We start from the raw sequence: 56,021 nt of genomic DNA on the forward strand, positions 1-56,021 counted from the left end.
CAGCACCACCTGCCCCGGCGTCGAATAGCCCTCAACGTCCACCTTCGCCCCCGGGCGGATGGCGCGGATATTCGACGCAGGGATTGCGATCTCGACCCATAACGGAGACAGCTGGGCAAGCTTGATCAGCGACGCCGTCTGTTCCACCCGCTGTCCGGGAGAGACCGCGATATCGACGACGGTCGCGGCGCGCGGCGCCACCACGGACAGCGCCGCGCTGATGGCACCTTCGTTGGTCAGTTTCGAGAGCGCCTCATCCGACAGCCCGCTCAGCCGCAGCACTTGCCGCCGCTCAGCAACCACGATGCTGGCCTGCCGGGCTTCGGTCTGGCTCGCCTCCAGAACCCGCTGAGGGGTCGCATTGCCCTGGAATAGCTGAGTGTTTCGCGCGAGCTGCTGAGCGGTCAGGGACTCCTGCGCCACGGCCTGCAGGTACTCGCGTTGCTGCGACACGAAGCTCGGGCTCTCCATCATGACGAGAGGCTGGCCGGCCTTGACCCGGTCGCCGCGCGCCACCGAAAGGCTCGTGACCATGCCGGCGACAGGGCTGCTCACGACCCATAATTGCGGCGTCGGAATAACGATCTGGGCGGGGTAGGGCAGCGTCTTATCGATCGGGCTCGCGATCGGATGGACCACGCGGACCCCGAGGCTGGTTGCCTGCTCCGGGCTGAGTTTCACGGTATCCTCGGCCATCGCCTCTGACGGCAGGGCCAGAAGCGCCAACGTCATCACGATGCGAGCCCTCTTTCGCCATGAGGGCGTTGCTGAACTCAGGTGCATGGCAAGGATTCCACGGGCAAGATCGCGATAACAGATTTGGCCCTTTGCAACCGGCTAGTCCCGATCTGCATGTCGGAGGTTGATATTTATCAATGCCGCTCGTCTTCCGGGGCGCTAATCGGTGCCGAGCGTAGACTTGCTTCGTCGCAAGTCCATGACCTCCTGAACAATGATGAATCAGCGCTGACGGGATGCTGTCGATCCATGTCAGCACATTGTAAGCTCGAATTTGCGACGCTGCGACGACGAATTGCACGTCGTGCCGCGTGCGGGCGGCGAACTGAGCGTGCTGTTCCGGCGCCGACATTCGCTCTCTCCTCTTAAGAGGCACCCGAGCGAAATGTGGGCGCGCCAAAAGGACAAGAAAACCACTGGGAGTCCCGCCATGCTGTCGAGGAAGTGGGCCCTTCCGGCAATTGCGTTCGCTCTCTGCTTGTTGGGCTCTCCCCAGGCCGCGTCGGCATACGGAGGAATTGGGCAGAATCCATGGAATCCTGCGCACCTCAGCAATCTACCTTCGGACCTCCGCGTGCATGCGAAAAAATGGGAGGCCGCCTGTGGTGCTCCGATCGCTGCCGCCCAAGGGTTTGCGCTTTACCTGACCGCTCCGGGCGTTCAATTCGTCGCACTTCACTTCGATGATTTCCAATGCCGGAACAAGATCGCAGTATGCGACGCATACGGGTGTTTGCATGAAGTGTATGTGGCAAACCGAGGACGATATCGGAAAGTGCTGACCGTGCGTGCTCAAGATATCCGGCTGGTCCGCGACCAAGGCGCCGTATTTCTGGAGATACGAAACGGCTCGATCGCCGGTCCAACAATGCTTCGCTGGACCGGGTCACGCTTCATGCGATGAGCTGATACGTGGAAGTCGTGCGGCCGATTCCTTCCGATCGGTTCGTCGCAGATGCTGCCGACCTCTATGCGAGGCCGCCCCACGACCATGGGGCTTGCGACACCCAAAGTGCTTACGACGACACAGTCGCTGCAACTACGAAATCAGCTTCGCACCGGCGGCGAGGATGTCACTGGCGATCTGGTTCGCCCTGTTGGCGAACGCGTCGCGGAGCCGAACGGCAGCGGCCGGATCGCTCTCCAGAACTCGTTGAAACAGGCTTCGCGACAACCGCACCACGGTCGAATATTCCAACGCGATCGCAGTGGACGGTCGTGGCATCTCGAGCAAGAGAGCGAGCTCGCCGATCAGCATGCCGGGCTTGGCTGCGATCTCGGCCCCGTTATCGTCATGAATGCGCAAGGAGCCGCGCTGGACCACATAGCCGCAATCGGCCGTATCACCAACACGGAACAGCACCTCGTCGGCCTGGACGTTGCGATTCTCGGCGCCGATCGCGAGCATGCGCAACGACTCGGGGCCAAGCAGCCGCAGGGTAGGGACGCGCTCCAAGAGCGCGATATCGTCTTCAATCGACATCAATGGCCCGGGAGAGGCGAGAACGACTCATTAAACTATAAACTATGCGGCAACTCGCCGCTCCCGGATCGTATCACGGCACCAGCTTGTAGCCACCGGCCTCCGTGACCAGGATTTCGGGATTGGCAGCATCTTTCTCGATCTTCTGCCGGAGCCGGTAGATGTGGGTTTCGAGCGTGTGGGTGGTGACCCCCGAATTGTAGCCCCAGACTTCCTGGAGCAGGGTCTCGCGCGAGACCGGCAGCTGTCCGGCGCGATAGAGGAAACGGAGGATCGCCGTCTCCTTCTCGGTCAGCCGAACCTTGCGGGCGTTGGGCCCGGTCAACATCTTCGAGCCCGGCCGGAAGCTGTAGGGGCCGACCGAGAACACCGCGTCCTCGCTCGCCTCGTGCTGTCGGAGCTGAGCGCGAATCCGGGCCAGCAGCACCGCGAAGCGGAAGGGCTTTGCGACGTAGTCGTTGGCGCCGGATTCGAGGCCGAGGATCGTATCGGAATCCGTGTCGTGCCCCGTGAGCATGATGATCGGCGCCTTGAAACCGCCCTTGCGCAACGAGCGCACCACCTCGCGCCCATCGGTATCGGGCAGGCCGACATCCATCAGGACCAGGTCGGGCGAGTTGGCTTTTGCAGCGCTGGCGCCCTTGGCACCGGTATCGACCGCTGAGGCTTCGAATTCGTCATGCAGCGAGAGCTGCTCCATCAGGGTGTCGCGCAGATCGGTATCGTCATCCACGATCAGGATCTTGCGGGCATTGGCCATTGGTACAATCCTCATATTGGCGCCGGAAGACCACACAGCAGGCGCCTGCAGCGGTGGCAATACAAGCCTCACGGGCCGTATTTCGTTTGAAGTAGGCGTCTGTTACCGATTCACAAGCGCGAGCACAGTCTACTCCAGATTTCCCGAGCGGCGAGACGAATGTCCTGCCAGGCCCGAGGCCGGACCATTTTCCCACATTAAGGCAATTGACGGGCAGAGCTGGCCAATGAAAAGGCAAGATTTATCATATTGTTACGAACGTAACCCAAAAATGAGGCAGCTCGCTACGGTGCGGATTCATACCGCTGCGGGGACTCGGATTCGTGGCTGGATGAGATTCTCGGGCCATGTCGTCCCCGTGGCGCTTGGCCGGGGCGGCGTCCTCGCCAACAAGCGGGAAGGTGACGGCGGCACCCCGCGGGGCACATTCCGGCCGCTTCGGCTGTGGTGGCGGAGCGACCGCCATGTCCGGCCCCATACTTTTTTACCGGTCCGGGTGATCGGCGCTGACGACGGATGGTGCGAGGATCCCGCCGACCGCCGCTACAACCGGCCGCTCCGGGTGGAGGGAGCCCAAGCCGGCGATCGGCTGCGACGTGACGACCGCCTCTATGATTTCATCATCGAAATCGACCACAATACCCGGCCGCGCGTTGCCGGCCGCGGCAGCGCGGTTTTCCTGCATCTCGCGCGCGCCAATTTCGGCCCCACCGCCGGTTGCGTGGCGATGAGGCCATCAGCCATGCTGCGCTTGCTGCAACGGATCGGCCCGCGCACGCGGATCATCATCGAATAGGCGCCCGGCGAGACACGCCGCTACGGCGCAGCCCGCTATAGCCGGCGACCGAAAATGGCCGACCCCACCCGGACATGGGTGGCTCCGAACTGGATGGCGACCGCAAAGTCTGCACTCATGCCCATCGACAGGTTCGCCAGTCCGTTGCGCGCGGCGATCTTCGCGGTCAGGGCAAAATGCGGCGCCGGCGCTTCATTCACCGGCGGGATGCACATCAGGCCGGATATCACCAAGCCATAATGATCGCGGCAGCTCGCGATGAACGCATCGGCGTCGCCAGGCGCGATGCCGGCCTTCTGCGCTTCCTCGCCGGTGTTGATCTGGACGAACAGCTGCGGCCGGCGCTTCTGAGCCTCGATCTCCTTGGCAAGCGCCTGGCACAGGCTCGGCCGATCCACTGAATGGATCGCATCGAACAGCGCCACGGCCTCTTTGGCCTTGTTCGACTGCAACAGCCCGATCAGGTGGAGCGCAAGACCCGGATGAGCCGACATCAGAGCCGGCCACTTGGCCTTGGCCTCCTGCACCCGATTTTCGCCGAACACCCGCTGCCCGGCCGTAATCACCGGCTCGATCGCGTCAGCACCGTACGTCTTCGACACCGCGATCAGGGTCACGGCTTCGCGCGGGCGCCGCGCCTCGTTGCAGGCGCGCAAGATTTCCTGTTCCACCGCCGCCAATGCCGATGGTGAAGGCGAGGTTAAAGTCATGGGACGTTCTGTCGCCATCAGGTCTGGCACTCGTAAATTTGCGGACGTTCGTTCCAATTTTACCGAGTCCGGGAAAGGCTTTTTGAACCCTTCCACCTATCCTCGGCAATTGGGGGTACGGGACCGAAGATGCCAAGCATCCGCTTCAACCGCAATAGAGTAAGGCTCAAGCGGATACTGGGAATCCGTGCCCGCCTGGCCCTGCTGGCGGTGATCCTGGTTGCGCCATTGATGCTGGAGCGCGCGCGTTCGTTGGAAACCACGCGGGCGCGACAGATCGCGCTTGCCACCGAAGAATTCTCGACCGTCGCCAAACACAGCGCCGATACGCAGCGCGAGATCATCATGTCGGTCGAGACGCTGCTGAAGTCCTCGGCCTATATCCGCGCATCCACCGCCGGCATCGCGCGGAGCTGCGACATGTTGCGGGCCAGCCTGCCGCTGAACCTGCCCTGGATCCGCAGCATCATGATCGCGGGCCAGGACGGCCGCGTGCAGTGCTCGACCGATAACAACATTGTCGGCCTGGATGTGAGCAACCGTCCCTATTTCCGGAAGGCGCAAGACACGCGCAATTTCGTGTTCAGCGACTTCATGCTGGCACGGCAGGAGCAGAAGCCGATCATCATGGCCGCCTATCCGGTCTCTGCCATCACCGGCGAACCGGACGCTGTCTTGCTCGCGTCGGTCAATCTGGCGTGGATGTCCAAGATCATGAGCAATCTGGACGGCCGCCCCGGCATCTCGGCGGTGCTGGTCGACAGCACCGGGACCGTCCTGGCGGCGTCCGGCGACGAGTCGAGCTTGATCGGACAGTCGCTCGACAGCGCGCCGCTGTTGTCCGCGATCGCGGAGACCGCGATGAGTTCGGATCGCCGCGAAGGCTCGATCTCCTTCGCCGCCGCAGACGGCTCGCGCCGCGCCGTCACTTTCACCCGCATTGCCGACACCGGATCGCGTTTGATCCTGAGCATCGACGAGACAAGGGTCACCGCCGCAATCGATCAGGAAATTCGCACCGCCTATCTGCAGGCCGGCTTCGTCTGCCTGTTCGTTCTGCTGGGTGCCTTGATCGCCGCGGAGCATTTGATCGTCAAACCAATCAACCTGCTTGCCGCGACCGCGAAGCGGTTCGGACATGGCGATTGGCTGGCGCGCGCGACGACCGCGCGACTTCCGGCGGAATTCATGCCGCTCGCCAAGGCATTCAATGCCATGGCGACCAAATTAGCCCAGCGTGAGCGCGAGCTGGTCGAAGCCAACGACCGTCTGACAGTCATTGCCTCGATGGACATGCTGTCCGGCCTCGCCAATCGCCGCGGCTTCCAGAGCCGGCTCGATTTCGAATGGATCAAGGCACAGCAGCACGGCGGCGAGCTGGCGCTGCTGATGATCGATGTCGATCATTTCAAGCTGTTCAACGACACCTATGGGCATCCGGAAGGCGACGCGTGCCTGGCACAGCTCGGTGAGACACTTTCCAACATCGCGGCGGCGGCGACAGGTTTCGCAGGACGTTATGGCGGCGAGGAATTCTGCCTGTTGGTGCCGAATGCCGGTGCCGACCGTGCGTTGGAGATTGGCGAGATCGTCCGCGCGGCCGTGCTCGAACTCGGGCTGCCTCATGCGACGTCCGGACATCAATGCGTCACGGTCAGCGTCGGCGTCGCCTGCGCGCGACCGAATCCCTCGCTGCGCCCGGTCGATTTGATCGAAGCGGCGGATGCCGCGCTCTATGCGGCGAAGCATCGCGGCCGTAATGCCGTGGTCGCACATGGCTTCATCCAGATGGTCGAGGAGGGAAGCGACGCGGTTCGCGCGAGCTGACGCGACTTTCGAGAGAGGTTCTCGCGATCAGCCTACCGCGAGCTTGCGATCGAGCTCGGTCTCAGTGACCACACGATTGCGGCCGAGCTTCTTGGCCAGATACAGCGCACGATCGCAACGGTCGATCAGATCCGCCATCGATTCTCCGAACTGGAATTGGCCGACGCCGATCGAGACCGTGATGCGCGGCAGGGTTTCCCCGGTTGACCGGCGCGTGAACTGGCACTCCGAGATCGACCGGCGGATGCGTTCGGCGATCGCGGTGCAGGTCTCGAGGTCGGCCCGCGGAAGCACGGCAATCAGCTCCTCACCGCCATAGCGCGCCGGCAGATCCTTCTCCCGTACGCGCTCGCGCACCGCTTTCGCAACCAGGCGGAGCACCTGGTCGCCGACGCCGTGGCCAAAATTGTCGTTGAACTTCTTGAAGTGATCGACGTCGATCAGAAGCACGCTGAGCGGCTCATCCTGCTCCATGGCCGCGATCTGCGCCTGGCGGAAGAACTCCTCCAGCGCGCGGCGGTTCGGCAGGCCCGTCAGCGTGTCGGTCCGGGCCCGCTGCTCGGATTTGTTGAGGGAGTCGCGGATGGTGTCGAGCTCGCGCGACTTCTCCGCAAAGCTGGCTTCGAGCTTGGCCGCGCGTTCGGTGGCCTTGGCCAGCTCGCTCACCAGATTTTCAATCAGGGGCTTCGGATCGAAGCCGTCGCCGCTGCGGTCGGCAACGTCGTCGATCGCCTCGATCTGGGTCCGGTTCTCTGCAATGGCCGCCGTCAGGTACTGCTTGGCGGAATCCATCACGCCATAGAGCTGCTGCGACACCTTGTGAACCACCGCCGCATCGGCGCCTTGCGATCCGATGTAGGTATCATAGAGCGCCTGGCTCGTGGTCTTGTCGAACTTGCGCTTGTTGCTGATCAGGATGTCGACGGCCCGCTTCAAGTCGGACGCCGCACCCAGCGAGTATTGGAACCAGAGATGAAAGTTATTCGGTGTCGGCGGCACGTGCTGCTGCACCATCGCACGCAGCGCCTTGTCGGCGACAGAGGTCGCGTATTCGAAATCGAGCTCGTGGAAAGTGGCACTGGACACGATTTGAATGGGTCCCAGATACGGGCAGCAGAGCGCGCGCTGCGACGAGACTGTCCCACCCAAGTCTTAACCCCGCCTCAATCCGATCTCCGAGACTCGGCAGCAATCCCGTAAAAAACCTACCAAGTACCGTCGCTTAGCGCCCCGCCAGGCCGGTATCATCATGTGACCAGCCCATTGACCGGGCTGCAGATTTTATGGCCTAGTGCGGCGGATTTGATGGTCCGAACGGTTCGTCCGCACGTGTCATCGGAACTTCAAATCCAAGGCCGCACCAGAATCCCAGATTTGCTGGTGCTCCTGCTTTCCGAAGTTCGCAAACGAACGCGCCGCGATCGGGTGTGAACGTCGGAATGGGAGCACTGGTCCGCGTCTTCACTCGACGCGAATCCTCGAAAATTACAAGCGATTCCATGACATCCGAACGCTACAACGCCCGTGAAGCCGAGCCGCGCTGGCAGCGCGAATGGGACGAGAAGGCGATTTTCGCCGCCAAGAACGACGATCCGCGCCCCAAGTACTACGTGCTGGAGATGTTTCCCTATCCCTCCGGGCGAATCCATATCGGCCATGTCAGGAATTATACGCTCGGCGACGTTCTGGCCCGCTTCATGCGCGCCAAAGGCTTCAACGTGCTGCACCCGATGGGGTGGGACGCGTTCGGCCTGCCGGCCGAGAATGCGGCGATCGAGCGCAAGGTGGCGCCAAAGGCCTGGACCTACGACAACATCGCAGCGATGAAGAAGCAGCTGCGCTCGATCGGCCTGTCGCTCGACTGGAGCCGCGAATTCGCTACCTGCGATCCATCCTACTACAAGCACCAGCAGAGGCTCTTTCTCGATTTCATGACGGCGGGGCTGGTCGAGCGCGAGAAGCGCAAGGTCAACTGGGACCCGGTCGACATGACCGTGCTCGCCAACGAACAGGTGATCGACGGCCGCGGTTGGCGCTCGGGCGCTGTGGTCGAGCAGCGCGAGATGAACCAGTGGGTCTTCAAGATCACGAAGTACTCGCAGGAGCTGCTGGACGCGCTCGACAAGTTGGACCGCTGGCCGGACAAGGTGCGGCTGATGCAGCGCAACTGGATCGGCCGCTCCGAAGGCCTCTTGATCCGCTTCGCGCTGGATCCTGCAACGACGCCGGCCGGCGAGACAGAGCTGAAGATCTTCACCACGCGCCCCGACACCCTGTTCGGCGCCAAGTTCATGGCGATCTCGGCCGATCATCCGCTGGCGCAGGCCGCGGCCGCGAAGAACCCCGACCTCGCTGCCTTCATCGCCGAGATCAAGCGCATCGGCACGGCGCAGGAGATCATCGACACCGCCGAGAAGCAGGGTTTCGATACCGGCATCAGGGCCGTGCACCCGTTCGATCCAAGCTGGAAGCTGCCGGTCTATGTCGCGAACTTCGTGCTGATGGAATACGGCACCGGCGCGATCTTCGGCTGCCCGGCGCATGACCAGCGCGACCTCGACTTCGTCAACAAATACGGGCTCGGCAACACGCCAGTGGTCTGCCCGGAGGGGCAGGACCCCGGCACCTTCGTGATCACGGATACCGCCTATGACGGCGAAGGCCGCATGATCAATTCGCGCTTCCTCGACGGCATGAGCATTGCGCAAGCCAAGGAGGAGGTCGCCAAGCGGCTGGAAGGCGAGACGCGCAGCAATGCGCCGGTCGGTGAGCGCCAAGTGAACTTCCGCCTGCGCGACTGGGGCATCTCGCGGCAGCGCTACTGGGGCTGCCCGATCCCGGTGATCCACTGCCCAAAATGCGACGTCGTGCCGGTGCCGGCCGGCCAATTGCCGGTGACGCTGCCGGACGACGCCACCTTCGACAAGCCCGGCAATGCGCTCGACCATCATCCGACCTGGAAGCACGTCACCTGCCCCCAATGCGGGGCTAAGGCGCTGCGCGAAACCGACACGATGGACACCTTCGTCGATTCGTCCTGGTATTTCGCGCGCTTCACCGATCCCTGGAACGAGGCCTCGCCGACGACGCCTAAGGTCGCCAACCGGATGATGCCGGTCGACCAGTATATCGGCGGCGTCGAGCACGCGATCCTGCATCTGCTCTACAGCCGCTTTTTCACCCGCGCGATGAAGGCAACCGGCCACGTGGCGATGGACGAGCCGTTCGCCGGCATGTTCACGCAAGGGATGGTCGTGCACGAGACCTACCAGAAGGCCGACGGCACCTATGTGAGCCCGGCCGAGGTCAAGATCGAGACCGGCGACAACGGCCGGCGCGCCGTGCTGGCGGCGACCGGCGAGGACATCACCGTCGGCCCGATCGAGAAGATGTCGAAGTCGAAGAAGAACACGGTCGACCCCGACGACATCATCGAGAGCTACGGCGCCGACGTCGCCCGCTGGTTCATGCTGTCGGACTCGCCGCCCGACCGCGATGTGATCTGGAGCGATGAGCGGGTGCAGGGCGCCGCGCGCTTCGTGCAGCGGCTCTGGCGGCTGGTCAATGAATCGGTCGAATTCAGCAAGGGTGCGCCCTCCTCCCGGCCGACGCAGTTCGGTGCCGACGCGCTGGTCCTGCGCAAGGCCGCGCACGGCGCGCTGGACAAGGTGTCGGGCGGCATCGAGCGGCTGCACTTCAATGTCTGCCTGGCTCACATCCGCGAATTCGCCAATGCGCTGGCCGAGGTGCTGGCAAAGGGCGGCAATCCCAGCGCGGACCTCGCCTGGTCCGTGCGCGAAGCGGCCACCATCCTGGTGCACCTGTTCTCGCCGATGATGCCGCATCTGGCGGAGGAGTGTTGGCAGGCGCTGGACCAGCCTGGGCTGGTCTCGGAAGCCGGCTGGCCACAAATCGAACCGGATTTGCTGGTTGAGGACAGCGTCACCCTGGTGGTCCAGGTCAACGGTAAGAAGCGCGGCGAAGTCACAGTCGCCAGCAATGCGCAGAATCCGGAAATTGAGGCTGCCGTTTTGGGCCTCGATGCAGTAAAATTGGCGCTGGACGGCAAACCTGTCCGCAAGGTGATCATCGTCCCCAAGAGGATCGTGAATGTCGTCGGCTAAGTTTCGGATCGCCTCTCGGCTCGTGGCCGTAGCCGCCCTGGCTGCGCTGACCGCGGGCTGTTTCCAGCCGATGTACGCCGAACATGCCGACGGCACGCCGGGCCTGCGCGACAAGCTGATGGCAATCGACCTGCCGCCGGTCGACAAGCCCACCGCCTCGCCGGAAGCGCGGATCGGCGTCGACATCCGCAATGCGCTCGCCTTCAAACTCTATGGCAATGCCACCGGCTCGCCGCCACTCTATAAGTTGGTCCTGAAATTCCAGACCACTCGCTCGTCGCTGATCATCGATCCCAATACCGGGCTGCCGACCACCGAGAATGTCGGGATCGACGCACAGTATAATCTGGTCGAACTCGCGACCAACAAATCGGTGATGACCGGCACGACCTTCGCCCGCACCTCCTATGACATTCCGGGCTCCTATCAGCGCTTCTCGCGTCTGCGCGCGTTCCGCGATGCCGAAGACCGGGCGGCCGATCAGATCGCCGAAAACATCAAGACCCGGCTAGCCTCCTATTTCAGCGCCGGCATCTAGCCAGCGCGCTCTGAAGAACCGTGGTCGCGCTACGCGGACAAGACATCAACGCTTTCCTCGCCAAGCCGGATGCGGCGCGGCCGGTCATCCTGCTCTACGGCCCCGATGCCGGCCTGGTGCGCGAGCGCGCCAACGCGTTGATCACCTCGGCGGTCGACGATCGCGATGATCCATTTTCAGTGGTCAAGCTGGACGGCGACGAGCTTGCCGCCGAACCCTCGAGGCTGATCGACGAAGCGATGACGGTGCCGCTGTTCGGCGGCCGCCGCGCCATCCGGGTCCGCGCCGGCGCCCGCAATTTTGCCAGCGGCATCGATACGCTCGCAGAGATGTCGCTGAAGGATTGCCGCATCGTCATCGAGGCCGGCGATCTCAGGCCGGAATCGCCGCTGCGCAAGGCGTGCGAACGATCCAAGACCGCGGTCGCGATCGGCTGCTATCCCGACACCGAGCGCGATCTGGCCAAGCTGATCGACGACGAGCTGCGCACGTCCAATCTGCGGATCGCGCCCGACGCTCGGGCCTCGCTGATGTCCCTGCTCGGCGGTGACCGTCAGGCCTCGCGCAACGAACTGCGCAAGTTGACCCTGTTCGCGCACGGCCAGGGCGAGGTGACGCTCGATCACGTGATGGCTGTGGTCGCTGACGCCTCCGAGATGAAGCTCGATCCGATCGTCGACGGCGCCTTCGGCGGCAAGCCCGAACTGGTCGAGACCGAGTTCGCCAAGGCGATGGTCGCCGGCACCTATCCCGGCCTCATTATTTCCGCAGCACAGCGCCATGCGGCCTGGTTGCACAAATCGGCGCTGGCGGTCGCAGCAGGCACGCCGGTCTCGGGGATCCTCGAAGGCGGATTCCCACGGCTGCATTTCTCACGCAAACCTGCTGCGGAAGTGGCGCTGCGAAATTTCTCCCCGGCGCGCCTGCTGCCGATCATCGATCAGCTCGCGACCGCCGCGCTGGAGGCGCGCAAGCAGCCGACGCTGGCCGCGGCGATCGCACAGCGCGCGCTGCTGTCGATTGCGGTCAGCGCCAGACGCCGCGGGTGATGGTTGCGTGGAAGACGTCGGACAGAAGTGACGCTTCGCCCTTCTCCTGAAGAGCCGGATGACCGCAACTTCGTCGAACGGCGCCGCTTGGACGAACTAATTATCAGCCCTGCTCCAACCGGCGCATCACCTCGTCGAGCTGTTCGAGGTTGCGGTAGCTGATTTGCACGGTACCGCCGGGATCGCGGTGATTGACCGACACCGTCAGACCCAGCGCGTCGCCGACGCGCTTCTCGAGTGCGAGCGTGTCGGCATCCTTCTTCTCGCCGGCAGACGCCGCACCGGCACGCGGCTTCTGCGGCTTGCGCTCCGGCACGCCCTCTTCATGCGCCAGCGCTTCGGTCTGACGGACATTGAGTCCCTCGGCGACGATGCGCTTCGCAGCGGACAGCGGGTCGGGCAAGTTAATCAGCGCCCGCGCATGGCCGGCCGAGATCTGACCGGTCGCGATCAAGCCCTGCACCTCCGCCGGCAGCTTCGTCAGTCGCATCATGTTGGCGACATGGCTGCGGCTCTTGCCAACGATCTTGGCGATGTCTTCCTGGCCGCGCTGAAACTCGTTGGCGAGCGCGTGATAGCCCTGCGCCTCTTCCATCGGATTGAGGTCTTCGCGCTGCACGTTCTCGATGATCGCAAGCTCGAGCGCGTCGCTGTCGCTGACATCGACCGGCACGATCGGCACCTCGTGCAGACCCGCGGCCTGCGAGGCGCGCCAGCGGCGCTCACCGGCGATGATCTCATAACGATCCTGCACGCCCTTCACCGGCCGCACCACGATAGGCTGGATCACGCCGTGCTGCTTGATGGAATTGGTCAGCTCGCCAAGCTCGGCCTCTGAGAAGGTACGGCGCGGGTTGCGCGGATTGGGCTTCAAGAATTCGATCGGCACCTTGCGCTGCGCACGCGGCCGCTCCGGCGGCGCGCCGGCTTCACGCCCGACATCTCCGATCAGACTTGCAAGACCGCGGCCCAAACGCGAACGCGCTTCATCGGCCATCGCCTTCTCCCTTGGACTCACGCCGTTCGACTCCTGCTCCCGTTTCCGATCCGGGACGCAGGAGCACAAGCGAACCCGAACTATCTCGATGCGATAACCGGTCCCGCAAAGCGCAAGCGTTGACCGATCCGGACTGATGGCGGGATCAGCTCGTCTTGAGCTCGCGCTCGCGCTGGATCACTTCGGTTGCAAGCTTGAGGTAGGCTTCGCTGCCGACGCACTTCAGATCATAGACCAGCACTGGCTTGCCGTAGGACGGCGCCTCCGAGATGCGCACGTTGCGCGGGATCATCGTGTTGTAGACCTTCGATCCCATGAACTGGCGCACGTCCGCCACCACCTGGTTCGACAGGTTGTTACGGGAGTCGAACATGGTGAGCACGATGCCATGGATCGACAGGTGCGGATTCAAGGTGGCGCGCACCTGCTCCACGGTTTGCAGCAGTTGCGACAGACCTTCGAGGGCGAAGAACTCACACTGCAGCGGCACCAGGATCGCATCGGACGCGGCCATCGCGTTGACCGTGAGCAGGTTCAACGACGGCGGACAATCGACCAGCACATAAGTGTAGTCGGCGTCGGGCGAGACATTGTTGTTGAGACCGGCGATCGCATCGCGCAGCCGGAACGCGCGGTTCGCGCTGGAGCCAAGCTCGAGCTCGAGACCGGAGAGGTCCATCGTCGAGGAGGCGATGTGCAGGCGCGGCACGGCGGTCGGCACCACCGCGTCGCGCAACGCGGCCTCGCCGATCAGAACGTCGTAGGTCGAGCAACTGCGGTTGCGCCGGTCGATGCCAAGTCCGGTCGAGGCATTGCCTTGCGGGTCGAGGTCGACGATCAGCACACGCTCGCCGATCGCGGCCAGCGCGGTCCCGAGATTGATGGCGGTCGTGGTCTTGCCCACCCCACCCTTCTGATTGGCGAGCGCGAGAATGCGCGGCTGGCCCTCTGGGTGCTGGGCCCTATCCTCTTGATAGACTTGATCAATTACGGTCATGCGCGGTCGCCATGTCTGTCGCGGGGGTCAGTTGCGTCGTTCGATATGATCGATCTCGACGATCCAGCCCTGTCCGCCCGTCCGGCTGGGATGAAGTTTCGCCGCAATCTTCCAATATTTGGTAGATTCGGTCAATTCTGACTCTACATCTTGACCCTTGAGAAACAGCGCCGTTGAGCCTCTGTTAACCAAGGGTTCCACAAAACTGATTAGCTGATGTAGCGGAGCCAGCGCACGCGCGGTGACGCAATCGATTCGCCCGCTCCAGTTCTCCACGATATCCCCGATTTCGGACAAATGCACGACGCCAGGTGCGCCGGTGACGCGAATCGCTTCGCGCAGGAATGCTGCTTTCTTGGCGATCCGTTCCACCAAGTGAACCTGCGCGCCCGGCGTTTCCGCCAAGGCACAGGCCAGGACCACGCCGGGAAAGCCGCCGCCGCTGCCGAGATCCATCCAGATCTTGGCCTGCGGCGCGAGCTCAAGGAGTTGCAGCGAGTCGGCGATATGCCGGGTCCAGATCTGCGGCAGCGTCGACGGCGCGACCAGATTGGTCTTGGCTTGCCACTCCCGCAACAAAGCAACATAGCGATCGAGCCGCGCTTCCGTTTCACGTGAAACGGACACGAGCCGCAACGCCGCTGCTTTGTCTGAAGCCAAGTCCATGGCGGCCGTTGGCCGCGCGTTTGGTTTCACGTGAAATGATCCCTCACCTTAAGCGGTCGCTTTGGCCCGTCGCGCCTCCCGGCGCAAATACGCCGCGAGGATGCCGAGCGCAGCGGGCGTCATGCCATCGATCCGGCTCGCCTGCCCTACTGTCCAAGGTCGCGCCGCGATCAGCTTGGCGCGCGCCTCATTGGAAAGGCCCGGAACTGCACCATAGTCGATATCGCCAAGCACCATGCCTTCATCACGCCGGAACGCATCGACATCCGCGCTCTGACGCTTGAGATAGACATCATATTTGGCATCGATCTCGAGATGGACGGCAATGCCCGGATCGATCGAACCTAGCTCCGGCCAGATCGCGCGGACATCGTCCCACCCCACTTCCGGATAGGCGAGGAGCTCAAACGCAGAGCGGCGCTGACCGTCCTTGTTCAAATTGAGCCCATGCTTGGCCGCCTCATTGGGGGTCAGAGTTAGTGATCGCGCGTGTGTCCTCGCCGCCTCCAGCGCCGCCATCTTTGACCGATGCCGCTCTGCGCGGAAACTGCCGACGCAGCCAAGAGCGATGCCCTTATCGGTCAGGCGTTGGTCGGCATTGTCAGCGCGCAGTGTCAGGCGATACTCGGCGCGCGAGGTGAACATGCGATAGGGCTCGCTGATGCCGCGCGTCACGAGATCATCGATCATCACCCCGAGATAACCATCGGCGCGGTCGAGCACGATGGCGTCGGCGTCGCCTGCCACCAACGCGGCATTGAGGCCGGCGACAAGGCCCTGTGCCGCCGCCTCCTCATAACCCGTGGTGCCATTGATCTGTCCGGCCAGGAACAGCCCCTTGAGCCGCTTGGTCTGCAGCGTCGGCTCAAGCTCCCGCGGATCGACGTGATCGTATTCGATAGCATAGCCAGGCCGGATCATCCTGACCCGCTCCAGTCCCGGAATGGTCGGCAGCAGCGCCAGCTGAACCTCTTCCGGCAGCGAGGTCGAGATCCCGTTCGGATAGACCGTGCTATCGTCCAGTCCTTCCGGCTCGAGAAAGATCTGATGACCATCGCGATCGCCGAAACGGACGATCTTGTCTTCCACCGACGGGCAATAGCGCGGGCCCGTGCTCTTGATCTGACCGGAATACATCGGCGACCGGTGGACGTTCGCCCGGATCACCTCATGCGTCGCCGCCGTGGTGCGGGTGATCCCGCATTGAATTTGAGGCGTGACGATCTTGCCCGTAAGCACTGAAAACGGCTCTGGCGGATCATCGCCGGGCTGCATTTCGACCGCGCTCCAATCGATCGTCGTCCCATCGAGACGCGGCGGTGTCCCGGTCTTCAACCGTCCGAGCTTGAACCCGATCGCCTCGAGCGAACGGGACAACCCAAGCGCCGGCGCTTCACCGACCCGGCCAGCCGGCCAGTTCCTCTCACCGAGATGGATGAGACCCCGAAGAAACGTGCCGGTCGTGATCACGACGGCTCCGGCGGACAAGTGCCGTCCATCGCTCAGCTTGATGCCGCTCACGCGGCCGTCGGAAACGACGAGCTCGTCAGCCTCGCCCTCGATCACGTCCAGATTGGCGGTATCATTGATCGCAGCCTGCATCGCCGCTGCATAGAGCTTCCGGTCAGCCTGCGCACGGGGACCGCGAACGGCTGGTCCCTTCCGGCGATTGAGTACCCGGAACTGGATGCTGCCTGCGTCCGCAACACGCCCCATCAATCCGTCCAGCGCATCGACTTCGCGAACCAGATGGCCCTTCCCGAGACCGCCGATAGCCGGATTGCAGGACATGGCGCCAATAGTTGCGAACCGATGCGTCACCAACGCGGTCCGAGCGCCCATTCGCGCCGCCGCAGCTGCGGCTTCACAGCCGGCATGGCCGCCGCCGATGATGATGACGCCGAAGGTCTTCATAGCTGTGCTCATGGATCGATATTTAGCGCCGGAAGGCGACCGTCGAAAGACGTTTCACGTGAAACAAGGAAGAGATGCGCGGGGCGCTGTTTCACGTGAAACACCTGCGAGCAATCGTCCATCGTGTTTCACGTGAAACAGCCGGCCAGCTCCGACTTTAACCTCGCATTAAACATAGACAGAGATATCCGCGCCTACTTGCCAATGCAGAACTCGCGAAAGATGACGTCGAGTAAATCCTCGACATCGACCCGGCCAAGCAACTTTCCCAACGCGAAAGCGGCAATGCGCAGCTCCTCGGCGGCAAGCTCCTCCCCGAGCGAGACGACTTCCAGACTCCGCCGCAACGATACGGCCGTTTCCTCCAGAAGCTTTCGATGTCGTTCGCGACTGATCAGACCAGCCTCGGAGCTGCCGAAGTATTCGCCGGCGAACGCGACCAGCCCGTCGAGGAGCTCGGGGACGCCCTTCCCGTTCTTTGCAGCGATCCGATAGGTCGGCACACCATCATTCCGTTGGAGGTCTACCCCATCGCCGCTCAGGTCGATCTTGTTCCGAAGCAGCCAAACCGGAGCTTCGCCATCGTAGTCGATCTTGGCTTCATCCCTCTCGGCGAGCCATAGCACCAGATCGGCGTCGGCCGCGCGTGCCCGCGCCCGACGGACACCCTCCTGCTCCACCGGATCATCCGTGTCCCGGATTCCGGCCGTGTCGATCACCGTCACCGGATAGCCGTCGAGGTCGAGCTGGACTTCGATCACGTCCCGCGTCGTCCCCGCGTGCGGAGAAACAATCGCGACGTCACGCCGCGCGATCTGATTCATCAAGGTCGATTTGCCAACGTTCGGAGGCCCTGCGATCACGACCGTCAGACCTTCACGCAAGCGCTCGGCTCGACCGCCTTCGGCGAGGACGCTTTCGATCTCACCGAGCAGCGTCTCGATGCGCATCGTCGCGGGTCGCATCAGCTCCTGCGGCACATCGCCCTCGTCGGAGAAATCGATCCCGGCTTCGACCAACGCCGACGCCTCAATGATCTGGCGCCGCCATTCGCGCGCTCTATCCCCGAGGAGACCCCTGAACTGCTGTAGCGCCCGACGGCGCTGCCGGTCCGTGTCAGCATGGATCAGATCATCCAGGCCCTCGGCTTCGGTCAGATCGATCTTCCCGTTCTCGAAGGCACGCCGGGTGAATTCGCCGGGCTCCGCCGTGCGCATATTCGGGAGCGCCGAGAGAGCAGAAAACAACGTTGCAACGACCGCGCGACTGCCATGAATATGAAGCTCGGCGACGTCCTCCCCGGTGGCACTGGCCGGGGCGGGAAACCACAGCACCACCGCATCGTCGATTGGCTCGCCCGTAACATCACGCAGCAGCGCCCGTGTCGCGATCCGCGGACGCGGCAGCTGCCCTGCCAGGGTCTGCAGCGCGAACCCGGCCTGCGAACCCGACAGCCGGACGATCGCAATCGCGCTCGGCAGCCGTCCGGAGGACAAAGCAAAGATCGTTTGATCGTGAGGGTGCATGTGCCCTCAGGTGGACCTTCAGCGCCGCAAAAACAATCGATTTGCCGCAAGATGCTTTACGTTCGGCGGAGCGTCTGCCGGACACCGCAGCAAGCACCGGCCAACAAAAAGGGCGCCCGTAACGGCGCCCTTCGTAATCTGGTCTCCGAACCGTCGCTCAGGTGTTCATCGACTCGAAGAACTCGGCGTTGCTCTTGGTGTTGCGGAGCTTGTCGAGCAGAAAGTCGATCGCATCCATGGTGCCCATCGGATTGAGGATGCGCCGGAGCACGTACATCTTCTTGAGGTTCTGCGTGTCGGTGATGAGTTCTTCCTTGCGGGTGCCGGAGCGGGCGATGTCGATCGCCGGGAAGGTCCGCTTGTCCGCAACCTTGCGGTCGAGGATCAGCTCGGAGTTGCCGGTGCCCTTGAACTCTTCAAAGATGACCTCGTCCATGCGACTGCCGGTATCGACCAGCGCGGTCGCGATGATCGTGAGCGAACCGCCTTCCTCGATGTTGCGGGCTGCGCCGAAGAACCGCTTCGGGCGCTGCAGCGCATTGGCGTCGACACCGCCGGTCAGCACTTTGCCCGAGGATGGCACCACCGTGTTGTAGGCGCGGCCGAGACGCGTGATCGAGTCCAGCAGAATGACAACGTCGCGGCCGTGCTCGACCAGGCGCTTGGCCTTCTCGATCACCATCTCCGCGACCTGGACATGGCGCACCGCCGGCTCGTCGAAGGTCGACGACACCACCTCGCCCTTCACCGAGCGCTGCATGTCGGTGACTTCTTCCGGACGTTCATCGATCAGAAGAACGATGAGGTAGCACTCTGGATGATTAGCCGTGATGGAATGTGCGATGTTCTGCATCAGCACGGTCTTGCCGGTCCGCGGCGGCGCGACGATCAGTGCGCGCTGGCCCTTGCCGATCGGCGCCACAATGTCGATGACGCGTGACGACAGATCCTTCCGGGTCGGATCTTCAATCTCGAGCCGGAAACGCTCATCCGGAAACAGCGGCGTCAGATTGTCGAAATTGACCTTGTGCTTGGACTTCTCGGGATCCTCGAAGTTCAGCGTATTGACCTTCAGCAGCGCAAAATAGCGTTCGCCTTCCTTGGGGCTGCGGATGTGGCCTTCGATCGTATCACCTGTGCGCAAACCGAACCGGCGGATTTGCGACGGCGAAACGTAGATGTCGTCTGGGCCGGGAAGATAATTGGCGTCCGGCGAACGCAGAAAGCCGAAGCCGTCAGAGAGGACTTCGACGACGCCTTCCCCGATAATGTCGGTCTCAGCGATCGCGAGCTGTTTGAGGATGGCGAACATCAGCTCCTGCTTTCGCATCGTGCTGGCGTTCTCGACCCCGTTTTCCTCAGCAAAGGTGACAAGCTCGGCCGGTGTTTTCGACTTGAGGTCCTGAAGTTTAATTTCCCGCATTGGGAGGTCCTGTGGAACGACTTGGGAAGGATGCGAAGTGGCTGTGGGAAGCGCGGACGGAAAAGAAGGTCCGCAGGTCTAAGCAAAGTTGGCGCCATGGAGGCACCAAACCTGATGCGGCGGCCGGTCAAACCGGAACGCAACCACATCCGCCTGCGTGGGGTGGGGATGACCTCAATATAGAAAATCGCATCTCATTGCGCAAGGCGCCACGCAGCAAACTGTCATGCTGGTTTTACCGGTCTAAAACGGCTTTACAATCACGAGGATAACGATGCCGATCATCAGTACCGTCGGTAGCTCATTGATGATGCGATAGAAACGCTGGGTGTGCGTATTGCGGTCGGCTGCGAACTCCCTGACCCAGCGTGAAAAGAACCCGTGAACGCCGGACATGATCAGGACCAGCAGGAATTTGACGTGGAACCAGCCGGCCATATACCAGCCGCCGGCCCAGACCAGATACAGCCCGGCGAGCCAGGTCACGATCATGGCCGGGTTGATGATCGCCTTGAACAGCCGCCGTTCCATGACCTTGAAGGTCTCGGACTGCTTGGAGCCGATCTCGGCTTCGCAGTGATAGACGAACAGTCGGGGCAGATAGAGCATGCCGGCCATCCACGAGATGACCGCAATGACGTGCAGCGCCTTGATCCACTCATACATCGAGACGAGCAATCCTCTGGTGGGCCGATCCCTCTTGCAGAGGAGACATATCCGCTCGCTCGATGCCCTCCAAACCAAATAAATTTTGAATCTTAAGGTTTGAGTCTAGGTAGACGTGGATTGGACTCATGCAATGCAGCTCGCAGCTTTCGCCCAGCTTCTTCACATCCCTCAACAAGCCGGTGCTGAACCTCTGCCGGCGGCACAAGACAATGCATCTCAGGGACTTGCGCAGAGTGATCGACAGCTTATCCAGAGACAAGCGAGCTTCGTCCCGATATCATCGCGCCATCGGGTCGACTTATCCTGGCGGGCAGGCATGTGTAGAAGATTGGCGGTTATCCAAAGCCTCCGGGGTGAGGCCGCTTTTTTCGGCGCATCCTTCACCGAGATTCACAGATTGTTAGGGAATTGATGCCCACCACCGGCAACTATTTTCACCTGCATTTGGTTTCGGACTCGACCGGCGAAACCTTGATTACGGTCGCCCGTGCGGTGGCCGCGCAATACACCAACATCACACCCGTCGAGCATGTATATCCGCTGGTCCGCAGCCAGAAGCAGCTCGACCGCGTGCTCGACGAGATCGAGGAATCACCGGGCATCGTGCTGTTCACGCTGCTCGAGAAGGATCTGGTCAGCCGGCTGGAGGCCAAGTGTCAGGAAGTCAACATCCCTAGCCTGTCGATCATCGGGCCGGTGATGCAGCTGTTCGAAGCCTATCTGGGCGCGGCGACCGCCGGTCGCGTGGGCGCGCAGCATGTGCTCAATGCGGAATATTTCGCACGCATCGATGCGCTGAATTACACCATGCTCCACGATGATGGGCAGCTGGTCGAGGATCTCGAAGGAGCCGAGGTCGTGCTGGTCGGCGTGTCCCGCACCTCGAAGACGCCGACCTCGATCTATCTCGCCAATCGCGGGGTGCGCACGGCCAACGTGCCGCTGGTCCCCGGCATTCCGATCCCGCATCAGCTTGAAAATTTGAAGAAGCCTCTGGTCGTCAGCTTGCATGCGACGCCGGAACGGCTGATCCAGGTGCGACAGAACCGGCTGCTCAGCATGGGCGCCGACACCAGCAACGAGACCTATGTCGACAAGCAGTCGGTGGCTGAAGAGGTCGCCTATGCGCGCAAGCTCAGCGCGAAGTTCGACTGGGTCATGCTCGATGTCACGCGTCGCTCGATCGAGGAGACGGCGGCTGCAATCCTGAAACTCTATTCCGACCGGCAGCGACAGCGACTGCTGGAGTGATGAGCGCGACATGACTTTATGGCGCGGCGAAGTGCCGCTTGTCCTTGCCTCCCAGAGCCGGGCGCGGCGAACGCTGCTCGAGAATGCCGGACTGGCCTGCGTGGCCGAGCCGGCCGATATCGACGAGCGTGCGATGCAGACGGAATCCGGTCTGGTTGCGCCCTATGAGCTCGCGCTGCATCTCGCAAAGGCCAAGGCGCTGGCGGTCTCGGCCACGAAGCCCGGTGCCCACGTCGTCGGAGCCGACCAGACGCTGGCGCTGGGTGACCGTCTGTTCAACAAGCCCGCGGGCCGTGATGAGGCCCATCGGCAATTGCTCGCGCTTGCCGGTCGGACCCATGCGCTGCATTCGGCCATCGCGGTTGCCCGCGACAGCGAGGTGGTGTTCTCGCATGTCGCGGTCGCTTGGATGTCGATGCGGCCGCTGAGCGAGACCGATATTTCGGCCTATCTCGACGAGGCCGGGGCGGCGGTCACGACGAGCGTCGGCGCCTATCAGCTCGAAGGGCTCGGCGTGCATCTGTTCGATCGTATCGATGGTGATCATTTCACCATCCTCGGCCTGCCGCTGCTGCCGCTGCTGGCCTTCTTCAGAGATGCGCAGCTGCTCGCAATGTAACGGCTGGCCGCGCAGACCGGAGAGAGGCGAATGAAAGTGCTTGGGCTGACCGGCTCGATCGGGATGGGCAAATCCACGACGGCAAAGCTGTTTGCCGAGGCTGGCGTTCCGGTCTACGACGCCGATGCTACGGTCCATAAGGTATATGAGGGCGAAGCCGTGCCTGCGATCGAGGCCGCCTTCCCTGGCACCACTCTCAATGGCAAGGTCGATCGTACCAAACTGTCGGCGAGGGTCGTCGGCGATCCCGAGGCGATCAGGCGGCTCGAGGGAATCGTCCATCCGATGCTGCGCTCCTATCATCAGAGGTTTCTCGAGGATGCCGAGCGGTCGGGGGCCGCGGTCGCGGTGGTCGATGTGCCACTGTTGTTCGAGACCGGCGGCGATAAACGTGTCGATGCGGTTGTCGTGGTTACGACATCGCCGGAGATTCAACGCGAGCGCATCCTGGCACGCGGGACCATGTCGCGTGAGGCACTCGATGCCATTCTGGCTCGCCAAATGCCCGATGAGGAAAAGCGCAAGCGGGCCGATTTCGTCGTGGATACGTCACACGGACTCGAGCCCGTACGGGCCCGTATTCGCGACATTCTCGATCAGCTTGTTAAGATGCCGCGGCGGCGAAGCTGATTCGTGACGGTCAAGCCGATCTGACGGACCAGACAAGACATGCGTGAAATCGTTCTCGACACGGAAACCACCGGCCTCGATCCCTTGCGTGGCGATCGGCTGGTCGAGATCGGCTGTATCGAGATTTTCAACCGCATGCCGACGGGCCAGGTCTTTCATCGCTACATCAACCCGGAACGCGACATGCCGGCCGAGGCCTTCGCGGTTCACGGACTGTCGACCGAATTTCTCGCGACCAAGCCGCTGTTCCACGAGATCGTGGAGGAGTTTCTGACCTTCATCGGCGATGCGCCGCTGGTCATTCATAATGCGTCATTCGACGTCGGTTTCATCAACGCCGAACTCGACCGCGTGAGGCGGGCGCCGATTCCGCGCGAGCGGCTGGTCGATACCTTGTTGCTGGCACGCCGGAAGCATCCAGGCGTGTCGAACCGGCTGGATGATCTCTGCTCCCGTTACGCGATCGATAATTCCCGCCGCACCAAGCACGGCGCGTTGCTCGATGCTGAGCTGCTCGCCGAAGTCTATGTCGATTTGGTCGGGGCGCGGCAGTCGCAGCTCATCCTGACCCAGGAGAGTGCGGAGATTCGTGTCGGGACATCCACCGACATGCCGCGTCGGCAACGTGACGTGCCGCTTGCGCCGCGGATTTCCGAGGCAGAACGCGAGGCCCATCGCGCCTTTATCGCAACTCTGGGCGATAAGCCGCTCTGGACTGATTTCCTGCCGGGAACGTGATCCGCCTCGGCCTATTGGCCTGACGGATCACGCGCCTTCGTCTCAATTCACCCGACGATATTCACTTGGCGGTCTTCGTCTAGCAGCGCTCAGCTCAGCTGACCCTGGCCAGCTGCCTGCCGTTCCATGTTCTGCCGGTACAGGCCGACGAAATCCACCGGGTCCAGCATCAGCGGCGGGAACCCGCCGTCGCGTACCGAAGTCGCCACGATCTCGCGAGCGAACGGGAACAACAGCCGGGGGCACTCGATCAGCAGCATCGGCGACAGGTTTTCGCGGGGGATGTTGACCAGCCGGAACACGCCGCCATAGACGAGTTCGAAGCTGAACATCAGCTTGCCGGCGCTTTCGGCCTTGCCGTCGATCGACAGCGTCACCTCGTACTCGTTCTCGGCGATGTTGTTTGCACCGACATTGATCTGAATGTTGATCTGCGGCGGCTGGGCCTGTGGGGACAGCGACTGCGGCGCATTCGGATTCTCGAACGAGAGATCCTTGGTGTACTGCGCCAGGACGTTCAGCTGGGGAGGAGGGGCTGCCTCGGGAGTGGCGCCGTTACCATTGGTCATGAAGTGTTCTCCTGGCACAAAAAGGGCGAATTATCGCGGCGCGTGGCTAACATACGGCCGGTCTGTTCCACAAGGACGAGCGTGGGAAGGACGGATGTCAGCTCCTGCGGCGGACCCGTTTTTACCGACCGCCATCACGCCAGCCACGCAACCCTAACGGCCGGTAAACACTTGAACGGGCATTAATTCCCGGCGGGATCGGATTTCCCCTCCGTTCCGAAACAGGTTACAATCCCGCGCCAGAATGCGTCATTGGCTGGGCTCAATTGAGTGACTACATCGAGGCGATAATCGACCCGGTAGTCTCAGCCGGCTTTGAAACAGCGAGCCCGACGGTCGATTTCGTGGCCGGCGCGAGAAGTCAGAAAGCGAAAACGACGTGGATATCTATACCATCATCTTCCTGGCGCTGGCGGTCTTTATCTTTGTGCGCCTGCGCGCCGTGCTTGGGCAGCGGACCGGTAGCGAGCGTCCACCCTTCGATCGGGCCGCTCGGAACGCTGTCCAGGGTGCGCCTGATAGTAATGCCATGCCGGTTCCAGGCAAACTGATCGAGCCGGCCGCGCCTCTGCAGACGGCCGACTTGGCTCCTGCAGCCGACCGCTGGAAGGGACTGGCCGAACCGGGCAGCGCGCTGGCCCGGGGTTTGGACGGCATCGCCGCCCAGGACTCCGCTTTTGACCCGCGCCATTTCATCTCGGGTGCGCGCAGCGCCTACGAGATGATCGTGCTGGCCTTTGCCAATGGCGATCGCCGCGCGTTACGCGACCTGTTGTCGCCGGACGTTTATGACAGCTTCGAAGCGGTCATCAAGGATCGCGAGAAGCACGAGCAGAAGAACGAGACCCGCTTCGTCTCGATCGACAAGGCCGAACTGGTCGGGGCCGAGCTGCGCGACCGCACCGCGCAGCTGACGGTGCGCTTCGTCTCGCAGATGATCTCCGTCACGCGCGACAAGGCGGGCACGATTGTCGACGGCAATCCGGACAAGGTCGCCGATATCACCGACATCTGGACTTTTGCCCGCGACGTCACCTCGCGCGATCCGAACTGGAAACTGATCGGCACCGGCAGCCATTGAGGTCAGGCAGCGGCGCCGTGCACGGCTCCGCTATGGAGGAGGACAGATAGAACATCGTGAGAGCATCGCCGAGGCACTGAGGCGCAGCGCTCGTGGGTATTCTTGTCTAAGTCTTAATTTCCAAGGTTCGCGTTGAGTGGTGTTTAGATGGTGCAGCGATGGTTTGCGAATTTTGGAAGCTGCCTTTTTCAGGCAATCGCCTCAACTACGCTGTCGCGGCGCTTGGCTTGACCGCGGCTGCGGGCGTGCTGACGCCCTATGCCGCCGAAGCTGTTCGCGCCGCCCGCCGTCATGAGCCGGTAGTACCGGCTCGCCACCTCCCCTACCCGCATTTGGACTGGCCGCTGCAGATCGCCGGCAGCCAATATGTTCCGTTATCCTGGGCCGAGGTTCCCGGCTGGACCGACGATGATCATCTGGCGGCGTATCGGACATTCCGTGCGAGCTGTAAGCCGATCGCCGCGCAGCAGAATGCTGTCGCTGATCCGAAAATCCCCAACGCAAACGGCGGCGAGCCAAAAGCGCTGGGCGACTCCTTGCGCGATCCTTGCCGCGCAGCGCAATCGCTCGATATCTCCGACGGCACCAAAGCACGGGCCTTCTTTGAAGCTCACTTCCTGCCCTTGAAGATTTCACGACTGGGCGACAGCGACGGCTTCGTCACCGGCTATTACGAGCCGGTCTTGGACGGATCGCGCACGCAGAATGAAGTCTACAATGTCCCGGTCTATCGCCGGCCTTCCAACCTGTTCGTGCGAGGCTTCAAGCAGGATGCGCCGAGCTTGCCTAACAAGGGGCCGGTCTACCGCAAGATCGGACGCCGCAAGCTCGTGCCCTATTACGACCGTGCTGCGATCGAAGACGGTGCGATCGAAGGTCGCGGACTCGAAATCTGCTGGCTCAAGAGCCAGACCGACTTGCTGTTCATGCAGATCCAGGGCTCGGCACGTATTCAGCTCGACGACAGCTCGACCCTTCGCGTCAATTATGACGCCTATAACGGTTACCCCTACACGCCCGTCGGCCGCATTCTGATCGAACGCGGCATCATCCCCCGCGAAGAGATGTCGATGCAGCGGATCAGGGAGTGGATGGAGCAGAATCCGAACGCTGCGGACGAAGTTCGCCGGCAGAATCGGTCCTACATCTTCTTTCGCGAGGTGCAGCTCTCGGATAAGGACGAAGCGGTGGGCGCACAGGGCATTCCGCTGACACCGGGACGATCGATCGCCGTCGACAAGTCGCTGCATGTCTATGGTACGCCGTTCTTCATCACCGGCGAGTTGCCGATCGAATCGGAGCGCTCCAAGACCGCGTTCCACCGGCTGATGATCGCGCAGGACACCGGCTCGGCCATCGTCGGGCCCGCGCGGGCCGATCTCTATTTCGGTGCCGGTGCGGACGCAGGCAAGGTTTCCGGTCGGCTCAAGCACAACATGGAATTCGTAATGCTCGTGCCGAAAAGTCTCGATCCAGTGGCGCGGGGCCACAAGATGCCGCTGCCGGATTCGCGACCGTCGGAGAAGATCGCCAAGCTGTTTCCGCAGCTACCGCCCAAGGATCCGGACCAAGCCAAGGATCAAACGAAGGATCGGAAGTCCGCGGCAGTCGTTCCCGACCCGGCCCCACCTGCTGCTGCCGCTGCCGCTTCAGCCCCGGCATCCGCAGCGAATTCGCCTGCCTCATCGGCTGCGAGCGCGGCGCAAGCCGTGCCGCTGCCGGAGCCGAGGCCCAGCATCGAAAGTGATGCAACGATCAGCCGCTCTCATCGTGGCCGGCATCACCGTCATCGCCAATGAAACCGCCGTCGCAGGATCCGAAGTCACCGCGCGGTCGACGGCGCGGCTTGAGCGAAGAAGATCGCGCTTTGTGGGAGACCGTAATCAAGCAGGTCAGGCCGCTGCGCAAGAAGCCACGTCCGACCAAGCCGCATCCGCCGATGTCGGCGCCTGAGCCGGTCCTCGCAAAACCAAGTTCACCGCGTCAGGTTACTCCGATCCCGGTGCCGAAACCTGCAAAGGCTCCGATGCCGCCGCTGGCGCCGCTCGGCCGCCGTGAACGCGCGCGCCTGTCGCGCGGCCGCAACGAGATCGACGCGCGGCTCGACCTGCACGGCATGACCCAACATCGGGCGCACCAGGCGCTGCATCTATTTCTGCAGCGGGCGCATCATGAAGGCCTGACCTTCGTGCTCGTGATCACCGGTAAGGGCACGGTCGGCAGCGACCCCGAGCGGGGGGTGCTGCGGCGGCAGGTGCCGCAATGGCTGAGCCTGCCGGAATTCCGCTCCCTCATCGTCGGCTTCGAGGAGGCCCATATTGGCCACGGCGGCGCCGGGGCACTCTATGTGCGGATCCGGCGCACCCGAGCTTAAGCCGCAAGAATGCGAGACGGGGGTACACCGCGCGTTTCTGCGTCCGAGCGCTTCTCGCGGGAATGACAGGGTCGAGAACTACAAAATGAACCGGCTCAGGTCGGCGTTCTTGGCGAGGTCGCCGATGTGCTGCTGCACGTAGTCGGCATCGACCCGGATGGTCTCGCCGCCGCGGTCGGATGCGGTAAAGGAGATGTCGTCCAGCACCCGCTCCATGACGGTCTGCAGCCTGCGCGCGCCGATGTTCTCGACCGTGGAATTAACGGCCACCGCGACGTCAGCCAGCGCGTCGATGGCATTGTCGGTGATCTCGAGGGTGACGCCTTCCGTCTGCATCAGGGCGACATACTGCTTGATCAGCGAAGCCTCCGGCTCGGTCAGGATCCTGCGCATGTCGTCGCGGCTGAGCGCCTGCAGCTCGACCCGGATCGGCAGGCGGCCCTGCAGCTCCGGCAGCAGGTCGGACGGTTTGGCGATGTGGAAGGCACCCGAAGCGATGAAGAGGATGTGATCGGTCTTGACCGCACCGTGCTTGGTCGAGACCGTGGTTCCTTCGATCAGCGGCAGCAAATCGCGCTGGACGCCCTCGCGCGAGACATCGCCGCCGGCACGGTTTTCGCGGACGCAGATCTTGTCGATCTCATCCAGGAACACGATGCCGTTGTTCTCGACCACGCTGATCGCTTCCTGCACCAACTGGTCGTTGTCGAGCAGCTTGTCGGATTCCTCGTTGATGAGGATCTCGTGCGAGCCTGCCACCGTCAGGCGCCGCGTCTTGGTGCGCCCTCCCATCTTGCCGAACAGATCGCCGATCGAGATTGCACCCATCTGCGCGCCCGGCATGCCCGGAATCTCGAACATCGGAAAACCGCTGCCGGAGGATTGCGTCTCGACCTCGATCTCCTTGTCGTTGAGCTCGCCGGCGCGCAGCTTGCGGCGGAACGAGTCCCGCGTGGCAGCACTAGAGTTCGCGCCAACCAGTGCGTCGAGCACGCGCTCTTCGGCGGCGAGCTGGGCGCGCGCGGCGACATCCTTGCGCTTGCGCTCGCGCACCTGGATGATTGCGATCTCGACGAGGTCGCGGATGATCTGCTCGACGTCGCGGCCGACGTAGCCGACCTCGGTGAATTTGGTGGCTTCGACCTTGAGGAACGGCGCGCCGGCGAGCTTTGCCAGGCGCCGCGCGATCTCGGTCTTGCCGACGCCTGTCGGCCCGATCATCAGGATGTTTTTGGGCAGCACCTCTTCGCGCAAGCCGGCGTCGAGCTGCAGCCTCCGCCAGCGGTTGCGCAGCGCGATGGAGACCGCGCGCTTGGCGTCGGCCTGGCCGACGATGAAGCGGTCGAGTTCGGAGACGATTTCGCGGGGGGAAAAGTCGGTCATGGACTTTAGCTAGGGCTGGTTTGGGATCGGGGCAAGCCGGGTTGCTGCCGCAATGTCCGGCCGTCGGCTCGGGTCGGCGGACACAGCGCGAAGCCGGCTGGATCAGCCCGCCTCGAGCGCCTCGATCGTGATGTTGCGGTTGGTGTAGACGCAGATGTCGGCCGCGATATCGAGGGCACGGCGGACGATGGTCTCGGCGTCCTTGTCGGTATCGATCAAGGCGCGGGCCGCGGCCAGCGCGTAATTGCCGCCGGAGCCGATCGCCATGACCCCGGCCTCCGGTTCCAGCACGTCGCCGGTGCCGGTCAGGACCAATGAAACGTCCTTGTCGGCGACGATCATCATCGCTTCCAGCCGACGCAGATAGCGGTCCGTGCGCCAATCCTTGGCGAGCTCGACCGCCGCCCGGGTGAGTTGCCCCGGATATTGCTCAAGCTTGCTTTCCAGCCGTTCGAACAGGGTGAAGGCGTCGGCCGTGGCGCCGGCAAAGCCGCCGATCACGTCGCCCTTGCCGAGCTTGCGGACCTTCTTGGCGTTGGACTTGATCACGGTCTGGCCGATCGAGACCTGGCCGTCGCCGCCGATCACCACGCGTCCGCCCTTGCGGACCGTCAGAATCGTGGTGCCATGCCAGACCGGCAGCTGGTTTTGGGATGCTTGCATGCGGAATCCTTGCTCAGAGCCTTGCATCTAGGGCCTGCTGGCCGGGGATGCAATTACCAGCCAAGGTAACGGTCAAAGCTGGCATGGACTTGAAATCCGCTCACCATAGGCCGAGATGGAGGTCTCATCCCGTCATCCCGCAGTAGCGAAGCTGACATCCGCCTGTTAAAAGGGCCGCGTTTTCAAGGGAAAGCAGACCCTCATGCGCAGCGCGACCATCAAGCGCAAGACCAAAGAGACCGACATCGAGGTGGCCGTCAATCTGGATGGCTCCGGACTGTCCGAGATCGCGACCGGTATCGGCTTCCTCGATCACATGCTCGACCTGCTGGCGCGTCATTCCCGCATCGACATGACGGTCAAGGCGGCCGGCGATCTGCACATCGATTACCATCACACCACTGAGGACGTCGGGATCGCACTCGGCCAGGCCGTCAAGCAGGCGCTGGGCGACATGGCGGGTATCACCCGCTACGCCTCGATCCACATGCCGATGGACGAGACGCTGACCCGGGTCGTAATCGACGTCTCGGGGCGGCCGATGCTGGTGTTTCGCACCACCTTTCCGCGCGACAAGATCGGTGAGTTCGATACCGAGCTGGTGCGCGAATGGTTCAATGCCTTCGCGATGAACGCCGGCATTACGCTGCATGTCGAAACCCTGTACGGCGAGAACAGTCATCATATCGCCGAATCCTGCTTCAAGGGTCTCGCGCGCGCTCTTCGCGTGGCGGTCGGCATCGATCCGCGCGCGGCAGGCGAAGTGCCATCCACCAAGGGTCGGCTCGGCGGCTGACCTCCTTGCGAGGACTATCAAGATGCCGGTCTACACCGTTCACGCTCCTCTCGCGGCCGGAGCCGATCTGCGCTCGACCGACCGTTTCGTGTTCGTGCGCGACGGCTTCCATCTGTGGGCGGCTGTCTTGAGCGTGCTCTGGCTTGCCTGGCACCGGTTGTGGCTCGGGCTGATCGGCTGGGTCGTCCTGGTTGCAGCTGTCGATGTCGTCCTGCGCCGAGTTGGGATCGGTTGGGGTACGGTCGTTGTCGCCGATATCCTGCTCGCGATCCTGTTGGGCTTCGAGGCGTCCAGTCTCAAACGCTGGAGTTTTTCGCGCGGGAATTGGCGGCAGCTCGACATCGTGATCGGCGACGATCTCGATTCGGCTGAGCGGCGTTTCTTCGAGCGCTGGGCCGCGCGTCGCGGCGCCACAAATTACGACAATCACACCGTCGATCGCGGCGCACCGCCGCCGACGCGTGACAATGGCAATGCGCTTCGACCGCCGCCGCTGCCGCATGCCAGCATCATTGGCTTGTTTCCGGAACCGGGAGGTGGACGATGAGTGTTGCGATCATCGATTACGGATCCGGCAATCTGCATTCGGCGGCCAAGGCTTTCGAGCGCGCCGCACGTAGCATGGAAGATCCGCAGAAGATCGTCGTCACGAGCGACCCTGAAACGGTCTATCGCGCCGATCGGATCGTGCTGCCGGGCGTCGGCGCCTTCGCCGATTGCCGTCGCGGCGTCGATGCGGTCGACGGCATGTTGGAGGCGCTGAACGAGGCGGTGCGGCACAAGGCGCGGCCGTTCTTCGGGATCTGCGTCGGCATGCAGCTGATGGCATCCCGCGGCAAGGAGCATGTCATCACCGAGGGCTTCGACTGGATCGCGGGCGATGTCGAAAAGATCGTGCCGCGCGACGAGAGTTTGAAGATTCCGCACATGGGCTGGAATACGCTCGATCTCGTGCAGGAACATCCGGTGCTGGAGCGGCTGCCGCTCGGGCCGAACGGGCGGCACGCCTACTTCGTGCACTCCTATCATCTGAACGCGGCAAATGAGAACGACGTGTTGGCGCGCGCCGACTATGGCGGGCCGATCACCGCGATCGTCGCCAAGGACACTGCGATCGGCACCCAATTTCACCCGGAGAAGAGCCAGCGCTTCGGGCTCGCGCTGATCTCCAACTTCCTGAAGTGGAAGCCGTAGGTCTTGCTGCCCTCTCCGCCCGCTGCTGCGCGGAGAGGAGCGGCATGCTTGAAAGATTTTCTCTGATGATCCTGTTTCCCGCCATCGACCTTAAGAATGGCCAATGCGTTCGCCTCGAGCAGGGCGACATGGCGCGCGCGACCGTGTTCAATCTCGATCCCGCCGCGCAGGCCAAGAGCTTCGCCGACCAGGGTTTCGAGTATCTCCACGTCGTCGACCTCGACGGTGCCTTTGCTGGCAAGCCGGTCAATGCGCAAGCTGTCGAAGCGATGCTGGCGGCGGTCAAGATGCCGGTGCAACTCGGCGGCGGCATCCGCGATCTCAAGACCGTGGAAGCCTGGCTCGTCAAGGGCATCACCCGCGTCATCATCGGCACGGCGGCGGTGCGCGATCCCGGGCTGGTGAAGACCGCGGCGAAGGCCTTTCCGGGCCGCGTCGCCGTCGGCCTCGACGCGCGCGACGGCAAGGTCGCGGTCGAAGGCTGGGCCGAGACCTCCGAGGTCACGGCGCTCGACATCGCCCGCCGCTTCGAGGACGCAGGCGTTGCCGCCATCATCTTCACCGATATTGCGCGCGACGGCCTGCTGAAGGGACTGAACCTCGATGCGACCATCGCGCTTGCCGACCAGATCTCCATTCCCGTGATTGCCTCGGGAGGGCTTGCCTCGATCGAGGACGTCAAGGCGATGCTGTCGCCGCGCGCCAGCAAGCTGGAAGGCGCGATCGCCGGCCGTGCGCTGTACGATGGCCGGCTCGACCCCGCTGCCGCGCTCGATCTGATCCGCCGCGCACGCGCCGCGTAGGAGAAACCGCCATGTTCAAGGTTCGTGTCATTCCCTGCCTCGACGTCAAGGACGGACGGGTGGTCAAGGGCGTGAATTTCGTCGATCTGCGCGATGCCGGCGATCCGGTCGAAGCGGCCATCGCCTATGACGCGGCCGGCGCCGACGAGCTCTGCTTTCTCGATATCACTGCGACCCACGAAAACCGCGGCATCATGCTGGATGTCGTCCGGCGCACGGCGGAAGCCTGCTTCATGCCGGTCACCGTCGGCGGCGGCGTCCGCACCATCGACGATATCAGGACCCTGCTGCGCTCCGGCGCCGACAAGGTCTCGATCAATTCTGCGGCAGTGGCCCGGCGCGAATTCGTCAAGGAAGCGGCCGAAAAGTTCGGCGAGCAGTGCGTCGTGGTCGCGATCGACGCCAAGCGCGTAGCCCGCCCGGGCGGTTCGGAGCGTTGGGAGATCTTCACCCATGGCGGGCGGAAATCGACCGGGATCGATGCGCTGGAATATGCCCAGGAGGTGGTCGCGCTCGGGGCCGGCGAAATTCTTCTGACCTCGATGGATCGTGACGGCACCAAACAGGGCTTCGACATTCCGCTGACCCGCGCGATTGCCGACAGCGTGCCGGTGCCGGTGATCGCCTCGGGAGGCGTCGGTAATCTCGACCACCTGGTCCAGGGTATCCGGGAAGGCCACGCCACCGCCGTGCTGGCGGCATCGATCTTCCATTTCGGGGAATTTACAATCCGTGAGGCCAAGGATCACATGGTCCGCGCCGGCCTGCCGATGCGGCTGGATCCCTGAGGACTTCGCGTCGCAAAACTGCTACATAGGAACCCTAGCGTCCGCTCTCCTGCCGCGGGCGTCTGTATCGAGTACCGACTGATGCCCCGTTTCACGGTCCACGATCTCGCCGCCATCATCGATGCCCGCGCAGAGGCGGGTGGCGAAGCGTCCTATACCCGCAAGCTGCTCGACAAAGGTCCGCAGCACTGCGCCAAGAAGATGGGCGAAGAGGCTGTCGAAACCGTGATCGCTGCGGTCGAGAACGATCGCGATCATTTCATCGCCGAAAGCGCCGATCTGCTGTTTCATCTGTTGGTGTTGCTGAAGTCGCGCGGCGTCCGCCTCGAAGAGGTCGAGGCGACCCTGGCCAAACGAACCGGGATGTCCGGGCTGGAAGAAAAGGCGTCACGCAAGACGGAATAGCGCAGCGGCTACTTGGGAACCGCTCGGGGGAAGCGAGGTCAGCGTCATGGATATGCGCACCACAGAACAACAATATAATCCGTACCGCATCTTCACCCGCGAGCAATGGGCGGAGCTGCGCAACGACACCCCGATGACGCTCGAGCCCGGCGAATTCTCCAAGCTGCGTTCGATGCATGATCGCCTCGACTTGCAGGAGGTCGAGGACATCTATCTGCCGCTGTCGCGCCTGCTGTCGATCTATGTCGATGCGATGCAGCGGCTCTATTACGCGCAGCGCCAGTTCCTCGGCATCCGCGACCGCAAGATGCCCTACATCATCGGCGTGGCTGGATCGGTGGCGGTCGGCAAATCGACCACGGCGCGCGTGCTGCAGGCGCTGCTGGCGCGCTGGTCGCCCCGGCCGAAGGTCGACCTCATCACCACCGACGGCTTCCTGTACCCCAAGGCGGTGCTGGAACGGCAGGGCCTGATGCAGAAAAAGGGCTTTCCAGAGAGCTACGACCTGCCGCTGCTGCTCGGCTTCCTCTCCGACATCAAGGCCGGACGCCATCCGGTGCGGGCTCCGGTCTACTCGCATCTGACCTATGACATCGTGCCCAATCAGTGGACCGAGATCGATCAGCCGGACATCCTGATCGTGGAAGGCGTCAATGTGCTGCAGACCGGTCCCTTGCCGCGCGATGGCAAGGCTGTGCCCGTGGTGTCGGACTTCTTCGACTTCTCCGTCTACATCGATGCTGAGGAGCCGGTGTTGCGGAACTGGTATGTGAAGCGCTTCCTGGCGCTGCGCGATACCGCGTTCCATGATCCGCGCTCCTACTTCCATCGCTACGCGCTGTTGTCGGATGAAGAGGCGACCGCGACCGCGACCGCGATCTGGGAGCGCACCAACCTCGCCAACCTCGAGGACAACATCCTGCCCACGCGGCCGCGTGCGACCCTGATCCTCAAGAAGGGTCCCGATCACGGCGTCGAGACGGTGGCACTGCGGCGGCTGTAAGGGCCGTGCCGTTCACGCCGGCACGTGGCGCGCCGCCGTCAGCGCGGCGAGCGCCTCGTCGAGCTTGTCGCGATCGAGCGGCTTGATCAGGAAGCCGTCCATGCCCGCTTCGAAACAGGCGTAGCGGTCTTCCACCAGCGTATTGGCGGTCAATGCCAGGATCGGCGTGCGCCGGCTTGGCTCAGACGCTTCTCGAGCGCGAATGCGTTTGGCAGCCTCGATGCCGTCGAGCCGCGGCATTTGCACATCCATCAGGATCAGGTCGTGCGGCGTGCCGGCGGATTTCGCGGCAAGCCAGGATTCCAAAGCCGCTTCGCCGTTGGTTGCGATCACAGTGCGATGACCCAGCCGCGTCAGGAGCGAGCGCATCAGAAGCGCATTGATCTCATTGTCTTCTGCGACAAGGATCGACAGGCCTGAGCTCGGGTTCACCGGCGTCTGTCCGTGGGATTCGATGGCGGCTTCATCGGCCAATGCGGGTGCGGTCACGTCGGTCGCAATGGCGAGACGGGCTGCGAGCGATGCCGCCCGCAAGGGTTTGACGAGATAGCCGGTGAAGGGCGAGCTCGCCTGCAGCTCGTGACGCGTGGCTGGCGTGACCAGCACGATGCGACGGGCAGTGTGGTGTCGCGCGGCTTCGCCGACCTTCAACGCCGTATCGCGCCCGATCGCCTCGTCGATCAGCACGGCGTGCCACGACCGTTCCGGCAGCAGCGCCTGTGCCGTCCCGCCATCCGATGCGAGGCAGGTTTGAGCGCCCCAGTTCTGCAACCGCCGTTCGATCAGCTCCGTCGCAAGACCCGGCGCAGCCAGCAGCATGACGGAGTGGCCGCGCAAATCCGGGCCGGCAAAGCTGTTCTGTTCGCCGCGTTCGAGCGCAGCGGGCAAGGGGACGGCAATCTCGAAGGTTGCGCCCGCACCGGGCGCACTCTCCAGCGTGATGCGGCCGCCCATGCGCCTGACGATCCGCTCGGAGATCGCAAGGCCGAGCCCGGTGCCGCCGAAGCTGCGCGAAACCCGTTCGTCGGCCTGCTCGAACTCCCGGAAGATGCGCGTCTGCGCCTCCGGCGCGATGCCGATGCCGGTGTCGCGGACGCGGAAGCTGATCTCGCCCGGCCAGATTCCCGGCTCGACGATCAGCGCGATGCTGCCTTTCTCAGTGAACTTGATCGCGTTGCCGGCGAGATTGAGCAGAACCTGACGCAGCCGCGCGGCGTCGCCGACCACGCAGGACGGCAGGCGCTCGTCGACATAGGCGGCAATCTCCAGATTCTTCGCCTGCGCCCGCGGCGCCAGCAATTCGGTGACGTCCTCGATCAGCGGCGCGAGCGCAAACGGCCGCGCCTCCAGGTCGAGCTTGCCGGCTTCGATCTTGGAATAGTCGAGCAGCTCCTCGATCAACGACATCAGTGCTTCGCCCGATGTCCTCACCGCTCTGGCGTAGGTGGTCTGCTCCGGCGTCAAAGCGGTGTCGAGCAGCAAGCCGCTCATGCCGATGATGCCGTTCAGCGGCGTGCGGATCTCGTGGCTCGCCATCGCCAGGAAGCGCGACTTGGCACGGCTCGCCGCATTGGCCTGGTCGCGGGCTTCGGCTAATGCGCGCTCGGTCTCGGTACGGTCGGTGACATCGCGGCCGACACATTGCAGCACCGCGGGCTGCCCGGCATCCGAGCGCACCAGCGCTTCCCGCCAGGCGATCCAGCGCGGTCCGATCGCGCTCTCGATGCGCTGGTCGTGAACGCGCGTGCCGTTCGGCTCGAGCGCGTTGTCGCCCTGTTCGATCAGTTCGAAGACAAAACGGCTGCCGAGCAGGTTCTCCCGATCAAGGCCTGCCATTTGACAATAAGCGTCGTTGACGAAGGTGATGCAGCCGTCCGCATCGCGCATCACGATCAGGTCACCCTGGGACTCGAACAGGCTGCGGGCTCGCTGCTCGGCTTCCTGCAGCTCCCAGTTCCGGTCGGCGAGCACCTCGTTGTGGAGCGCGAGCTTGTGGAGCTTCTTGGCGACGAAGCGTAGCCGCATGCTGAGCGTTGCGAGCGCAACGCAGGCGATCGCGAACAGAAAGCTGGCGCCGATCGCAAAGGCATGCGGATTGTAGCCCGAGTTTTCGGACAGGCTGGCCTTGATGAAGCCGTAGGCGCCGCCGAACCCGGCGGAGAAGATCATCAGCGAGCGCAGAATGGCGATCACAAGCTGGTGGCGGCGCGCGAAGCGGAGCAAGCGCAGCTTGATGCGGAAGAACCGTCCCATCGCCATACCCCTGATGAATTCGAACGTTGCCGATCAGTCCAACCAACATGCGGTTGCTATCTTGCGGAGAGCTTGAGCCGGTGTTCAGCAGCGGCGTTGCCGTGCGAACAAGGTGAACGAGGTCCTAATTCTGTTCAGAACTGCGCGTCGGCCAGGTGCGATCTGCCGCCGTGCGCGCCGACGATCAGCGCGGCCGCCTGGCGCGCGGTGACGCGCGTGGATCGGACAAATATCCGATAGTCAGCAGGGCCGTCCGCTGTGAGATAAATCCGCAACGGCGGGTTCTGTGCGGGATCGGCGGCCAGTGCGACGAACTCGGTCGCCGCCCCGGCGCCGCAGCCTTTGTCATCCGCCACCGTCCCATCGTCGACGATGACGAGATCGGCGGTCTCAGGGCTGTCCGTCAGGGCGACACGAACCGTGGCAAGCGCAGGGTCATCGGTGAAGTCGACGTGGAGGTCGGCATGAAATGGCGTAGAGCCGATCTCGACGACGTCGGCGCCGACGACGATGCAGGGGCGAGCCGCGGAGGACAATTCGATCTTGCCGACGACCGCCGCCGTCACCGCGAGGGTGATCACGGCCAGCACTTTGAAACGCAACATCACATACCCGCCAATCCCGAGCCGACAACACCGGCTGTTATGGTTGGCGGAGTGTAAAGGGAACTGGTTACCGTCCTGTTGACATCGAGCGGCTCACGCCGCGTGCCGCGCTTCGTCCGCGAGCGCGCGATAGGACAAGGCCTCGGCCAGATGCAGCCGCCCGATCTTCTCGGCATGGTCGAGATCGGCGAGCGTCCGGGCGACGCGCAGCACCCGATGATAGCCGCGCGCCGACAGCCGCATGGTCTCCGCAGCTTCGCGCAGCAGCTTCTGGCCTTGCGCATCGGGCTTTGCGATCTCGTCCAGCACGGCAGCCGGCGCCTCGGCATTGGTGCGGACTTGCGGCAGGCCGGCTGCCGCGTAACGCGCAAGCTGGATGCCGCGCGCCGTTGCGACGCGCGCAGCGACCTCCTTCGAGCCCTCGGCGGCTTGCGGCAGGATCAGATCGGCTGCGGTCACCGCGGGCACTTCGATGCGCAGGTCGATGCGGTCCATCAGCGGACCGGAGATGCGCATCTGATAGTCCGCGGTGCAACGCTCGATCCGGTTGCGCTTGCAGGCATAGCCGGGCTCGAAGGCGTTGCCGCAGCGGCAGGGATTCATCGCTGCGACCAGCATGAAGCGGGCAGGATAGGTCACGCGATGGTTGGCGCGCGAGATCGAGACCTCGCCATTCTCCAGCGGCTGACGCAGCGAGTCGAGCACGCGCGGATCGAACTCCGGCAGCTCGTCCAGGAACAGCACGCCCTGATGGGCGAGAGAAATCTCGCCGGGCTTGGCGCGCAGGCCGCCGCCGGTCAGTGCCGCCATGCTGGCCGAATGATGCGGGCTGCGGAACGGCCGTCGCGAGGTCAGCGCGCCGCCCTCGATCTCGCCGGCCACCGAGGCGATCATCGAGACTTCAAGGAGCTCGGCCGGTGACAGCGGCGGCAGGATCGATGGCAACCGCGCCGCCAGCATCGACTTGCCGGCGCCGGGCGCACCGATCATCAGCAGATGATGGCCGCCTGCCGCGGCGATCTCGAGCGCCCGCTTGGCGCTCTCCTGGCCTTTGATGTCGCGCAGGTCGAGCGCGCTCGACGGCGCCTCGTGGATCTTCGGCTGCGGCCGCGACAGCACCTGCGTGCCCTTGAAATGGTTGGCGATCTGGATCAGCGAGCTTGCCGCAATGATCTGGATATCGGGGCTGGCCCAGGCCGCTTCGGCCCCGCACGCAGCCGGACAGATCAGGCCTTCCTCGCGGGCATTGGCACCGATCGCGGCCGGCAGCACGCCGGCGACAGGCGCAATCGAGCCGTCGAGGCCGAGTTCGCCCAGCACGGTGAAGCCGCTCAGCGCATCCGGCGGGATGGCGCCGATCGCGGCCATCAGGCCGAGCGCGATCGGCAGGTCGTAATGGCTACCTTCCTTGGGCAGGTCGGCTGGCGCCAGGTTCACGGTGATCCGCCGGGCCGGCAGCGCAAGACCCGACGCGATCAGCGCCGAGCGCACCCGCTCGCGCGCTTCCGAGACCGCCTTGTCCGGCAGGCCGACGATGGCAAAGGCCGGCAACCCCGGCGCAACCTGGACCTGCACGTCCACTGCGCGGGCTTCGATCCCTTCAAAGGCAACGGTAGTGACGCGCTGGACCATGCCGCCCTCCCCAACGGGTGGAAGGTAACTGAAGACGCCAGTAGCCGCAAGAACAATACATGAACACGAGGAGGCGCCGCTGCGCGGCAATCAAGGACATCCGCCGGAGCGAATTAACGTCGCCTTAGGCCCCACTCTGGATGCTCGTTCCGCGCGAGCGGATCCTCCGGGCCACAATCACCACGTCGTTCCGTCAATTCGACCATTGAAGGCCGCCAGTGCCAAGCATGCAGATCAAGGATAGCGAGCTGAGGCCGGCGGCACTTGCGAGAGCGCAGGCGACGAGCCTGCTGCAAAATATCGCCCTGACTTTGCTCTCGAACGTTGCGATCGCGGTCTCGCTCGCGCTGCTGATCTATCTCGAGCATGGAGGGACGATCATCTCCTCCTGGCTCGCCGCCGCGGTCGCCTTTGCACTGGTCCGGGCCTGGTGGATTCTGAGGATGAAATCCTCGGGAATGCTGGAAACCGATCCGCAGCGGGTGCTGCGGTCCCTGACCGTCGCGGCGTTCCTGAGCGGGCTGCTATGGTCGGTCGTGCCGCTCTGCTTCGGGGCTTTCCTCGCCACGCAGACGATATACTGCGTTGTCTTCATCATGGCCGGGACGACGACCGGCGCAATCATCCAGAGTCTCGCCTATTCGCCGCCGGCGATTGCGTTTGGCGCGCCGCTCATGGGGGCCACGCTGTCGAGGATGCTGATGTCCGGGAGCGGCGTCAGCTACATCATCGCGCTCGACGTCCTCTTCCTGACCTTGATGCTGTTCCGGGCTGCCCGCGTCGGAGAGCGCGGCTTCATCGCCAGCCAAGTCACCGCATTCGAAGCCACGGACCTTGCCTCCTCGCTTGCGGAAGCCAACAGCGAGGTGCTGCATTCCAACCGCGCGCTGGAACGCCTCGTGCGCACCGATGCGCTGACCGGGCTTGCCAACCGGAGTCACTTCCGCGACGTCGCCGACGCGGCGTGCTCCGCTGGGCGGGGCGTCGCGTTCCTGCTGTTCGACATCGACAACTTCAAGACGATCAACGACACGCGCGGCCATGAAGCCGGGGATCGCGTCCTCGCGGCGGTAGCCGACGTGCTCCGGTCCAGCTGCGAGGCAGATGACCTGCCGGTACGGCTGGGCGGCGATGAGTTTATCGTGGTGTTCCAGGGCCGTGATGTCGAGGAGCGCGCCATCGCCTTCGCCGAACGGCTCAGCGAAGGCTTGCTGCAGCCATTGGCAATCGCAGGCCAGCCACAGTCCATCAGCTGCTCGATCGGCATCGCCGCGCACCTCGACGGCGATATCGATGTCGAGGTGCTCTGCGCCCGAGCCGATGCGGCGCTCTATCGGGCCAAAGAGGATGGGCGCGCCTGCATACGCGTGTTCGACGCGCAGATGCAGATTGAGCTGGCGCTGCAGCGTTGCCTCGATCTCGAACTGCCGCAGGCCCTGGCACGCGGTGAGCTCCACCTCGAATTCCAGCCGCAGGTCGTGATGGCGACGCGCGAGGTGATCGGCTTTGAAGCCCTGCTCCGCTGGCGGCACCCGCGGGTCGGCATGATCCCGCCGCCGGAGATTGTGCGTGCTGCCGTTCGGCTACGCTTGTCGGACAAGCTCACGAGCTTCGTCGCCGAACGGGCCTGCGCATTCGTGCGGGCGCTCGACGCGAGTCACGCGCCAAACGTCAAAGTCGGGATCAACGTCTCGCCGCGCGAGTTTTCGATCCATTCGCCTGCGACAATCCTCAACGACGCAGCGCAGCGATACGGCATCGACCCGCGGCGAATCGAGATCGAAATCACCGAGGAGGCGATGTTCGATCCGAAGCGTTGCGCGCAGGAGCTGGAGCTGATCCACGCATACGGATTTGGTCTGGCAATCGATGATTTCGGCGTCGGTCACTCCTCGATCTCCAACCTGGTGGCCCTTGAGCTCGATACCATCAAGATTGATCGCTCATTCGTCCATGGCCTCACGACGAGCTGCCGAAACCAACAACTGATCACGGCAATTACCGCGGTCGCCTTGCCGCTCGGGCACAGGATCATCGCCGAGGGAGTGGAGACGGAGGAAGAGGCGCGACTGCTGCGGACGCTCGGATGCATCTACGGGCAGGGCTGGCTCTACGGTCGCCCGATGGTGGATAGCGACGCGATCGCATGGTTGACGTGCAGTCAAGGCAGCGAGGTCGGTGCCGACGCAGTCTCGGCCGCCTGATCCCTTAACGTGGCTTTAGGCGGACGCTTGCATGCTCTGGCAGGGTCGTGCCGGCGCTGCCGGTCGGGCTGACATCCTCGCGACGCAAGAGGTAAACGAACCATGACTCAAAGGCATCCGGTGCTCCCGGCGGCACGACAGGCCGCTCCTGAGAGCAGGACGATGTCCGATCTGTCGATCGAAATCTTGCGCAAGACGACCGCGCTGCTTCTGTCCGGGCCACGGCCGCACGCAGCCGAGCAACTCGATCTGTACGATCAGATCTTTGCCCGGCTGTTGCCGCAGGTCGGCGTCGAAGCGCTGGCCGAGTTAAGCGCCGCTTTGGCCTCGGTCGAGCGCGCGCCCTACGCCACCGCGCGCCTGCTGGCGAGCCATCCGGAGGTGCGTGTTGCGGCGCCGATGTTGGCGAAGGCCGCGGTGCTGTCGGAGCGTGACCTCGCGGACTTCATCAAGACCGGCAACCAGCCGCATCTGATCGCGGTCGCAAGCCGCAAGGCCATTGGTGAGCCATTGACCGAGCTTCTGATCGCGCGCAGCTATCCGGCAGTGCGCATGGCGCTGGTGCAGAATCTCACGGCGAAGTTTTCCGAGGACGGTTACCGCAGCCTGTTCAAGAGCGCCGAGCGCGACGCCGATCTCGCCGAGAAGCTCGGGGCCCGTCCCGATCTGCCGGCCAAGCTGTCCCGCGCCTTCGTGGCGGCGGCGAGCGAGGACGCGCGCGCGCGTTTCATCAAGGCGGCGCCGCCGGCCGCCAAGGCTACGCTGCAGGCGACTCCTACCCGATCCGCGGCCGCAGCGATGCGTGCCACCTGGGACTACACGCAGGTCAAGAGCGAGGTCGCTGCCCTGAACAGGACCGGCAAGCTCAGCGATTCCGCGGTCAACCGGTTCGCCGCGACCAACGACTATCCGGCCGTCATTGCCGCGCTGGCGCTGCTGTCGGACGTCAGCATCGAAACCATCGAGGCGCTGCTGGATGACGATCGCATCGGCGATCTCCTGGTCGCCTGCAAGGCATCGCGCCTGAGCTGGGCCACGACCTCGATCATCCTCCGCGGCAGGCCGGGCTGTGCGCCGATCTCCGCCGAGGATTTCGACGAAAGCCGCAAGCGTTTCGACAAGCTCGTGCTCTCCGAGGCCCAGCTGAAAGCGCGGGGCATGAAGCCTTAAATCAGCTCCGCTTCTTTTCGATCACGTCCCAGACGCGCGCCGCAATATCGGGACCGCCGAGTCGGGAAATGGCGCGGATACCGGTCGGCGAGGTCACGTTGATCTCGGTCAGGTTGCCGTCGATCACGTCGATGCCGACGAACAGCAGCCCGCGCTCGCGCAAGGCCGGCCCCAAGGTCTCGCAAATCTCGCGCTCGCGGGCGCTTAGGTCGGTCGCCTGCGCCGCGCCGCCGCGAACCATGTTGGAGCGCAGATCATCGGCCGCCGGCACGCGGTTGACGGCGCCGGCGAATTCGCCATCGACCAGGATGATGCGCTTGTCGCCGTGCTTCACCTCCGGCAGGAAGCGCTGGATCACCCAAGGCTCCTTGAACGTGACCGAGAACATGTCGAACAGCGAGCCGAAATTCATGTCTTGCGGCATCACGCGGAACACCGCCGCACCGCCATGGCCGTGCAGCGGCTTCATCACCACGGCGCCATGCTGATCGCGGAAGGCGTTGATCTCGTCGAGATCGCGCGAGATCAGGGTCGGCGGCATAAGCTGCGGGAAATTCATCACGAACAGCTTTTCCGGTGCGTTGCGGACGCTGGCCGGGTCGTTCACCACCAGCGTCTTAGGATGAATCCGCTCGAGGAAATGCGTCGAGGTGATGTAGGCGAGATCGAATGGCGGATCCTGCCGCAGCAGCACGACGTCGAACGATGTCAGCGGCGTCGGCTTCGGCTCACCCAAGGTGAAGTGATCGCCGACTTGGTCACGCACGGTCAGCGCCTGCACGGGCGCGACCAGCTCCTCGCCGCGCAAGGAGAGCTTGTCGGGCGTGTAGTAGGATAGGCCATGTCCGCGGCGCTGCGCTTCCAGGAGCAGCGCGAAGGTCGAATCGCCACGGACGTTGATGCGGGCGATCGGGTCCATCTGGACGGCGACATTCAATTTCATGAGGCTGGTCCTGGTCTTATGAGCGTGTTTAAGGGCTGGCGTCGAATGCGGCCAGCAGATGACGCGGCAGGCTCTTCGGCGCAATCAGAATCGCATCGAAGCGCAATTCGAATTCGGCATGTTCGGGATGCGCCATCAGCCAGGCCTGCGCGGCATCGATAATGCGCTGCTGCTGGCGCGGCGTCACCGCGTAGGCGGCGTCATCCAGGGAGGCGCGAGCCTTGACCTCGACGAAGGCGAGCAGGTTGCGCTTGCGCGCGACGATATCGATCTCGCCGTGCGGCGTGCGGAAGCGCTTAGCCAGAATGCGATAACCCTTGGCCATCAGCAACGCGGCCGCACGACTTTCGGCCGAAAGCCCGGTGCGAAAGGCGGCGACGCGCTCGGGCGCGGCGACCTTCGCAGGTTTTGCCGACGCGGCGTCAGGGCTCGCCGGGTCAGTCTTGGCAGGTGCAGTCTTGGTCGACTCAATCTTGGCCATCGGCCTCTCCGGCCCGCATGTCCTTGGTCTGCATATTCTTGGCGAGTGCCAGCGCACGGGCATAGACCTCGCGCCGCGGCCGCCCGGAGAGCTCGACCGCGTGCATGACCGCGTCCTTGACGGTCTCGGTCCGCAACTGCTCCGTCAGTAATTTATCGAGCTCATCGGATGACATGAGGCCGGCATCGCGTGCGGGCGGACCGATGACGAGGACGAATTCGCCGCGCGTCTCCAGGCTGGCGGCATTTGCGGCGAGCTCGGCGAGCGATGCGCGCGTGATCTCCTCATGCAGCTTGGTCAGCTCGCGGCAGATCGCGGCCTCGCGCGCGCCCATGATCTCGGAGAGATCGTGCAACGTGTCCTGCACTCGGCTGCCGGACTCGAACAGCACCAGCGTCGCCTCGATGCGGGCGAGTTCCGCGAGCCGGCTGCGGCGCGCCTGCTGTTTCGCCGGCAGAAAGCCTTCGAAGAAGAAGCGGTCCGTCGGAAGTGCCGCCACGTTCAGCGCCGTAAGCACGGACGAGGCGCCGGGCAACGCCGTCAGCGGATGACCGGCCGCGCAGACGGCGCGCACCAGCTTGTATCCGGGGTCGGAGATCAGCGGCGTCCCGGCGTCGGAGACCAGCGCGATCGCCGCGCCCTCGGCCAAACGCTGCAGCAGCTTTGGCCGCGCGGCTTCTGCATTGTGCTCGTGATAAGGGGTAAGTTCCGCCGAGATGGCGTAGCGTTCCGTGAGGCGCCGCGTGATCCTGGTGTCCTCGCAGGCGATCAGGTCGACACCGGCCAGGGTCTCGAGCGCACGCAGCGTGATATCGCCAAGGTTGCCGATCGGCGTTGCCACGAGGTACAAGCCAGGTCGAGCCCGTGGCGCCGGAATGCCGTGTCCCGCCACCACATAGCTGGCTTCGGCAATGTGGCCGTTGTCGATCGGTGTGTTCGGGATTGCCTTTGCGCCCATGTCCCCAATCTAGAGGGTGGATTGGGCGAATGCCACCCGCGTTCGCGACGTGCCCGTTGCCGTCGAAAGCAAGACGCAAAACAGTGAATTTGACCAGCTGTGGGGGTCCTCTAATCCTTTTGTTTTGGTTAACTATTCGTCGACAATATGCCTGAATCCGTCCCCCATGTCGGTGCGGGGGCGGATCAATCCTGGCCGGTCTCCGGCCAAGCAAAGAGATGCCATGGCGGGCCCGCGTGATCCCAATTCAGCTGCTCCGAGGCCGGAGCCCACCCGGCTCGCTCGGCGGACCGCGCTGGGCCTTATTCTCGGCGCGCCGCTGCTGTCGGCCTGCTCCAGCGTGTCCAATCCGTTCGAGCAGGCGGCCCCCGGCGGACCGCCGCAGCAGCCGGCGGTCGCAGGCAATGGCCAGGTCAAGGTCGGGCTGATTCTGCCGCTGTCGGCCTCCGGCAATGCCGGTGTTGCCGCCCTGTCGATGCGGCACGCGGCCGAGATGGCGCTGGCCGAGTTCCAGAACCCCAATATCCAGCTTCTGATCAAGGACGACGCCGGCAGTCCGCAAGGTGCACAACAGAGTGCACAACAGGCCTGTGACGAAGGCGCGGAGATCATCCTCGGGCCGCTGTTTGCCGGCTCAGTGCCGCCGACCGCACAGGTGGCGCGTGCACGGAACGTCTCGGTGATCGCCTTCTCGACGGATTCCAGCGTCGCCGGGCGCGGGGTCTATCTGCTCAGTTTTCTGCCTGAGTCCGACGTCAGTCGGATCGTCGAATATTCTGTCGGCATCGGCAAACGATCCTTTGCGGCGATGTTGCCGGACAACGCGTACGGCACGGTCGTCGAAGGCGCTTTCAAGACCGCGGTCAGCCGCAAGGGCGGCCGTATCGTTGCGTTCGAGAAATACGGACAGGATCGCGCCACCACGGCACGGACCGTGGCGCAGTCGCTCGGCGGTGCCGACGCGCTGTTGCTGGCCGATGATGGCGACGCCGTCGTCGCAACCGCCGATGCGCTCACGGCGGCGGGCGCCAATCTCCGCAACATCCAACTGCTCGGGACCGGCCTGTGGGACAATCCGCGCGTCTACGCCAGCGCCAACTTGCAGGGCGGCTTGTATGCCGCGCCGGATCCATCGGGCTTCCGCGCCTTTTCCGGCCGTTATCGCACGCGCTTCGGCTCGGAGCCGGTACGCACCGCGACGCTCGCCTATGATGCGGTGGCGCTGGTTGCGGCATTGGCGCGGACCCAAGGCCCGCAGCGCTTCGCGCCCGACGTGCTGACCAACGCATCCGGTTTTGCCGGCATCGACGGCCTGTTCCGCTTCCGCACCGACGGGACCAATGAGCGGGGGCTTGCCGTGATGCGGGTGGCATCGGCCGGTGGCCAGGCGGTTGCGGGGTCGCCGAAGAGCTTCAGCGCCACCTAAAAGATCTCGCTATTACTCGAGCATGATCTTTTGGGAAAACCGGTCTCAACTCTTCCGGATCATGCTCTAGGCTGCGAGATCGGCCACGACTGCGTCGAGCACGGGGAACCCCTCCTGCGTCACGCGCAGCCGGCCGTCGGTATCGACGACGATCGCGCCTTCCTCGCGGAGCAGCGCAATCCGCTGCGGGTCGAGCGTACGTCCTGAAATAGCCGCGTAGCGCTTGGGATCGATGCCTTCGGCCAGCCGCAAGCCCATCAGCAGGAATTCGTCGGCACGTTCTTCGCGGTTGAGCGCGTCGTCGATAGTCACACCATGGCCGTTGGCTTCGACCCGCATCAGCCAGGCCTCAGGGCGCTTGTCGGTCGCGGTGGCGTAGCGGACGCCGTTGATGTCGAGCCGGCCATGCGCGCCGGGTCCGATGCCGGCATATTCGTGGCCGCGCCAATAGACCAGATTGTGCCGGCATTCCGCGCCCGGTCGGGCGTGGTTGGAAATCTCGTAGGCCGGCAGGCCGTGACGGCTGCAGACCTCCTGCGTCACGTCGTAGAGTACCCGTGCCAAACCTTCGTCCGGCGTCTTCAGCTTGCCCGCGGCGTGCAGGCCGAAGAAGGGCGTGCCCTCCTCGATCGTGAGCTGGTACAGCGACAGATGCTCCGCCGCCTCGCCGATGGCGCGCTTGAGCTCCTCCGTCCACATCTGTGGCGTCTGATCGGGACGCGCGTAGATCAGGTCGAACGAATAGCGTCCGAACGTGCTGCGTGCGATCGCAACCGCATCCATGGCTTCTTGCGCCGTGTGCAAACGGCCCAGCATTTTCAGCGAGACGTCGTCGAGCGCCTGCACGCCGAGCGAGACGCGATTGACGCCGGCCGCGCGATAGCCGGCAAAGCGCGTGGCTTCGACGCTGGTCGGATTGGCTTCCAGCGTCACCTCCACATCAGCGGCGACGCGCCAATGTTTGCCGATGGCATCAAGGATGGTGCCGACGGTCTGCGGCTGCATCAGCGACGGCGTGCCGCCGCCGAGGAAGATCGATGTGACATCGCGCTGCCCAATACGTCCCGCGGTGGTCTCGATCTCGCGCGCGAACGCGCGCGCAAAGCGCTCCTGGTTAATGGCGACGTGGCGGACATGGCTGTTGAAGTCGCAATAGGGGCACTTCGACAGGCAGAACGGCCAATGCACATAGACGCCGAAAGCGGACGGATCAGGCAAGGCAGATCTCCGCAAGCTTCACGAAGGCCCGGGCACGATGCGACAGGCCGAGCCCGAGCGGCGGCAGGCCGTGCTTTTCGACCGCGGTCATCTCGCCGAATGTCCTGTCGTGGTCGTCGGGCCGGAACATGGGATCATAGCCGAAGCCTGCATTGCCGCGCGGCGGCCAGACCAGGGTGCCGTCGACGCGCGCCTCGACCTCCTCGATATGGCCGTCGGGCCAGGCCACGCACAGCGCGGAGACGAAATGCGCGCGGCGCTGCTCCGGCGACGTCGCGCCGCGTTCCTGCAACAGGCGCTCGATCTGTGTCATCGCGGCGGTGAAGTCCTTGGATGGTCCCGCCCAACGCGCCGAATAGATGCCAGGTGCGCCGTCGAGCGCCTCGACCACGATGCCGGAGTCATCGGCGAACGCCGGCAATTGCGCGGCTTTGGCCGCTGCGATCGCCTTGATGCGCGCATTGGCCTGGAACGTTTCCCCGGACTCGTCGGGTTCGCCGAGCCCCAGCTCGCCGGCCGATACTGCCTCGACCCCATGCGGCGCCAACAGCTCGCGCATCTCGGCCAGCTTGCCGGGATTGTGCGTGGCGATGACGAGGCGGCCTTCGATTTGCCGGTGCGTGTTCGTCATGCGACCGCGAGCTTTTGTAGATCGACCAGCCGGGCCACGCCCTTGCGCGCAAGCGCCATCAAGGCGAGGAACTCGGCCTCCGTGAAGGGCGTCTTCTCGGCCGTGCCCTGTACTTCGATGATGCGGCCGTCGCCAGTCATCACGAAATTGGCATCGGTCTCAGCTTCGGAATCCTCAGCATAATCGAGATCGAGCACCGGGGTTCCGTTGTAGACACCACAGGAGATCGCAGCAACATGGTCGCGCAGCACCTCGGTTTTCACCATATTGCGCGCCTTCATCCAGCTGATGCAGTCCGCGAGAGCGACCCAGGCGCCGGTGATCGATGCGGTGCGGGTGCCGCCGTCCGCCTGGAGCACGTCGCAGTCCACAGTGATCTGGCGCTCGCCGAGTGCCTCGAGGTTGATCGCGGTCCGCAGGGAGCGGCCGATCAGGCGCTGGATTTCGACCGTGCGGCCGCTCTGCTTGCCGGCCGAGGCTTCGCGCCGCGTCCGCTCCAGGGTCGCCCGCGGCAGCATGCCATATTCGGCGGTGACCCAGCCGCGGCCCTGCCCTTTCAGCCAGGGCGGCAAGCGATCCTCCAGGGTGGCAGTAACCAGCACATGGGTGTCGCCGAACTTCACTAGGCAGGACCCCTCGGCATATTTGACGACGCCACGTTCCAGGCTGACGGCGCGCAGTTCATCCGGTGCACGGCGGCTCGGCCGCATGAGAATCCTCCGAAGCAGGGTAAAATATCGGCTATGCCGAGGCCTTGTAGGGGGGGTGATCAGGACCGGCAAGGCCTTATCGTGCCCCGGACTGGCTTGCCACGGGCCTGCCGCATGGACAAATTATGGGCAATCCGGAAGGGGATAGCTGTGGCACACCACGACCCGATCAACCTGATAACACCGCCTGCCGGGCTCGCGCAGCTCAACGAGCGGTCGCGGGAGATTTTCCGGCAGATCGTCGAAAGCTATCTGGCGACCGGCGAGCCGGTCGGCTCGCGCAACCTCTCCCGCCTGATTACGGTTCCGTTGTCACCGGCCTCGGTCCGCAACGTCATGGCCGATCTCGAGCAGCTTGGCCTGATCTATGCGCCGCATACGTCCGCCGGACGGCTGCCGACTGAGCTCGGCCTGCGCTTTTTCGTCGACGCCCTGATGCAGGTGGGCGACATGACCGAAGCCGAGCGGCAATCGATCGAGGGCCAGTTGGCATCGGTCGGCCGGGCGCAATCGGTCGAGGCCGCGCTGGATGAGGCGCTGACCCGGCTCTCCGGCCTTACACGGGCGGCCGCGGTGGTCCTCACGGCCAAGTCCAATTCGCGCCTGAAGCACATCGAGTTCGTGCGGCTGGAGCCGGAACGGGCGCTGGCCGTGCTGGTGGGCGAAGATGGCCAGGTCGAGAATCGGGTCCTGACCCTGCCGCCGGGCGTTCCCTCGTCGGCTCTGACCGAGGCCTCGAACTTCCTCAATGCCCGGATCAGGGGACGGACGCTCGCCGACGCGCGGCTGGAGCTCGAGACCGCTCTGGCGCGAGATCGCGTGGAGCTTGACGAACTGGCCCAGAAGGTGATCGCCGCAGGATTTGCGAGCTGGTCCGGCGGTGACAATGATGACAGGCAGCTGATCGTTCGCGGCCATGCCAATCTCCTCGACGATCTGCACGCCCTCGAAGATCTCGAGCGCGTGCGCCAGCTGTTCGATGATCTCGAGGCCAAGCGCGGCGTGATCGATCTGCTCGGCCGGGCGGAAAATGCGGAAGGCGTCCGCATCTTCATCGGCTCCGAGAACAAGCTGTTCTCGCTGTCGGGTTCGTCGACCATCGCGGCACCTTATACCGATGCGAGGGGTCGCATCGTCGGTGTGCTCGGCGTGATCGGTCCGACGCGGCTGAATTATGCGCGGGTGATCCCGACCGTCGACTATGCCGCGCGTCTGGTCAGCCGGCTTCTGGGTGGCTGATGAGGGCAACAGCGGGGTTGCTCGACCGTGACTTCGTCGGCCAAGTCCATGCTGTGCTTGATTTTCGGCGCTCAAAGCACGATATCCCGGCCGACACACCCCCCTTCCAGTTGATTTTGCGAGAAGTCTGTCCATGACCGATCCCGACCTGCAGAAGAACGATCCGGCGAACCCGGCGCAGGCCAACGAACCCGTCGTTTCCAGGCCTTATGTGATGCCCGACGATCCCGAGACCGGCTCTGTGGAGGCATTGGCCAAGGAGGCCGCCGAGGCCCGGGACAAGATGCTGCGGACGCTGGCGGAGATGGAAAATCTGCGCAAGCGCACGGCGCGGGAAGTTGCCGACGCGCGCATGTACGGCATCACGGGCTTTGCCCGCGATGTACTCGATATCGCGGACAATCTGCAGCGTGCGCTCGATGCGGTGCCGGCAGAAGCGCGGGCCGCAGCCGACCCCGGTCTGAAAGCGCTGATCGAAGGCGTCGAGCTGACGGAGCGCTCGCTGCACAACACGCTGGAGAAGAACGGCGTGAAGAAGCTGGATCCGTCCGGCCAGAAGTTCGATCCGAATTTTCATCAGGCGATGTACGAGGTTCCTGATCCGTCGGTACCCTCCGGCACGGTCGTTCAGGTGGTCCAGGCGGGCTATACGATCGGCGAGCGCGTGCTGCGGCCGGCCTTGGTCGGCGTATCCAAGGGCGGACCGAAGGCTGCGCCGGCGGCTGCAAACACGGATGAACCCAACAGCGCGGCTTGATTTTCCGCTCAGTGCTCGGCCGCTTTCGTCAACGATCGACGGATGACGAATGTGAAGCCACGGTGTCGTGCCGTGGCTTCCGGCTGCGTAGCGATCGCAACGCGGTCCGGATCTTCTCCGGAGCTCCTGAAACAAAGCCTTAATGGCGCTTGGCTACGGTCCCGAGAGTTGCGGGGGTGTACGCCATGGCTATGAATATCCATACCGCGCCCCGGCCGATCTGCAGGCCGGAGGTGGACCGGACCTTAGCCCTGCAATGGGGCGCGATCGTTGCGGCGTTCAGCGCAGCGATCGTGATGCGCCACATTGTGGCGGCGAGCCCCGACGTGAGCTGGCTGCTGATTGCGGGCGAGCGCTGGCTCGACGGGCAGCGGCTATATTCCGAAATCCTGGAGACGAACCCGCCCATGGCGGTCTTCGTCTATCTCCCCGGGATCCTGATTGCCCGCGCCCTTGGCTGGAATGCTGAGGACGTCGTCGATGGCCTCGTGTTCCTGGCCATCGCTCTGTCTCTCGGTCTGAGCGCTCTCATCCTGCGAAAATCGACCGTTATCGGGGCGAGACAGGGCTGGGTCCTTGCAATCACTGCCGTTCTCGTCCTGGCGGTCTTGCCGGTCCAGTCCTTTGGACAGCGCGAGCATATCGCCGTGATCGAGATGATCCCTGCGATGGCTGCTCTTGCGCTGCGCCTAAACCGCGAAACTCCGCCCGCATGGACGATCGGGATAACAGGCGTCGGCCTTGGCTTGGCACTGTGTTTCAAGCCTCATTTCGCGCCTGCAATGTTCTGCTGTCTGCTTGTGGCGGCAGCGTCTGCGAGATCGTGGCGAGTGCTCGTCGCACCGGAGAACATTGTCGCTGTCGGTGTGATCCTCGCCTACAGCGTCTGCACGATCTGGTTCTTCCCCGAATACTTCACCTTTATCGTGCCGCTGATCCGCGACGTCTACTCGATCGGACAGCCGATGGGCGCCATGTTGATGAAGCCGGCCGTCCCATTGTTGGGCCTCACCTTGATCGCGACGCTCGTGCAGAAGCGATGCAAAGCTATGACGCCGACATTGCTCCTTTTGCTGGCCGCGTCCGTCTGCTTCGGAATCGTCTATCTGTTGCAGCGTAAGGGCTGGCCATACCACGCCTATCCGATGCTGGCCTTTTCCTGGCTCGGGTTCGGCTATGCCATCTCGTTCAGCGAGGATGGCTTCGACGCCGTTCCTCGCGGGCTTCGCCCTGGCGAGCTTGCCGCATGTGGGGCTCTGTTCCTGGCCGCGATGGTGTGGTTCAATCTGGGGATGGATGCGCGCTTCTTGCAGCCGGCCATTGCAAGGACAGGTCTGCAACATCCGACCATCCTGGCGATCTCGGCCGATGGAGCGATCGCTCATCCGCTGACGCGCGCGATCGGGGGCGTGTGGGCGTCGCGCGAGCAGCGGCTGCTCGTACCGAGATACGAGCAGCTGGTCAGAAGCATACCATCATCGGATTCGAACACGCTGGCAGCGCTCGCGGGATATGCGCAGCGCGAACGCGCGTGGCTGATCGAGGATTTCCGCCGAAATCGGCCCGCGATCGTGCTGGTCGACAATGCAACGGACGATTGGGCCGCCTGGATACACGACAGCCCCGAGCTCGACAGGTTGTTGCAGGGTTACCGGCTCTCGGAAACCGTCCAGAACATCGATGTCTACGTCCGCCGGGGCGGCTGACGTGGCGCTTCGTCACCCCTTCGGCTGGATTCCATCCCGCACGGCCCGGAAGCGCGGGAACGCTGCCGACCATTGATCGCGCGGAGCGCTGCCGATGATGCGCAGCGTGGTCGGACCGCCGAAGCGCAGCCACTGCACGATGGTGACGGGCGTATTGTCCTTGCCGCTGGTCGCATCGATCCGCGTCTCATAGGCCGGCAAGCCGTCGATGCGGATCGGCTCCGACATCGTCAAGCGGGCATCGCGCACGCCGGGGATCGTCGTTGCGGCTTGCTGCGCGAAGCGCCCGCGGTCGCCAGGCTCCGTCGGTGCCGCGGCAATCAGGCTGACCACCATGAAGGGAGCGGACTCGAAGCCTTTGGCTTCATCGCCATCAGCAAGGATCAGTGCGGCGCCCGGTGCCAAGGTGCGGACCGTCTTGAAACTCGCGAGCTCGGTAACCTTGAACGGCATCAGCGAGAGCTGCTCGTCGACCGGGACTTCTTTTCGGACTGCGGCGGAGGCAAACATCTGGCGAATCGCGTCGTCGGTGTAGATCTTGCTCGCGCTCTCCGGGACCTGCGCGGCGACATAGCCCGAGAAGGTGCCGCCGGCGACAATCATGGAATAGCGACGCACCGGCGTGGCGCCATCCTTGCCGTTCTCGACGGTGTAGTAGCCGAGCCCGGCGGTGGTCTCGATGCTTTCCGGCTTGATGCCGCCGGTGCCGCCCGGATTGGCGGTGAAGGCGTTCTTCACTTCGCCATAGGCATCGGCAGGCAGCTCCGCGAGCAGGACCTTGACGCTGTGATCTTCGGTCTCGAAGCCGGGGAAGGACTTGGCGACGGAGAGGCCGACCAAAGGGGCCAGCCCGACGCGGGCGCCGGGTGGAAAAACCGCGTCTGCCGCGAGGACCGGCCGCAGCAGCATAGTAGACAGTGCGGCCGCAATGAGGAGTCGAAAGAACGTCATGAATCATCTGCCTCGTTAACGAATACCGCCAGATCGCCGGCTGTCGCGGTCCCCGCCGGGTGGTGGTTCGGCCGCACGCTTTTAACGGGTTTGCGGCAATGGCGACAGGCTCTTGCTCGGGATTTGAAGTTCCGCGAGCCGCGGCTGCCCTGCCCGTTTGGAATTTCCTAACCACAGCGCATGATGGCGCGTGGTCCTGGGCGGGACCGGAGCGGATCCGGTCAGCCGCGAGCGCGCCTCATCGAGGGCCGTAAAAGCTTCGGTCTTTCGACCACCGAGCCGGTGGTTCGGTCCTTGCGGGCCGGTCCCCCCCTCCTATATGAGGCTCATCGTCGCAATATCGCGAGCATTTGATCTGAGGGGGTTTGGATTGGGGGCGCCGTCAGGGCCCCTCCCAACCTGCCGCAAAAAGAAGGACATGAGACCATGGGAAAGGTCATTGGGATCGATCTTGGCACCACGAATTCGTGCGTGGCCGTGATGGATGGCAAGGCGCCGAAAGTCATCGAGAATGCCGAGGGCATGCGCACGACCCCGTCGATCGTCGCCTTCAGCGATGATGGCGAGCGGCTGGTCGGCCAGCCTGCGAAGCGCCAGGCGGTGACCAATCCCGAGCGCACCTTCTTTGCGGTCAAGCGCCTCATCGGCCGCCGCTATGACGACCCGATGGTCGAGAAGGACAAGAAGCTCGTCCCCTATAAGATCGTCAAGGCCGGCAACGGCGACGCCTGGGTCGAGGCCGACGGCAAGGCCTATTCGCCCTCGCAGATTTCGGCTTTCATTCTGCAGAAGATGAAAGAGACCGCCGAGGCCCATCTCGGCCAGAAGGTCGACCAAGCCGTCATCACCGTTCCCGCTTACTTCAACGACGCCCAGCGCCAAGCCACCAAGGACGCCGGCAAGATCGCCGGCCTCGAAGTGCTGCGCATCATCAACGAGCCGACCGCAGCCGCGCTCGCCTATGGCCTCGACAAATCGAAGTCCGGCACCATCGCGGTGTACGACCTCGGCGGCGGCACCTTCGACGTCTCGATCCTGGAGATCGGCGACGGCGTGTTCGAGGTGAAGTCGACCAATGGCGACACCTTCCTCGGCGGTGAAGATTTCGACATGCGGCTGGTCAACTACCTGGCCGACGAATTCCAGAAGGAGCAGGGCATCAACCTGCGCAACGACAAGCTCGCGCTGCAGCGCCTCAAGGAGGCTGCTGAAAAGGCCAAGATCGAGCTGTCCTCGACCACGCAGACCGAGATCAACCTGCCCTTCATCACGGCCGACCAGTCCGGCCCGAAGCATCTGACGATGAAGTTGACCCGCGCCAAGTTCGAGGCGCTGGTGGCCGACCTCATCGAGAAGACGGTCGAGCCGTGCCGCAAGGCGCTGAAGGATGCCGGCCTCACCGCCGGCGAGATCGGCGAAGTGGTCCTGGTCGGCGGCATGACCCGCATGCCGAAGATCCAGGAGATGGTGAAGCAGTTCTTCGGCAAGGAGCCGCATAAGGGCGTCAACCCGGACGAGGTCGTGGCGATCGGTGCAGCGATCCAGGCCGGCGTGCTGCAGGGTGACGTCAAGGACGTGCTGCTGCTCGACGTGACCCCGCTGTCGCTGGGCATCGAGACCTTGGGTGGCGTGTTCACCCGCATCATCGACCGCAACACCACGATCCCGACCAAGAAGAGCCAGGTGTTCTCGACCGCCGAGGACAATCAGAACGCGGTCACCATCCGGGTCTTCCAGGGCGAGCGCGAAATGGCGGCCGACAACAAGATGCTCGGCCAGTTCGACCTGATGGGTATTCCGCCCGCACCGCGCGGCATGCCGCAGATCGAGGTCACCTTCGACATCGATGCCAACGGCATCGTCAATGTGTCGGCAAAGGACAAGGCCACCGGCAAGGAGCAGCAGATCCGCATCCAGGCTTCGGGCGGTCTGTCGGAAGCCGACATCGACAAGATGGTCAAGGACGCGGAAGCCAATGCCGCGGCCGACAAGAAGCGCCGCGAGGCGGTCGACGCCAAGAACCACGCCGACGCGCTGGTGCACTCCACTGAGAAGGCGCTGGCCGAGCATGGGTCGAAGGTTGCCGACAGCGAGCGTCGCGCCATCGAGGATGCCGTCAGCGATCTGAAGGAAGCGCTGAAGGGCGACGACGCGGAGGCCATCAAGGCCAAGACCAACACGCTGGCGCAGGCTTCGATGAAGCTCGGTGAGGCCATGTATAAGCAGCAGGCCGAGAGCGATGCGGCTCGCGATGCCGCCAAGGATGACGTGGTCGACGCGGAGTTCACCGAGGTCGACGACGACAAGAAGAAATCTGCTTAAGTCCAGGCAGAGGCGATGTCATGACCCCCATGCCAAAGAGCGCACGATGCGTCTCATTGGATGGGGGTCATTTTCATTGAGCCGAAGCCTGCGCGTTTCGCGCCAGCCCTTCGGCCTGACGACGTTCGGGCGGGTTTGATTGATGTCCACCAAGCGCTGCTACTACGAAACTCTGGAAGTTGAACGCGATGCTGACGAGGGCAAGCTCAAGGCTGCCTTCCGCAAGCTCGCCATGAAATGGCATCCGGACAAGAATCCGGGCGACGCGTCCAGCGAAGTGAAGTTCAAGGAAATCAACGAA

Annotated in this window: 53 protein-coding genes (2 of these 53 running past the window's edge); 28 read left to right on the forward strand and 25 right to left on the reverse strand. The window is 63.8% G+C overall.

Going from position 1 to position 56,021, the window contains the following annotated elements:
* Positions 1-732, reverse strand: partial view of an efflux RND transporter periplasmic adaptor subunit gene (locus QXZ85_RS08715; RefSeq protein ID WP_315702276.1) — the 5' portion only. Its footprint begins 342 nt before the window's first position; 732 of the gene's 1,074 nt are visible here — the first part of the coding sequence; its start codon is at positions 730-732; its stop codon lies off the left edge, out of view.
* Positions 733-1,168: 436 nt separating this feature from the next.
* Between QXZ85_RS08715 and QXZ85_RS08720 the strand changes: the two genes are divergently transcribed.
* Positions 1,169-1,642, forward strand: coding sequence for a hypothetical protein (locus tag QXZ85_RS08720; protein WP_316173937.1), 474 nt, complete (start codon positions 1,169-1,171; stop codon positions 1,640-1,642).
* A 135-nt stretch (positions 1,643-1,777) separates the two neighbouring features.
* Here the strand turns inward: QXZ85_RS08720 and QXZ85_RS08725 are convergent, their stop codons facing one another.
* Both QXZ85_RS08725 and QXZ85_RS08730 read right to left on the reverse strand, forming a co-directional pair.
* Positions 1,778-2,221 (reverse strand): cyclic nucleotide-binding domain-containing protein, encoded by a 444-nt coding sequence (locus QXZ85_RS08725; protein WP_316173939.1) that lies wholly within the window; start codon positions 2,219-2,221, stop codon positions 1,778-1,780.
* Between the two features lie 73 nt (positions 2,222-2,294).
* On the reverse strand, positions 2,295-2,981 hold the full coding sequence (locus tag QXZ85_RS08730) for a response regulator transcription factor (RefSeq protein WP_315702273.1): 687 nt from the start codon (positions 2,979-2,981) through the stop codon (positions 2,295-2,297).
* 271 nt (positions 2,982-3,252) lie between these two features.
* On the opposite strand from QXZ85_RS08730, the gene QXZ85_RS08735 reads away from it, so the two are divergent.
* Positions 3,253-3,777 (forward strand): L,D-transpeptidase, encoded by a 525-nt coding sequence (locus QXZ85_RS08735; protein WP_316173941.1) that lies wholly within the window; start codon positions 3,253-3,255, stop codon positions 3,775-3,777.
* A 35-nt stretch (positions 3,778-3,812) separates the two neighbouring features.
* On the opposite strand, the gene QXZ85_RS08740 is transcribed toward QXZ85_RS08735, so the two are convergent.
* On the reverse strand, positions 3,813-4,487 hold the full coding sequence (locus tag QXZ85_RS08740; protein WP_316173943.1) for a YggS family pyridoxal phosphate-dependent enzyme: 675 nt from the start codon (positions 4,485-4,487) through the stop codon (positions 3,813-3,815).
* 129 nt (positions 4,488-4,616) lie between these two features.
* Here QXZ85_RS08740 and QXZ85_RS08745 point away from each other — a divergent pair, with 129 nt between their 5' ends.
* On the forward strand, positions 4,617-6,314 hold the full coding sequence (locus QXZ85_RS08745; protein WP_315702270.1) for a diguanylate cyclase domain-containing protein: 1,698 nt from the start codon (positions 4,617-4,619) through the stop codon (positions 6,312-6,314).
* Positions 6,315-6,341: 27 nt separating this feature from the next.
* Here the strand turns inward: QXZ85_RS08745 and QXZ85_RS08750 are convergent, their stop codons facing one another.
* On the reverse strand, positions 6,342-7,328 hold the full coding sequence (locus tag QXZ85_RS08750) for a GGDEF domain-containing protein (protein WP_315703141.1): 987 nt from the start codon (positions 7,326-7,328) through the stop codon (positions 6,342-6,344).
* Positions 7,329-7,813: 485 nt separating this feature from the next.
* On the opposite strand from QXZ85_RS08750, the gene leuS reads away from it, so the two are divergent.
* The 3 genes from leuS to holA are packed head-to-tail and all read left to right on the forward strand — an operon-like array spanning position 7,814 to position 12,025.
* Entirely contained in the window at positions 7,814-10,438 is a 2,625-nt protein-coding gene (gene leuS, locus QXZ85_RS08755; RefSeq protein ID WP_315702269.1) for a leucine--tRNA ligase, read from the forward strand.
* Positions 10,425-10,976 (forward strand): LPS assembly lipoprotein LptE, encoded by a 552-nt coding sequence (lptE, locus tag QXZ85_RS08760; RefSeq protein ID WP_315702268.1) that lies wholly within the window; start codon positions 10,425-10,427, stop codon positions 10,974-10,976. Before leuS ends, lptE begins: the two co-directional genes overlap by 14 nt.
* A gap of 20 nt (positions 10,977-10,996) precedes the next feature.
* Positions 10,997-12,025 carry a DNA polymerase III subunit delta gene (holA, locus tag QXZ85_RS08765; RefSeq protein WP_316173945.1) on the forward strand — a complete coding sequence of 343 codons (1,029 nt, stop codon included), beginning with the start codon at positions 10,997-10,999 and terminating at the stop codon, positions 12,023-12,025.
* Between the two features lie 103 nt (positions 12,026-12,128).
* Here the strand turns inward: holA and QXZ85_RS08770 are convergent, their stop codons facing one another.
* The 7 genes from QXZ85_RS08770 to hemJ all read right to left on the reverse strand — a co-directional run bounded on the left by QXZ85_RS08770 (position 12,129) and on the right by hemJ (position 20,214).
* A complete protein-coding gene (locus QXZ85_RS08770) occupies positions 12,129-13,022 on the reverse strand; it encodes a ParB/RepB/Spo0J family partition protein (protein ID WP_315702266.1) in 894 nt (297 codons plus the stop codon).
* 145 nt (positions 13,023-13,167) lie between these two features.
* A complete protein-coding gene (locus QXZ85_RS08775; RefSeq protein WP_315702265.1) occupies positions 13,168-14,019 on the reverse strand; it encodes a ParA family protein in 852 nt (283 codons plus the stop codon).
* A gap of 27 nt (positions 14,020-14,046) precedes the next feature.
* Positions 14,047-14,685: a 16S rRNA (guanine(527)-N(7))-methyltransferase RsmG gene (gene rsmG, locus QXZ85_RS08780; RefSeq protein WP_315703140.1), complete on the reverse strand. Its 639-nt coding sequence runs from the start codon at positions 14,683-14,685 to the stop codon at positions 14,047-14,049.
* Positions 14,686-14,733: 48 nt separating this feature from the next.
* Positions 14,734-16,611: a tRNA uridine-5-carboxymethylaminomethyl(34) synthesis enzyme MnmG gene (mnmG, locus tag QXZ85_RS08785; protein WP_316173947.1), complete on the reverse strand. Its 1,878-nt coding sequence runs from the start codon at positions 16,609-16,611 to the stop codon at positions 14,734-14,736.
* Positions 16,612-16,793: 182 nt separating this feature from the next.
* Complete coding sequence (gene mnmE / locus QXZ85_RS08790) at positions 16,794-18,125, reverse strand: tRNA uridine-5-carboxymethylaminomethyl(34) synthesis GTPase MnmE (protein WP_316173950.1); 1,332 nt, start codon at positions 18,123-18,125, stop codon at positions 16,794-16,796.
* 157 nt (positions 18,126-18,282) lie between these two features.
* Positions 18,283-19,548 (reverse strand): transcription termination factor Rho, encoded by a 1,266-nt coding sequence (rho, locus tag QXZ85_RS08795; protein WP_315702262.1) that lies wholly within the window; start codon positions 19,546-19,548, stop codon positions 18,283-18,285.
* Positions 19,549-19,791: 243 nt separating this feature from the next.
* Entirely contained in the window at positions 19,792-20,214 is a 423-nt protein-coding gene (gene hemJ / locus QXZ85_RS08800) for a protoporphyrinogen oxidase HemJ (protein WP_315702261.1), read from the reverse strand.
* A gap of 414 nt (positions 20,215-20,628) precedes the next feature.
* Here hemJ and QXZ85_RS08805 point away from each other — a divergent pair, with 414 nt between their 5' ends.
* The 4 genes from QXZ85_RS08805 to dnaQ are packed head-to-tail and all read left to right on the forward strand — an operon-like array spanning position 20,629 to position 23,455.
* Positions 20,629-21,468, forward strand: coding sequence for a pyruvate, water dikinase regulatory protein (locus tag QXZ85_RS08805; RefSeq protein WP_315702260.1), 840 nt, complete (start codon positions 20,629-20,631; stop codon positions 21,466-21,468).
* A gap of 10 nt (positions 21,469-21,478) precedes the next feature.
* Positions 21,479-22,087 carry a Maf family protein gene (locus QXZ85_RS08810; protein WP_315702259.1) on the forward strand — a complete coding sequence of 203 codons (609 nt, stop codon included), beginning with the start codon at positions 21,479-21,481 and terminating at the stop codon, positions 22,085-22,087.
* A 30-nt stretch (positions 22,088-22,117) separates the two neighbouring features.
* Positions 22,118-22,717 (forward strand): dephospho-CoA kinase, encoded by a 600-nt coding sequence (coaE, locus tag QXZ85_RS08815; RefSeq protein ID WP_315702258.1) that lies wholly within the window; start codon positions 22,118-22,120, stop codon positions 22,715-22,717.
* A gap of 39 nt (positions 22,718-22,756) precedes the next feature.
* Positions 22,757-23,455, forward strand: coding sequence for a DNA polymerase III subunit epsilon (gene dnaQ / locus QXZ85_RS08820; RefSeq protein WP_315743609.1), 699 nt, complete (start codon positions 22,757-22,759; stop codon positions 23,453-23,455).
* Between the two features lie 89 nt (positions 23,456-23,544).
* On the opposite strand, the gene secB is transcribed toward dnaQ, so the two are convergent.
* A complete protein-coding gene (gene secB / locus QXZ85_RS08825) occupies positions 23,545-24,024 on the reverse strand; it encodes a protein-export chaperone SecB (RefSeq protein WP_315702256.1) in 480 nt (159 codons plus the stop codon).
* Positions 24,025-24,403: 379 nt separating this feature from the next.
* Here secB and QXZ85_RS08830 point away from each other — a divergent pair, with 379 nt between their 5' ends.
* The 3 genes from QXZ85_RS08830 to QXZ85_RS08840 all read left to right on the forward strand — a co-directional run bounded on the left by QXZ85_RS08830 (position 24,404) and on the right by QXZ85_RS08840 (position 27,479).
* Positions 24,404-25,105, forward strand: coding sequence for a Tim44/TimA family putative adaptor protein (locus QXZ85_RS08830; protein WP_316173952.1), 702 nt, complete (start codon positions 24,404-24,406; stop codon positions 25,103-25,105).
* A gap of 158 nt (positions 25,106-25,263) precedes the next feature.
* Entirely contained in the window at positions 25,264-26,904 is a 1,641-nt protein-coding gene (locus QXZ85_RS08835) for a murein transglycosylase A (RefSeq protein ID WP_316173954.1), read from the forward strand.
* Positions 26,901-27,479 carry a Smr/MutS family protein gene (locus tag QXZ85_RS08840; protein ID WP_315743610.1) on the forward strand — a complete coding sequence of 193 codons (579 nt, stop codon included), beginning with the start codon at positions 26,901-26,903 and terminating at the stop codon, positions 27,477-27,479. Before QXZ85_RS08835 ends, QXZ85_RS08840 begins: the two co-directional genes overlap by 4 nt.
* Positions 27,480-27,557: 78 nt before the next feature.
* On the opposite strand, the gene hslU is transcribed toward QXZ85_RS08840, so the two are convergent.
* Positions 27,558-28,862 carry an ATP-dependent protease ATPase subunit HslU gene (gene hslU, locus QXZ85_RS08845; RefSeq protein WP_315702252.1) on the reverse strand — a complete coding sequence of 435 codons (1,305 nt, stop codon included), beginning with the start codon at positions 28,860-28,862 and terminating at the stop codon, positions 27,558-27,560.
* 102 nt (positions 28,863-28,964) lie between these two features.
* On the reverse strand, positions 28,965-29,525 hold the full coding sequence (gene hslV / locus QXZ85_RS08850) for an ATP-dependent protease subunit HslV (RefSeq protein WP_315702251.1): 561 nt from the start codon (positions 29,523-29,525) through the stop codon (positions 28,965-28,967).
* 202 nt (positions 29,526-29,727) lie between these two features.
* On the opposite strand from hslV, the gene hisB reads away from it, so the two are divergent.
* The 7 genes from hisB (at position 29,728) to coaA (ending at position 34,514) form a co-directional block, all read left to right on the forward strand.
* Positions 29,728-30,321, forward strand: a complete 594-nt coding sequence (hisB, locus tag QXZ85_RS08855; RefSeq protein ID WP_315702250.1) for an imidazoleglycerol-phosphate dehydratase HisB — start codon at positions 29,728-29,730, stop codon at positions 30,319-30,321.
* 22 nt (positions 30,322-30,343) lie between these two features.
* Positions 30,344-30,868 carry a DUF2628 domain-containing protein gene (locus QXZ85_RS08860; RefSeq protein ID WP_315702249.1) on the forward strand — a complete coding sequence of 175 codons (525 nt, stop codon included), beginning with the start codon at positions 30,344-30,346 and terminating at the stop codon, positions 30,866-30,868.
* On the forward strand, positions 30,865-31,515 hold the full coding sequence (gene hisH, locus QXZ85_RS08865) for an imidazole glycerol phosphate synthase subunit HisH (protein ID WP_315743611.1): 651 nt from the start codon (positions 30,865-30,867) through the stop codon (positions 31,513-31,515). Before QXZ85_RS08860 ends, hisH begins: the two co-directional genes overlap by 4 nt.
* 65 nt (positions 31,516-31,580) lie before the next feature.
* A complete protein-coding gene (hisA, locus tag QXZ85_RS08870; protein WP_315703139.1) occupies positions 31,581-32,318 on the forward strand; it encodes a 1-(5-phosphoribosyl)-5-[(5-phosphoribosylamino)methylideneamino]imidazole-4-carboxamide isomerase in 738 nt (245 codons plus the stop codon).
* A gap of 11 nt (positions 32,319-32,329) precedes the next feature.
* A complete protein-coding gene (gene hisF, locus QXZ85_RS08875) occupies positions 32,330-33,106 on the forward strand; it encodes an imidazole glycerol phosphate synthase subunit HisF (protein WP_315702247.1) in 777 nt (258 codons plus the stop codon).
* Between the two features lie 81 nt (positions 33,107-33,187).
* A complete protein-coding gene (locus QXZ85_RS08880; protein ID WP_315702246.1) occupies positions 33,188-33,511 on the forward strand; it encodes a phosphoribosyl-ATP diphosphatase in 324 nt (107 codons plus the stop codon).
* A 46-nt stretch (positions 33,512-33,557) separates the two neighbouring features.
* On the forward strand, positions 33,558-34,514 hold the full coding sequence (gene coaA / locus QXZ85_RS08885; RefSeq protein ID WP_315702245.1) for a type I pantothenate kinase: 957 nt from the start codon (positions 33,558-33,560) through the stop codon (positions 34,512-34,514).
* 12 nt (positions 34,515-34,526) lie between these two features.
* On the opposite strand, the gene QXZ85_RS08890 is transcribed toward coaA, so the two are convergent.
* The 3 genes from QXZ85_RS08890 to QXZ85_RS08900 form a co-directional block, all read right to left on the reverse strand.
* Complete coding sequence (locus QXZ85_RS08890; protein WP_315743612.1) at positions 34,527-36,767, reverse strand: PAS domain-containing hybrid sensor histidine kinase/response regulator; 2,241 nt, start codon at positions 36,765-36,767, stop codon at positions 34,527-34,529.
* A 134-nt stretch (positions 36,768-36,901) separates the two neighbouring features.
* Complete coding sequence (locus QXZ85_RS08895; protein ID WP_316173958.1) at positions 36,902-37,357, reverse strand: hypothetical protein; 456 nt, start codon at positions 37,355-37,357, stop codon at positions 36,902-36,904.
* Between the two features lie 108 nt (positions 37,358-37,465).
* On the reverse strand, positions 37,466-39,004 hold the full coding sequence (locus tag QXZ85_RS08900; protein WP_316173960.1) for a YifB family Mg chelatase-like AAA ATPase: 1,539 nt from the start codon (positions 39,002-39,004) through the stop codon (positions 37,466-37,468).
* A 227-nt stretch (positions 39,005-39,231) separates the two neighbouring features.
* On the opposite strand from QXZ85_RS08900, the gene QXZ85_RS08905 reads away from it, so the two are divergent.
* Together QXZ85_RS08905 and QXZ85_RS08910 are read left to right on the forward strand one after the other, a co-directional pair.
* A complete protein-coding gene (locus QXZ85_RS08905; protein ID WP_316174209.1) occupies positions 39,232-41,208 on the forward strand; it encodes a putative bifunctional diguanylate cyclase/phosphodiesterase in 1,977 nt (658 codons plus the stop codon).
* 162 nt (positions 41,209-41,370) lie between these two features.
* Positions 41,371-42,378, forward strand: coding sequence for a DUF2336 domain-containing protein (locus QXZ85_RS08910; RefSeq protein ID WP_315702241.1), 1,008 nt, complete (start codon positions 41,371-41,373; stop codon positions 42,376-42,378).
* 1 nt (position 42,379) lies between these two features.
* Here QXZ85_RS08910 and gshB read toward each other — a convergent pair whose 3' ends face one another.
* From gshB to rsmI, 3 genes are read right to left on the reverse strand one after another with little or no spacing between them, the layout of a single operon-like run.
* Complete coding sequence (gene gshB, locus QXZ85_RS08915; protein ID WP_315761546.1) at positions 42,380-43,321, reverse strand: glutathione synthase; 942 nt, start codon at positions 43,319-43,321, stop codon at positions 42,380-42,382.
* Positions 43,322-43,349: 28 nt separating this feature from the next.
* Positions 43,350-43,802: a YraN family protein gene (locus QXZ85_RS08920; protein ID WP_315702239.1), complete on the reverse strand. Its 453-nt coding sequence runs from the start codon at positions 43,800-43,802 to the stop codon at positions 43,350-43,352.
* A complete protein-coding gene (gene rsmI / locus QXZ85_RS08925; RefSeq protein WP_315702238.1) occupies positions 43,789-44,760 on the reverse strand; it encodes a 16S rRNA (cytidine(1402)-2'-O)-methyltransferase in 972 nt (323 codons plus the stop codon). The genes QXZ85_RS08920 and rsmI overlap by 14 nt, the downstream gene beginning before the upstream one ends.
* 223 nt (positions 44,761-44,983) lie before the next feature.
* Between rsmI and QXZ85_RS08930 the strand changes: the two genes are divergently transcribed.
* Positions 44,984-46,186 carry a penicillin-binding protein activator gene (locus QXZ85_RS08930; RefSeq protein WP_315702237.1) on the forward strand — a complete coding sequence of 401 codons (1,203 nt, stop codon included), beginning with the start codon at positions 44,984-44,986 and terminating at the stop codon, positions 46,184-46,186.
* A gap of 66 nt (positions 46,187-46,252) precedes the next feature.
* On the opposite strand, the gene hemW is transcribed toward QXZ85_RS08930, so the two are convergent.
* From hemW to rph, 3 genes are read right to left on the reverse strand one after another with little or no spacing between them, the layout of a single operon-like run.
* Positions 46,253-47,404, reverse strand: a complete 1,152-nt coding sequence (hemW, locus tag QXZ85_RS08935; protein ID WP_316173962.1) for a radical SAM family heme chaperone HemW — start codon at positions 47,402-47,404, stop codon at positions 46,253-46,255.
* Positions 47,397-48,035 (reverse strand): RdgB/HAM1 family non-canonical purine NTP pyrophosphatase, encoded by a 639-nt coding sequence (gene rdgB / locus QXZ85_RS08940; RefSeq protein ID WP_315702235.1) that lies wholly within the window; start codon positions 48,033-48,035, stop codon positions 47,397-47,399. The genes hemW and rdgB overlap by 8 nt, the downstream gene beginning before the upstream one ends.
* Positions 48,032-48,745, reverse strand: a complete 714-nt coding sequence (gene rph / locus QXZ85_RS08945) for a ribonuclease PH (protein WP_315702234.1) — start codon at positions 48,743-48,745, stop codon at positions 48,032-48,034. Before rph ends, rdgB begins: the two co-directional genes overlap by 4 nt.
* A gap of 150 nt (positions 48,746-48,895) precedes the next feature.
* On the opposite strand from rph, the gene hrcA reads away from it, so the two are divergent.
* The 3 genes from hrcA to QXZ85_RS08960 all read left to right on the forward strand — a co-directional run bounded on the left by hrcA (position 48,896) and on the right by QXZ85_RS08960 (position 52,447).
* Positions 48,896-49,984, forward strand: coding sequence for a heat-inducible transcriptional repressor HrcA (gene hrcA, locus QXZ85_RS08950; protein WP_315702233.1), 1,089 nt, complete (start codon positions 48,896-48,898; stop codon positions 49,982-49,984).
* 133 nt (positions 49,985-50,117) lie between these two features.
* Positions 50,118-50,741, forward strand: a complete 624-nt coding sequence (gene grpE, locus QXZ85_RS08955; protein ID WP_315702232.1) for a nucleotide exchange factor GrpE — start codon at positions 50,118-50,120, stop codon at positions 50,739-50,741.
* Between the two features lie 185 nt (positions 50,742-50,926).
* A complete protein-coding gene (locus QXZ85_RS08960) occupies positions 50,927-52,447 on the forward strand; it encodes a hypothetical protein (RefSeq protein ID WP_315728093.1) in 1,521 nt (506 codons plus the stop codon).
* 12 nt (positions 52,448-52,459) lie between these two features.
* Here QXZ85_RS08960 and QXZ85_RS08965 read toward each other — a convergent pair whose 3' ends face one another.
* Positions 52,460-53,398, reverse strand: coding sequence for a hypothetical protein (locus QXZ85_RS08965; protein WP_315702230.1), 939 nt, complete (start codon positions 53,396-53,398; stop codon positions 52,460-52,462).
* Between the two features lie 426 nt (positions 53,399-53,824).
* Here QXZ85_RS08965 and dnaK point away from each other — a divergent pair, with 426 nt between their 5' ends.
* Both dnaK and dnaJ read left to right on the forward strand, forming a co-directional pair.
* The gene (dnaK, locus tag QXZ85_RS08970) at positions 53,825-55,720 is read left to right on the forward strand and encodes a molecular chaperone DnaK (RefSeq protein WP_315702229.1); all 1,896 of its coding nucleotides are present in this window, start codon (positions 53,825-53,827) and stop codon (positions 55,718-55,720) included.
* A gap of 142 nt (positions 55,721-55,862) precedes the next feature.
* Positions 55,863-56,021 carry the 5' portion of a molecular chaperone DnaJ gene (gene dnaJ / locus QXZ85_RS08975; RefSeq protein ID WP_315702228.1) on the forward strand. Its footprint extends 969 nt past the window's final position, so only the first 159 of its 1,128 coding nucleotides appear in the window; the start codon lies at positions 55,863-55,865; its stop codon lies beyond the right edge, outside the window.

This window comes from Bradyrhizobium sp. SZCCHNGR1005, assembly GCF_032489995.1.
Taxonomy (GTDB): Bacteria; Pseudomonadota; Alphaproteobacteria; order Rhizobiales; family Xanthobacteraceae; genus Bradyrhizobium.

What these genes read in the sequence shown, in the direction of transcription:
- QXZ85_RS08720 (WP_316173937.1), top strand. Translation starts at nt 1,169, where the DNA reads ATGCTGTCGAGGAAGTGGGCCCTTCCGGCAATTGCGTTCGCTCTCTGC.
- QXZ85_RS08725 (WP_316173939.1), bottom strand. Translation starts at nt 2,221, where the DNA reads ATGTCGATTGAAGACGATATCGCGCTCTTGGAGCGCGTCCCTACCCTG.
- QXZ85_RS08730 (WP_315702273.1), bottom strand. Translation starts at nt 2,981, where the DNA reads ATGGCCAATGCCCGCAAGATCCTGATCGTGGATGACGATACCGATCTG.
- QXZ85_RS08735 (WP_316173941.1), top strand. Translation starts at nt 3,253, where the DNA reads ATGAGGCAGCTCGCTACGGTGCGGATTCATACCGCTGCGGGGACTCGG.
- QXZ85_RS08740 (WP_316173943.1), bottom strand. Translation starts at nt 4,487, where the DNA reads ATGACTTTAACCTCGCCTTCACCATCGGCATTGGCGGCGGTGGAACAG.
- QXZ85_RS08745 (WP_315702270.1), top strand. Translation starts at nt 4,617, where the DNA reads ATGCCAAGCATCCGCTTCAACCGCAATAGAGTAAGGCTCAAGCGGATA.
- QXZ85_RS08750 (WP_315703141.1), bottom strand. Translation starts at nt 7,328, where the DNA reads ATGGTGCAGCAGCACGTGCCGCCGACACCGAATAACTTTCATCTCTGG.
- leuS (WP_315702269.1), top strand. Translation starts at nt 7,814, where the DNA reads ATGACATCCGAACGCTACAACGCCCGTGAAGCCGAGCCGCGCTGGCAG.
- lptE (WP_315702268.1), top strand. Translation starts at nt 10,425, where the DNA reads ATGTCGTCGGCTAAGTTTCGGATCGCCTCTCGGCTCGTGGCCGTAGCC.
- QXZ85_RS08770 (WP_315702266.1), bottom strand. Translation starts at nt 13,022, where the DNA reads ATGGCCGATGAAGCGCGTTCGCGTTTGGGCCGCGGTCTTGCAAGTCTG.
- QXZ85_RS08775 (WP_315702265.1), bottom strand. Translation starts at nt 14,019, where the DNA reads ATGACCGTAATTGATCAAGTCTATCAAGAGGATAGGGCCCAGCACCCA.
- rsmG (WP_315703140.1), bottom strand. Translation starts at nt 14,685, where the DNA reads ATGGACTTGGCTTCAGACAAAGCAGCGGCGTTGCGGCTCGTGTCCGTT.
- mnmG (WP_316173947.1), bottom strand. Translation starts at nt 16,611, where the DNA reads ATGAGCACAGCTATGAAGACCTTCGGCGTCATCATCATCGGCGGCGGC.
- mnmE (WP_316173950.1), bottom strand. Translation starts at nt 18,125, where the DNA reads ATGCACCCTCACGATCAAACGATCTTTGCTTTGTCCTCCGGACGGCTG.
- rho (WP_315702262.1), bottom strand. Translation starts at nt 19,548, where the DNA reads ATGCGGGAAATTAAACTTCAGGACCTCAAGTCGAAAACACCGGCCGAG.
- hemJ (WP_315702261.1), bottom strand. Translation starts at nt 20,214, where the DNA reads ATGTATGAGTGGATCAAGGCGCTGCACGTCATTGCGGTCATCTCGTGG.
- QXZ85_RS08805 (WP_315702260.1), top strand. Translation starts at nt 20,629, where the DNA reads ATGCCCACCACCGGCAACTATTTTCACCTGCATTTGGTTTCGGACTCG.
- QXZ85_RS08810 (WP_315702259.1), top strand. Translation starts at nt 21,479, where the DNA reads ATGACTTTATGGCGCGGCGAAGTGCCGCTTGTCCTTGCCTCCCAGAGC.
- coaE (WP_315702258.1), top strand. Translation starts at nt 22,118, where the DNA reads ATGAAAGTGCTTGGGCTGACCGGCTCGATCGGGATGGGCAAATCCACG.
- dnaQ (WP_315743609.1), top strand. Translation starts at nt 22,757, where the DNA reads ATGCGTGAAATCGTTCTCGACACGGAAACCACCGGCCTCGATCCCTTG.
- secB (WP_315702256.1), bottom strand. Translation starts at nt 24,024, where the DNA reads ATGACCAATGGTAACGGCGCCACTCCCGAGGCAGCCCCTCCTCCCCAG.
- QXZ85_RS08835 (WP_316173954.1), top strand. Translation starts at nt 25,264, where the DNA reads ATGGTTTGCGAATTTTGGAAGCTGCCTTTTTCAGGCAATCGCCTCAAC.
- QXZ85_RS08840 (WP_315743610.1), top strand. Translation starts at nt 26,901, where the DNA reads ATGAAACCGCCGTCGCAGGATCCGAAGTCACCGCGCGGTCGACGGCGC.
- hslU (WP_315702252.1), bottom strand. Translation starts at nt 28,862, where the DNA reads ATGACCGACTTTTCCCCCCGCGAAATCGTCTCCGAACTCGACCGCTTC.
- hslV (WP_315702251.1), bottom strand. Translation starts at nt 29,525, where the DNA reads ATGCAAGCATCCCAAAACCAGCTGCCGGTCTGGCATGGCACCACGATT.
- hisB (WP_315702250.1), top strand. Translation starts at nt 29,728, where the DNA reads ATGCGCAGCGCGACCATCAAGCGCAAGACCAAAGAGACCGACATCGAG.
- QXZ85_RS08860 (WP_315702249.1), top strand. Translation starts at nt 30,344, where the DNA reads ATGCCGGTCTACACCGTTCACGCTCCTCTCGCGGCCGGAGCCGATCTG.
- hisH (WP_315743611.1), top strand. Translation starts at nt 30,865, where the DNA reads ATGAGTGTTGCGATCATCGATTACGGATCCGGCAATCTGCATTCGGCG.
- hisA (WP_315703139.1), top strand. Translation starts at nt 31,581, where the DNA reads ATGATCCTGTTTCCCGCCATCGACCTTAAGAATGGCCAATGCGTTCGC.
- hisF (WP_315702247.1), top strand. Translation starts at nt 32,330, where the DNA reads ATGTTCAAGGTTCGTGTCATTCCCTGCCTCGACGTCAAGGACGGACGG.
- QXZ85_RS08880 (WP_315702246.1), top strand. Translation starts at nt 33,188, where the DNA reads ATGCCCCGTTTCACGGTCCACGATCTCGCCGCCATCATCGATGCCCGC.
- coaA (WP_315702245.1), top strand. Translation starts at nt 33,558, where the DNA reads ATGGATATGCGCACCACAGAACAACAATATAATCCGTACCGCATCTTC.
- QXZ85_RS08890 (WP_315743612.1), bottom strand. Translation starts at nt 36,767, where the DNA reads ATGGGACGGTTCTTCCGCATCAAGCTGCGCTTGCTCCGCTTCGCGCGC.
- QXZ85_RS08900 (WP_316173960.1), bottom strand. Translation starts at nt 39,004, where the DNA reads ATGGTCCAGCGCGTCACTACCGTTGCCTTTGAAGGGATCGAAGCCCGC.
- QXZ85_RS08905 (WP_316174209.1), top strand. Translation starts at nt 39,232, where the DNA reads ATGCAGATCAAGGATAGCGAGCTGAGGCCGGCGGCACTTGCGAGAGCG.
- QXZ85_RS08910 (WP_315702241.1), top strand. Translation starts at nt 41,371, where the DNA reads ATGTCCGATCTGTCGATCGAAATCTTGCGCAAGACGACCGCGCTGCTT.
- gshB (WP_315761546.1), bottom strand. Translation starts at nt 43,321, where the DNA reads ATGAAATTGAATGTCGCCGTCCAGATGGACCCGATCGCCCGCATCAAC.
- QXZ85_RS08920 (WP_315702239.1), bottom strand. Translation starts at nt 43,802, where the DNA reads ATGGCCAAGATTGAGTCGACCAAGACTGCACCTGCCAAGACTGACCCG.
- rsmI (WP_315702238.1), bottom strand. Translation starts at nt 44,760, where the DNA reads ATGGGCGCAAAGGCAATCCCGAACACACCGATCGACAACGGCCACATT.
- QXZ85_RS08930 (WP_315702237.1), top strand. Translation starts at nt 44,984, where the DNA reads ATGGCGGGCCCGCGTGATCCCAATTCAGCTGCTCCGAGGCCGGAGCCC.
- rdgB (WP_315702235.1), bottom strand. Translation starts at nt 48,035, where the DNA reads ATGACGAACACGCACCGGCAAATCGAAGGCCGCCTCGTCATCGCCACG.
- rph (WP_315702234.1), bottom strand. Translation starts at nt 48,745, where the DNA reads ATGCGGCCGAGCCGCCGTGCACCGGATGAACTGCGCGCCGTCAGCCTG.
- grpE (WP_315702232.1), top strand. Translation starts at nt 50,118, where the DNA reads ATGACCGATCCCGACCTGCAGAAGAACGATCCGGCGAACCCGGCGCAG.
- QXZ85_RS08960 (WP_315728093.1), top strand. Translation starts at nt 50,927, where the DNA reads ATGGCTATGAATATCCATACCGCGCCCCGGCCGATCTGCAGGCCGGAG.
- QXZ85_RS08965 (WP_315702230.1), bottom strand. Translation starts at nt 53,398, where the DNA reads ATGACGTTCTTTCGACTCCTCATTGCGGCCGCACTGTCTACTATGCTG.
- dnaK (WP_315702229.1), top strand. Translation starts at nt 53,825, where the DNA reads ATGGGAAAGGTCATTGGGATCGATCTTGGCACCACGAATTCGTGCGTG.